Annotated in this window: 47 protein-coding genes, 8 tRNA genes and 1 pseudogene (1 of these 56 cut by a window edge); 25 read left to right on the top strand and 31 right to left on the bottom strand. The window is 58.9% G+C overall.

Features of this window, described 5'->3' with window-relative positions:
• Positions 1 to 219: integrase core domain-containing protein (locus tag ACB042_RS10390; protein ID WP_245096669.1), on the top strand; the 219-nt coding region annotated here is incomplete at its 5' end.
• A 100-nt stretch (positions 220 to 319) separates the two neighbouring features.
• Here ACB042_RS10390 and ACB042_RS10385 read toward each other — a convergent pair.
• The 3 genes from ACB042_RS10385 to ACB042_RS10375 all read right to left on the bottom strand — a co-directional run bounded on the left by ACB042_RS10385 (position 320) and on the right by ACB042_RS10375 (position 2,429).
• A complete protein-coding gene (locus ACB042_RS10385; RefSeq protein WP_005362195.1) occupies positions 320 to 871 on the bottom strand; it encodes a hemerythrin domain-containing protein in 552 nt (183 codons plus the stop codon).
• A gap of 70 nt (positions 872 to 941) precedes the next feature.
• A complete protein-coding gene (ung, locus tag ACB042_RS10380) occupies positions 942 to 1,619 on the bottom strand; it encodes a uracil-DNA glycosylase (protein ID WP_005353881.1) in 678 nt (225 codons plus the stop codon).
• 69 nt (positions 1,620 to 1,688) lie between these two features.
• Positions 1,689 to 2,429: a substrate-binding periplasmic protein gene (locus tag ACB042_RS10375; RefSeq protein ID WP_371178362.1), complete on the bottom strand. Its 741-nt coding sequence runs from the start codon at positions 2,427 to 2,429 to the stop codon at positions 1,689 to 1,691.
• Positions 2,430 to 2,797: 368 nt separating this feature from the next.
• Here ACB042_RS10375 and grcA point away from each other — a divergent pair, with 368 nt between their 5' ends.
• Positions 2,798 to 3,178, top strand: coding sequence for an autonomous glycyl radical cofactor GrcA (grcA, locus tag ACB042_RS10370; protein WP_005334936.1), 381 nt, complete (start codon positions 2,798 to 2,800; stop codon positions 3,176 to 3,178).
• Between the two features lie 117 nt (positions 3,179 to 3,295).
• Here grcA and ACB042_RS10365 read toward each other — a convergent pair whose 3' ends face one another.
• The 7 genes from ACB042_RS10365 to hemA all read right to left on the bottom strand — a co-directional run bounded on the left by ACB042_RS10365 (position 3,296) and on the right by hemA (position 10,395).
• On the bottom strand, positions 3,296 to 4,576 hold the full coding sequence (locus tag ACB042_RS10365; RefSeq protein WP_371178361.1) for a dicarboxylate/amino acid:cation symporter: 1,281 nt from the start codon (positions 4,574 to 4,576) through the stop codon (positions 3,296 to 3,298).
• Between the two features lie 301 nt (positions 4,577 to 4,877).
• Positions 4,878 to 5,732: a 3-deoxy-8-phosphooctulonate synthase gene (gene kdsA / locus ACB042_RS10360; protein WP_005334937.1), complete on the bottom strand. Its 855-nt coding sequence runs from the start codon at positions 5,730 to 5,732 to the stop codon at positions 4,878 to 4,880.
• Between the two features lie 97 nt (positions 5,733 to 5,829).
• A complete protein-coding gene (locus ACB042_RS10355) occupies positions 5,830 to 6,630 on the bottom strand; it encodes a SirB1 family protein (protein ID WP_005362204.1) in 801 nt (266 codons plus the stop codon).
• Positions 6,631 to 6,642: 12 nt separating this feature from the next.
• Positions 6,643 to 7,026, bottom strand: a complete 384-nt coding sequence (locus tag ACB042_RS10350; RefSeq protein WP_005334939.1) for a SirB2 family protein — start codon at positions 7,024 to 7,026, stop codon at positions 6,643 to 6,645.
• Between the two features lie 56 nt (positions 7,027 to 7,082).
• Positions 7,083 to 7,934, bottom strand: coding sequence for a peptide chain release factor N(5)-glutamine methyltransferase (gene prmC / locus ACB042_RS10345; RefSeq protein WP_371178360.1), 852 nt, complete (start codon positions 7,932 to 7,934; stop codon positions 7,083 to 7,085).
• Positions 7,935 to 7,995: 61 nt separating this feature from the next.
• Positions 7,996 to 9,084 carry a peptide chain release factor 1 gene (gene prfA / locus ACB042_RS10340; protein ID WP_042061304.1) on the bottom strand — a complete coding sequence of 363 codons (1,089 nt, stop codon included), beginning with the start codon at positions 9,082 to 9,084 and terminating at the stop codon, positions 7,996 to 7,998.
• Between the two features lie 51 nt (positions 9,085 to 9,135).
• A complete protein-coding gene (hemA, locus tag ACB042_RS10335; protein WP_005362209.1) occupies positions 9,136 to 10,395 on the bottom strand; it encodes a glutamyl-tRNA reductase in 1,260 nt (419 codons plus the stop codon).
• A 126-nt stretch (positions 10,396 to 10,521) separates the two neighbouring features.
• Between hemA and lolB the strand changes: the two genes are divergently transcribed.
• The 14 genes and pseudogenes from lolB (at position 10,522) to ACB042_RS10265 (ending at position 18,229) form a co-directional block, all read left to right on the top strand.
• Complete coding sequence (gene lolB / locus ACB042_RS10330) at positions 10,522 to 11,100, top strand: lipoprotein insertase outer membrane protein LolB (RefSeq protein ID WP_371178359.1); 579 nt, start codon at positions 10,522 to 10,524, stop codon at positions 11,098 to 11,100.
• Positions 11,100 to 11,970: pseudogene (ispE, locus tag ACB042_RS10325) on the top strand (4-(cytidine 5'-diphospho)-2-C-methyl-D-erythritol kinase). Before lolB ends, ispE begins: the two are co-directional and overlap by 1 nt.
• A tRNA-Gln gene (locus tag ACB042_RS10320) sits at positions 11,950 to 12,024 on the top strand. Before ispE ends, ACB042_RS10320 begins: the two are co-directional and overlap by 21 nt.
• Positions 12,025 to 12,219: 195 nt before the next feature.
• Positions 12,220 to 13,167 carry a ribose-phosphate pyrophosphokinase gene (locus ACB042_RS10315; protein WP_005343846.1) on the top strand — a complete coding sequence of 316 codons (948 nt, stop codon included), beginning with the start codon at positions 12,220 to 12,222 and terminating at the stop codon, positions 13,165 to 13,167.
• Between the two features lie 116 nt (positions 13,168 to 13,283).
• Complete coding sequence (locus ACB042_RS10310; protein WP_371178358.1) at positions 13,284 to 15,272, top strand: bifunctional UDP-sugar hydrolase/5'-nucleotidase; 1,989 nt, start codon at positions 13,284 to 13,286, stop codon at positions 15,270 to 15,272.
• Positions 15,273 to 15,500: 228 nt separating this feature from the next.
• Positions 15,501 to 16,097 carry an aminoacyl-tRNA hydrolase gene (pth, locus tag ACB042_RS10305; RefSeq protein ID WP_005334960.1) on the top strand — a complete coding sequence of 199 codons (597 nt, stop codon included), beginning with the start codon at positions 15,501 to 15,503 and terminating at the stop codon, positions 16,095 to 16,097.
• A 116-nt stretch (positions 16,098 to 16,213) separates the two neighbouring features.
• Positions 16,214 to 17,305, top strand: coding sequence for a redox-regulated ATPase YchF (gene ychF / locus ACB042_RS10300; RefSeq protein ID WP_005353921.1), 1,092 nt, complete (start codon positions 16,214 to 16,216; stop codon positions 17,303 to 17,305).
• A 234-nt stretch (positions 17,306 to 17,539) separates the two neighbouring features.
• Positions 17,540 to 17,616 (top strand) — tRNA-Met (locus tag ACB042_RS10295).
• 8 nt (positions 17,617 to 17,624) lie between these two features.
• A tRNA-Gln gene (locus ACB042_RS10290) sits at positions 17,625 to 17,699 on the top strand.
• Between the two features lie 46 nt (positions 17,700 to 17,745).
• A tRNA-Gln gene (locus ACB042_RS10285) sits at positions 17,746 to 17,820 on the top strand.
• A 39-nt stretch (positions 17,821 to 17,859) separates the two neighbouring features.
• Positions 17,860 to 17,936, top strand: a tRNA-Met gene (locus ACB042_RS10280).
• Between the two features lie 10 nt (positions 17,937 to 17,946).
• Positions 17,947 to 18,021, top strand: a tRNA-Gln gene (locus ACB042_RS10275).
• Positions 18,022 to 18,060: 39 nt separating this feature from the next.
• Positions 18,061 to 18,137 (top strand) — tRNA-Met (locus ACB042_RS10270).
• Positions 18,138 to 18,145: 8 nt separating this feature from the next.
• Positions 18,146 to 18,229: transfer RNA gene (locus ACB042_RS10265), tRNA-Leu, on the top strand.
• Between the two features lie 218 nt (positions 18,230 to 18,447).
• Here the strand turns inward: ACB042_RS10265 and ACB042_RS10260 are convergent.
• Entirely contained in the window at positions 18,448 to 20,280 is a 1,833-nt protein-coding gene (locus ACB042_RS10260) for an SLC13 family permease (protein ID WP_371178357.1), read from the bottom strand.
• Between the two features lie 263 nt (positions 20,281 to 20,543).
• Between ACB042_RS10260 and pnuC the strand changes: the two genes are divergently transcribed.
• The 8 genes from pnuC (at position 20,544) to nifJ (ending at position 30,200) form a co-directional block, all read left to right on the top strand.
• The gene (gene pnuC, locus ACB042_RS10255; RefSeq protein WP_371178356.1) at positions 20,544 to 21,260 is read left to right on the top strand and encodes a nicotinamide riboside transporter PnuC; all 717 of its coding nucleotides are present in this window, start codon (positions 20,544 to 20,546) and stop codon (positions 21,258 to 21,260) included.
• Positions 21,261 to 21,263: 3 nt separating this feature from the next.
• Positions 21,264 to 21,989, top strand: a complete 726-nt coding sequence (locus ACB042_RS10250; protein WP_118854708.1) for a nucleoside phosphorylase — start codon at positions 21,264 to 21,266, stop codon at positions 21,987 to 21,989.
• 105 nt (positions 21,990 to 22,094) lie between these two features.
• Positions 22,095 to 22,766 carry a Crp/Fnr family transcriptional regulator gene (locus tag ACB042_RS10245; protein ID WP_371178355.1) on the top strand — a complete coding sequence of 224 codons (672 nt, stop codon included), beginning with the start codon at positions 22,095 to 22,097 and terminating at the stop codon, positions 22,764 to 22,766.
• Between the two features lie 42 nt (positions 22,767 to 22,808).
• On the top strand, positions 22,809 to 23,135 hold the full coding sequence (gene yqfB, locus ACB042_RS10240) for a N(4)-acetylcytidine aminohydrolase (RefSeq protein WP_371178354.1): 327 nt from the start codon (positions 22,809 to 22,811) through the stop codon (positions 23,133 to 23,135).
• An 87-nt stretch (positions 23,136 to 23,222) separates the two neighbouring features.
• Entirely contained in the window at positions 23,223 to 24,143 is a 921-nt protein-coding gene (locus ACB042_RS10235) for an alpha/beta hydrolase (RefSeq protein WP_371178353.1), read from the top strand.
• A 61-nt stretch (positions 24,144 to 24,204) separates the two neighbouring features.
• Positions 24,205 to 24,585, top strand: a complete 381-nt coding sequence (locus ACB042_RS10230) for a DUF1622 domain-containing protein (RefSeq protein WP_371178352.1) — start codon at positions 24,205 to 24,207, stop codon at positions 24,583 to 24,585.
• A 200-nt stretch (positions 24,586 to 24,785) separates the two neighbouring features.
• Positions 24,786 to 26,426: an alpha-glucosidase gene (locus ACB042_RS10225; protein WP_371178351.1), complete on the top strand. Its 1,641-nt coding sequence runs from the start codon at positions 24,786 to 24,788 to the stop codon at positions 26,424 to 26,426.
• Positions 26,427 to 26,654: 228 nt separating this feature from the next.
• Entirely contained in the window at positions 26,655 to 30,200 is a 3,546-nt protein-coding gene (nifJ, locus tag ACB042_RS10220; RefSeq protein ID WP_371178350.1) for a pyruvate:ferredoxin (flavodoxin) oxidoreductase, read from the top strand.
• Between the two features lie 111 nt (positions 30,201 to 30,311).
• Here the strand turns inward: nifJ and ACB042_RS10215 are convergent, their stop codons facing one another.
• On the bottom strand, positions 30,312 to 31,688 hold the full coding sequence (locus tag ACB042_RS10215) for an MDR family MFS transporter (protein WP_371178349.1): 1,377 nt from the start codon (positions 31,686 to 31,688) through the stop codon (positions 30,312 to 30,314).
• Between the two features lie 173 nt (positions 31,689 to 31,861).
• On the opposite strand from ACB042_RS10215, the gene ACB042_RS10210 reads away from it, so the two are divergent.
• A complete protein-coding gene (locus ACB042_RS10210; RefSeq protein ID WP_371178348.1) occupies positions 31,862 to 32,464 on the top strand; it encodes an HAD family hydrolase in 603 nt (200 codons plus the stop codon).
• Between the two features lie 84 nt (positions 32,465 to 32,548).
• On the opposite strand, the gene ACB042_RS10205 is transcribed toward ACB042_RS10210, so the two are convergent.
• The 19 genes from ACB042_RS10205 to tapM form a co-directional block, all read right to left on the bottom strand.
• Positions 32,549 to 32,809, bottom strand: coding sequence for a hypothetical protein (locus ACB042_RS10205; protein ID WP_139410741.1), 261 nt, complete (start codon positions 32,807 to 32,809; stop codon positions 32,549 to 32,551).
• A 234-nt stretch (positions 32,810 to 33,043) separates the two neighbouring features.
• The gene (locus ACB042_RS10200; protein ID WP_371178347.1) at positions 33,044 to 33,841 is read right to left on the bottom strand and encodes a DUF1338 domain-containing protein; all 798 of its coding nucleotides are present in this window, start codon (positions 33,839 to 33,841) and stop codon (positions 33,044 to 33,046) included.
• 59 nt (positions 33,842 to 33,900) lie between these two features.
• Positions 33,901 to 35,370 (bottom strand): succinylglutamate-semialdehyde dehydrogenase, encoded by a 1,470-nt coding sequence (astD, locus tag ACB042_RS10195; protein WP_371178346.1) that lies wholly within the window; start codon positions 35,368 to 35,370, stop codon positions 33,901 to 33,903.
• A 72-nt stretch (positions 35,371 to 35,442) separates the two neighbouring features.
• Positions 35,443 to 36,462, bottom strand: coding sequence for an arginine N-succinyltransferase (gene astA, locus ACB042_RS10190; RefSeq protein WP_005334994.1), 1,020 nt, complete (start codon positions 36,460 to 36,462; stop codon positions 35,443 to 35,445).
• A 76-nt stretch (positions 36,463 to 36,538) separates the two neighbouring features.
• Complete coding sequence (locus ACB042_RS10185; protein ID WP_005334995.1) at positions 36,539 to 37,756, bottom strand: aspartate aminotransferase family protein; 1,218 nt, start codon at positions 37,754 to 37,756, stop codon at positions 36,539 to 36,541.
• Between the two features lie 277 nt (positions 37,757 to 38,033).
• Complete coding sequence (locus ACB042_RS10180; protein WP_204482778.1) at positions 38,034 to 38,615, bottom strand: aminodeoxychorismate synthase component II; 582 nt, start codon at positions 38,613 to 38,615, stop codon at positions 38,034 to 38,036.
• 21 nt (positions 38,616 to 38,636) lie between these two features.
• On the bottom strand, positions 38,637 to 38,852 hold the full coding sequence (locus ACB042_RS10175) for a hypothetical protein (protein WP_005334997.1): 216 nt from the start codon (positions 38,850 to 38,852) through the stop codon (positions 38,637 to 38,639).
• Between the two features lie 118 nt (positions 38,853 to 38,970).
• Positions 38,971 to 39,975 carry a tryptophan--tRNA ligase gene (gene trpS / locus ACB042_RS10170; protein ID WP_005334999.1) on the bottom strand — a complete coding sequence of 335 codons (1,005 nt, stop codon included), beginning with the start codon at positions 39,973 to 39,975 and terminating at the stop codon, positions 38,971 to 38,973.
• Between the two features lie 42 nt (positions 39,976 to 40,017).
• Positions 40,018 to 40,686 carry a phosphoglycolate phosphatase gene (locus ACB042_RS10165; RefSeq protein WP_371178345.1) on the bottom strand — a complete coding sequence of 223 codons (669 nt, stop codon included), beginning with the start codon at positions 40,684 to 40,686 and terminating at the stop codon, positions 40,018 to 40,020.
• On the bottom strand, positions 40,673 to 41,347 hold the full coding sequence (gene rpe, locus ACB042_RS10160; RefSeq protein ID WP_005335006.1) for a ribulose-phosphate 3-epimerase: 675 nt from the start codon (positions 41,345 to 41,347) through the stop codon (positions 40,673 to 40,675). The genes ACB042_RS10165 and rpe overlap by 14 nt, the downstream gene beginning before the upstream one ends.
• 190 nt (positions 41,348 to 41,537) lie before the next feature.
• A complete protein-coding gene (locus ACB042_RS10155; RefSeq protein ID WP_005335008.1) occupies positions 41,538 to 42,410 on the bottom strand; it encodes a Dam family site-specific DNA-(adenine-N6)-methyltransferase in 873 nt (290 codons plus the stop codon).
• A gap of 70 nt (positions 42,411 to 42,480) precedes the next feature.
• Positions 42,481 to 44,061, bottom strand: a complete 1,581-nt coding sequence (locus ACB042_RS10150; protein WP_371178344.1) for an SPOR domain-containing protein — start codon at positions 44,059 to 44,061, stop codon at positions 42,481 to 42,483.
• Positions 44,051 to 45,133, bottom strand: coding sequence for a 3-dehydroquinate synthase (gene aroB, locus ACB042_RS10145; RefSeq protein WP_371178343.1), 1,083 nt, complete (start codon positions 45,131 to 45,133; stop codon positions 44,051 to 44,053). Before aroB ends, ACB042_RS10150 begins: the two co-directional genes overlap by 11 nt.
• A 14-nt stretch (positions 45,134 to 45,147) precedes the next feature.
• Positions 45,148 to 45,666 carry a shikimate kinase AroK gene (aroK, locus tag ACB042_RS10140; protein WP_005335014.1) on the bottom strand — a complete coding sequence of 173 codons (519 nt, stop codon included), beginning with the start codon at positions 45,664 to 45,666 and terminating at the stop codon, positions 45,148 to 45,150.
• Between the two features lie 191 nt (positions 45,667 to 45,857).
• Positions 45,858 to 48,083 carry a type IV pilus secretin PilQ gene (gene pilQ, locus ACB042_RS10135; protein WP_371178342.1) on the bottom strand — a complete coding sequence of 742 codons (2,226 nt, stop codon included), beginning with the start codon at positions 48,081 to 48,083 and terminating at the stop codon, positions 45,858 to 45,860.
• Positions 48,084 to 48,099: 16 nt separating this feature from the next.
• Positions 48,100 to 48,633 (bottom strand): pilus assembly protein PilP, encoded by a 534-nt coding sequence (locus ACB042_RS10130; RefSeq protein WP_158112940.1) that lies wholly within the window; start codon positions 48,631 to 48,633, stop codon positions 48,100 to 48,102.
• Positions 48,630 to 49,229 (bottom strand): PilO family type IV pilus biogenesis protein TapO, encoded by a 600-nt coding sequence (gene tapO, locus ACB042_RS10125; protein ID WP_005353996.1) that lies wholly within the window; start codon positions 49,227 to 49,229, stop codon positions 48,630 to 48,632. The genes ACB042_RS10130 and tapO overlap by 4 nt, the downstream gene beginning before the upstream one ends.
• Positions 49,226 to 49,804, bottom strand: coding sequence for a PilN family type IV pilus biogenesis protein TapN (tapN, locus tag ACB042_RS10120; protein ID WP_005353997.1), 579 nt, complete (start codon positions 49,802 to 49,804; stop codon positions 49,226 to 49,228). Before tapN ends, tapO begins: the two co-directional genes overlap by 4 nt.
• On the bottom strand, positions 49,792 to 50,398 hold the 3' portion of the coding sequence (tapM, locus tag ACB042_RS10115; protein ID WP_005335023.1) for a PilM family type IVa pilus assembly protein TapM. The gene runs 455 nt beyond the window's last position; the window shows 607 of its 1,062 coding nt (coding positions 456-1,062); the start codon falls outside the window, past its right edge — the gene reads right to left on this strand; its stop codon occupies positions 49,792 to 49,794. Before tapM ends, tapN begins: the two co-directional genes overlap by 13 nt.

Here is a 50,398-nt window from a genome sequence, read left to right as displayed (position 1 = left end):
GGGGTGAAATGCTCGATGACGGATGGGTATGACTGTTACCAGAATGCGTTGGCGGAGCGGGTGAACGGGATTTTGAAAGGAGAGTTATTGTTGCAAAGCCCGCAGGATTTGGCGCAAGCGCGGGAGATGGTGCATGAAGCAGTAGATATTTACAACGCGGAGCGGCCGCATCATGCGTTGAAATACAGAACCCCCGATGCAGTACATAGGGGGTTCTGAGTAGAGAAATGCTAGTTGAAAATGTGTAGACCTATTTCAGGACTAGACACACTCAAGTTGCACTCACACAATACCGCCACACGGCAGGTACGGGCTAGTCTTAGCCGTTCGTGAGCGGCAGAGAGAGGCGTTTGGCCAGTGCCTGGAAGTGCTGGCTCACCTCGGCCCCGAACAGGGGGTCGCCAATGGCGCGGTTTTGCCAGTTTTGCTCCAGATGACGCCAGTCATCCTCGGTCAGGGAGTCACGCAGATGGGGAAAGATCACCCCCTCTTCATAGTTCATGTGTGCCTCTTGCAGTTCCACGAAGCGCTCCAGCTTGGTAGTGAACTGATCGAGGGGGATCACCGCATCCATCAGGATCATCTCCACCATCTCCTTGAGATCGGCCCCAGCCTCCAGCAGCTTGACGTGCTCCTCCTGCAGGCGGTTGGCGACCTCCCCCTCCACCACCCGATATTTCAGGTAGTAGTCATAGATGAGGTCTTCCTTGGGATGGTGGTACTTGTCAGAGACCTCCCGCAGGTAGTCGATGACATCGCGCACCAGAAAATAGCTGATGGGCTCTTCGGCACGGATGGCTGCCAGCTTGTGCTTGAGCAGCTCCAAAAGTCGGGCGATGTTGAGATGATCCTTGTGCAGACTGGATAACATGGGCACTCCTTGGCTCTGAATTAATCTTATGTCCCTGAGTATACGGTCATTTGTCGCCCGAACTTTGCACTCAATCAAGTGGGATGCAGACAGATTTCCACTCTATCGGACTCTTGCCCTGTTGTTCCAGCAAGCGATTGGTCTCGCTAAAGTGACCGCAACCGATGAAACCGCGGTGGGCAGAGAGTGGGCTCGGGTGCGGCGCGGTCAGCACATAGTGGCGCTGGCGGTCGATGAAACGTCCCTTCTTCTGGGCATGGGCACCCCACAGCAGGAACACCACACCCTGACAACTGGCATTGATCTGCTCGATGACCCGATCGGTAAAGGTTTCCCATCCCAGATGGGCGTGGGAATGGGCCTGACCGGCCTGCACCGTCAGCACAGTGTTGAGCAGCAAGACCCCCTGTTTGGCCCAGGATTCGAGAAAGCCGTGATTGGGTGTGACGAAACCTGGCAGGTCACGCTGCATCTCTTTATAGATGTTGACCAGTGAGGGAGGCGTACGCACGCCGGGCAGAACGGAGAAACAGAGACCGTGCGCCTGATTGGGGCCGTGGTAGGGGTCCTGGCCCAGGATCACCACCTTGACCTGATCCAGCTCGGTCAGCTTGAAGGCATTGAACACATCGGTGGCTGGCGGGTAGATCACCTTGCCCGCTTCCCGCTCGGCTCTGACGGTTGCCAGCGTACTCTTGAAATAGTCCTGCTCTTTCTCAGAGCCAATCACATCACTCCAGGTCAGCACCCCGGCCTCCTCACTTGATACGGCGAAGGGCTCAGGATAGGGGGCCAGCCCGCAAGACGCAACCGTGGCTCACGCTTTCCAGAGCCTGGCTAGGCGCCCCGAGCGCTCCAGCTTGCGCAGGCCGGTATTGAACAGCAGCATCAGACGGCGCGCCTCGGGATCGGCCTTGCGCATCAGCAGGTATCCCGGTTGCAACCAGATGGGGTCGGCGGCACCGGTCAGTGACAGCGATTGGGGATGACGAACGAGCGCCTGCTGGAACAGAGTCTGTGCCACCTGCTCATCCATCACCAGATAGTGGATCCGCCCGTCGAGCAGCTTGCCCATGCTCTGCTCATCGGAATCTGACCACTCGAGGGTGAGCCCGGCTTGGCGGGCGGCAAAACCATCGCCATAGAAATAGCCACGGGTCACCCCGACCGGCTCGTGTTTCAGCTCACCCAGATTGACCGCGGGTGTACCGGTCAGCGTCATCAGGCGAGTGGTGAAATGGCCGAGCGAGGCGGAGAGATAGAAAAGCTGCTCCCGCTCGCGGGAGCGAAACCAGGGCATGGTGACCACATAGCGCCCCTCCAGAGTCAGTCGGTAAGCCTCGGCCCAGGAATAGAAGTAAAAGCTGACATCGAGCCCCTCTTCGGCAAAGGCCTGGCGCACCACCTCACAGAGGAAGCCCTGATTGGGCAACGCCTCAGTGATATAAGGTGGCCACTCGCCCACAGCAATACGCACCGTCTCGGCCCGTACCGCAACACTGCTTGCCCAGCAACAGAACAGGGCCAGCCATGCCCACTTTCGCCACCCATTATTCACCCGGCACTCTCCTCGTTTTTTTGCTGAGTGTAGCCAACCCCTCAATTAACCTCAGAAAAAAGCCGAAAAGATGTAGTTAAATTACTAGATTGGCGAGATAAAAGATGCATAATTTGGATATCTTACAAAATCAGAAAAATGACCTATTTTTGATTCAACTCAAGAATTTAATCCCATTGAAATGGCGCTTTGTCGGATTTTCTTGATCTAGATCAATTTTGGTAATATTACCACCGTGGTATATATGACCCCATCAAAGAAAAGGTGTAAGGCAAGGGCCCTTTAAGTCATCGCCATCGACGGTAGCTTAAATACATCAGGGTAATTTCCTTACAGTTGGATTCGCGTTCCCATTGAGGAGTCATACCATGATCAAAGGCATTCAAATCACCCAGGCCGCCAACACCGCTCTGCTGAACTCTTTCTGGCTGCTGGACGAAGAGAAGCAACAAGCTCGCTGCATCTGCGTCAAAGGCGATGCTTTCGCTGCCGATCAAGAAGTGCAACTGGCTGACCTGGGTCAGTTCGAATACCGCGAACTGCCAGTTCAGGCTGAACCTGCTGTTGAAGGTGGCCAGCACCTGAACGTCAACGTGCTGCGTCGCGAAACTCTGGAAGATGCTATCGAAAACCCGGAGAAGTACCCGCAGCTGACCATCCGTGTATCTGGCTACGCAGTGCGTTTCAACGCCCTGACCCCAGAACAGCAGCGTGACGTGGTTACCCGTACTTTCACCCAGAGCCTGTAATCAGCGCCTTGCAGTGAAGAGCTGATACTCGCTGTATCGGCACAAAAAAACGGCCAATCGGCCGTTTTTTTATTGCCCCCGCACCAGCCAACGCGGCCGTGCGGGGGGAAACAGCGCTTACGCCCTGTCCGCTTCCAGTTGCCCGACCTTGCCGCCGAGCGCTGCATCCATTTTCTTCTCGTCCAGCTGCTTGCAGTATTTGGCGACCACCACGGTGGCAACCCCGTTACCGATCAGGTTGGTCAACGCCCGCGCTTCGGACATAAAACGGTCGATCCCCAGGATCAGCGCCAAACCAGCCAGTGGCAGATGGCCCACCGCCGAAATAGTCGCCGCCAGCACGATAAAGCCACTACCAGTCACCCCTGCCGCCCCTTTCGAGGAGATCAGCAGTACCACCAGCAGGGTGATCTGTTGGAACAGATCCAGCGGCGTATTGGTAGCTTGGGCGATAAAAATCGCCGCCATGGTCAGATAGATGGAGGTGCCATCCAGGTTAAAGGAGTACCCGGTCGGAATGACCAGCCCCACCACCGATTTCTGGCAACCCAGCTTCTCCATCTTGTCCAGCATCCGCGGCAGTACCGACTCGGAAGAGGAGGTCCCCAGCACGATCAGCAACTCCTCACGAATGTAGGAGATGAAACGCAGGATGCTAAAACCTGAGGCTTTAGCGATGCTGCCCAGCACAATGAAGATAAAGAAGAGGCAGGTGAGATAGAAGCAGGCAATAAGCTGGCCTAGCTGTACCAGTGAACCTACTCCATATTTGCCGATGGTAAATGCCATTGCCCCGAATGCACCGACCGGCGCCAGTCTCATTATCATATTGATAATGCCAAATATGACTTTGGAGAAACTGTCGATGACGCCAAAAATAACCTGTCCCTTTTCACCGATATGATGCAGGGAGAAGCCGAACAGCACCGCAAACAGTAACACCTGCAAGATATTACCGCTGGCAAAGGCACCGATCACACTGCCCGGAATAATATCCAGCAAAAAGGCGATAATGCCCTGGGACTTGGCCTGCTCCGCATAGGCGGAGATGGCGCTGGCATCCAGCGCTGCCGGATCGACGTTCATGCCGGCACCCGGTTGCAGCAGGTTGACCACGCACAGCCCGATGATCAAGGCGATGGTGCTGACCACCTCGAAGTAGAGCAGAGCAATGGCGCCGGTCTTGCCGACTGCCTTCATACTCTCCATCCCGGCAATGCCGGTAACCACGGTACAGAAAATAACGGGGGCGATGATCATCTTGATCAATTTGACGAAGCCATCACCGAGGGGCTTCATATCGGCGCCCAGTTCCGGGTAGACATGCCCCAGAAATACCCCGAGGGTAATCGCAAGCAATACCTGAAAATAGAGGCTGCTAAATAGTTTCTTTCGCATTATTAACGTCCTGTTAATTTAATTGCACATTGTTATGGCAGCAATAAACATGCAGATAGCCGGACGAGATATCTGCGTACCTCACCCGATCCATGCTGTTTCTGCATTACTACGGGGACCACTTTACATGTAATAAAAAACAATTAAGAGACATTAATCACACAGCAAAATTAACACCATTAACACCACAGCAACCAACAATTGTTTGCTCGTAGATTAATTTGAGTCTTCAACTAAATATGGCAGATATAAAAATACCCCGCATTGCGGGGCATTTTCATCAGGCATGACAGCGTCGGGATCAGGCCGAGGTATCGAGAGGTTCGAAGCCCTTGATCAGGTCATCGATGGCCTTCATCTGTTTGAGGAAGCCTTCCAGCTTCTCCAGCGGCAGGGCGCTCGGGCCATCGCAGCGGGCAATTTTCGGATCCGGGTGGGATTCGATAAAGAGACCGGCCAGACCGACCGCCATGCCGGCACGTGCCAGCTCGGTCACCTGTTCGCGACGACCACCGGAGGCGGCACCCAGCGGATCACGGCACTGCAGGGAGTGGGTCACGTCAAAGATCACCGGATAGCCACCGGTGCTCTTCTTCATCACGCCCAGGCCCAGCATGTCCACCACCAGGTTGTCGTAGCCGAAATTGGCACCGCGCTCGCACAGGATCAGCTGATCGTTGCCGCACTCCTCGAACTTGTCGGTGATGTTCTTCATCTGACTTGGGCTGAGGAACTGCGGCTTCTTGATGTTGATAACGTTGCCGGTGCGGGCCATGGCTTCCACCAGATCAGTCTGGCGCGCCAGGAAGGCGGGCAGCTGGATAACGTCAACCACCTCGGCGACCGGCTTGGCCTGATGGGGTTCGTGCAGATCGGAGATGACCGGCATGCCGAAGGTCGCTTTCAGCTCCTGGAAAATCTTCATCCCCTCTTCCAGACCCGGACCGCGGTAGGAGTGGATGGAGGAGCGGTTGGCCTTGTCCCAGCTCGCCTTGAAGACAAACGGGATGCCCAGCTTGCTGGTCACTTCCACGTACTTCTCGCACACCGCCATCGCCATGTCGCGGGATTCCAGCACGTTCATGCCGCCAAACAGCACGAACGGTTTATCGTTGGCAACGTCGATCTGGTTGATCTTGATATTCTTCTGTTCCATCTAAGACATCCTTAATAAAAGGGCCTGAAGCCTAGTTACTCCGTTGCGACCGGACGCAGCGGCCTTGATATTCTTCTGTTTCAGTTTCAAGCCGCCCTTAATGGAGGGGCTTGGGGCTCAGATCCAGCGCGGCCAGTTGCACTTTCAGCACATCGGCCACCGGATCGTCCGGGCATTGTTCAATAAAATATTCAAAATCGTCTGCGGCCTGGCGCGGGCAATCGAGCTGCTCGTAGATAAAGCCGCGATCCCGCGTCTCCAGCGGATCGCCAGGCTTCATCCGCAACAACAGCTCGCTGCAACGCAGCGCCTCGGGCATACGATCTTCCCGCAGCAGGGCCCCCTTGCTGACGTTGAGCAGCCGTTCGATGATCTCCCACTGGCCGGAGGGCTGCAGGTAGTCGGGGGTCAGGGTCGCCAAGTCCCCCAGCGCACCGCGCAGCAGCAGCTCGATGCGGGCCAGGCTCAGCTCGTCGCCGGTAAAGGGGTCGACATAGACCTCCCCCTCGCCACCGGCAAAGCTCACCAGGAAGTGGCCGGGGAAGCAGATCCCCTCCACATCGAGCCCAAGCTTGCGCCCCAGCTGGATGATGAGAATGCCGAGGCTGACCGGGATCCCTTTGCGCTGAACCAGCACCTGATTGAGATCGCAGTTGTTGGCAGAGAAATAATCCTGCCAGTCGCCATGAAAACCGAGGCTGTGGTAGAAGCCCTGCAGCAACTGCTGGCGCACTTCGTCGCAGGTGCCCTCTTCGATCTGCTCATCCAGCCACTCGTCCAGCAGGTTCAACTCGCGGATCCCCTCCTCGACCGAGCCATAAATTTCGTCACTTACTGACAACGCCAGCTCGGTGATGTCGTGGGCTTCGAAATCGGTCCATTCGTCTATGTGTAACATTCTCTTCATGCCTTAGCCGAACACACTCGTCTGTTTGAGCACTGCCAACTTGGCAATAAAGTAGATCCAGCCGAGCGCCCCCAGAAAGGAGCACCAGCGCACCAGATTGCTTTTGGCCAGCCGCAGCGCCATCGCCGCCAGAAATACCAGCACCAGAATGGCCATCAGTTTCTCGCTGAGCCAGGGCGTTCCGTTATTGAGCGGGTTGAGATCCAGCACCATGCAGAGCAATACGCCGGAGAGCACCACCAGACCGTTGAGCCAGCCGCTGACCTTCATCACCGGCGCGCTATAGGCTCGGCCAGTGGCGGTCTGTACCCAGTAGAAGCGGAGCATAAACATCAGCACGGCCCCGGCAATCAGGGTGAGGTGCAGGTGTTTGAGCACAAAAACCATATTCAATCCTTGCATGGGGGCGCACAGGCAACCCGCCGATTAACAGTGAGGAACCGTCAGCGCAGCGGGCAGAGGCCCAGCGTCACCCTGTCGTTATCCCCGTAATCACGCACCGTGGCTACCTCGCGGTAACCGCCATCGCGCAGCAACTGACGCACCGCCTCACCCTGATCCCAGCCATGCTCCAGCAGCAACCAGCCATCGGCCAGCAGATAAGCGGGGGCATGGGCCACGATGTGGCGGATATCAGCCAGCCCGGCGTCATAGGCAACCAGCGCCGAGCGGGGCTCAAAGCGCACGTCACCCTGCTCGAGATGGGGATCGGCGCCATCAATATAGGGGGGATTGGAGACAATCACCGCAAAACGTGGCGTATTGTCGCGATCCGGCTCGCCAAGGGGCTCGAACCAGCAGCCGTCGCGCACCTCGATGGGTAACCCCAGCGCGGCGCTGTTCTCGCGAGCCAGTGCGGCAGCGTCCACCATCCGATCCACCGCCCACACATCGATTTCGGGCCGCTCGGACTTGAGCGCCAGCGCGATGGCGCCGGTGCCGGTGCCCAGATCCAGCACGGCGCACGGCCCCTGCGGGATTTTGGTCAACGCCTGCTCGACCAGCACCTCGGTATCGGGGCGCGGGATCAGGGTCGCCGGACTTACCTTGAGGGGCAGCGACCAGAACTCCCGCTCTCCCACCAGATGGGCGATGGGTTCGCCATTGAGACGTCGGGTCAGCCACGCTTGCAGGGTGGCCTGCTGGGCGGCATCCAGCTCGCGCTCTGGCCAGGTCATCAGATAGCTGCGACGACACCCGAGCAGATGGCAGAGCAGTACATCGGCGTCGGCGCGGGGGGATTCTCCCTCAGCCAACACAGTCATGATATGGGCGCGGGCCTGCTGGATCTGCATCAGTGCCACTCCACTTTATGGGCAGAACACTTAATACGAGCTTGCCGGATCACCATTTGCATCAGTTGTTCTCGGCCAGCGAGGCGAGCTGATCGGCCTGATACTCCTGCACCAGCGGGGTGATGACGCAGTCCAGATCCCCTTCCAAAATTTCGGAGAGGCGATAGAGGGTCAGGTTGATGCGGTGCTCGGAGAGGCGGCCCTGCGGATAGTTGTAGGTGCGAATGCGCTCGGAGCGATCGCCGGAGCCCACCAGATTACGGCGGGTGCTCTGCTCGGCGGCGCGGTGGCGCTCATCCTCGGCCGCTTGCAGGCGGGCGGAGAGCACCGACATCGCCTTGGCGCGGTTCTTGTGCTGGGAGCGCTCGTCCTGACACTCCACCACCAGACCGGTCGGCAGGTGGGTAATACGGATGGCCGAGTCGGTCTTGTTGACGTGCTGACCACCGGCACCGGAGGCGCGGAAGGTGTCGATCTTCAAGTCGGAAGGGTTGATCTCGATCTGCTCGGCTTCCGGCACTTCCGGCAACACGGCGACGGTACAGGCGGAGGTGTGCACGCGGCCCTGAGATTCGGTCTCCGGCACCCGCTGTACCCGGTGACCACCGGATTCAAACTTGAGACGGCCATAGACGCGCTCGCCGTCGATCTTGGCGATCACCTCCTTGTAGCCACCGTACTCACCGTCATTGCAGCTGACGATGGAGACGCGCCAGCCCTGACGCTCGGCAAAGCGGGAGTACATGCGGAACAGGTCACCGGCAAAGATGGCCGCTTCGTCGCCACCGGCACCGGCGCGGATCTCCAGATAGCAGTTGTTGTCATCCTTGGGATCCTTGGGCAGCAACATCAGTTGCAGCTCCTGCTCCAGCGCCTCCAGATTGGCCTTGGCCAGCGGCAGCTCCTCCTGCGCCATCTCGCGCAGGTCGGCATCCTCCTCCTCCAGCATCATCTGGGTGGTCTCCAGATCATCCTGCGCCTGACGGTAACGCTGGAAGGCGTGAACGATATCTTCCAGCTGGGCATATTCGCGGGTCAGGGCGCGGTAGCGATCCTGATCCGAGACCACATCCGGCTCGCCGAGCATGGCCTGTACTTCTTCGTGGCGCTCGATGAGGCCTTCCAGCTTTCTGATCAGTGACGGATTCATAACTCTTGCATTCTCAATGGAGGACGGGACAACCGGCAGGTTGCCCGAAAATTATGGCTCTTGTGACAACCCCAGCGCCTGCCGCAAGCGGGAGAGCTCGCTCTGATCCCCCTGGGAGGCAGCCTGGCGCAACGCCTGGGTCGGCGCGTGGATCAATTTGTTGGTGAGGCGATGGGCCATCGCCTTGAGCGCCTGTTCGGCACTCTCGCCCTGCGCCAATGCCAGCAGGGCCCGTTGCAGCTCTTCGTCAGCCACCTGTTGGGACTGATGGCGGTAGTCGCGAATGAGATCGACCGAGCTCTGGCCGCGATACCAGCCCATAAACTCGTCGCGCTCTTCCTGCACGATCACTTCCGCCTGCGCGGCAGCCCGTTTACGGGTTTCGAGGTTCTGCTCGATGATCCCCTGCAAATCATCCACCGTGTAGAGATAGGCATCAGAGAGCTCATCGACTTCGGCTTCGATGTCGCGCGGCACGGCAATATCCACCAGAAACATGGGTTTGAAGCGGCGGGCCTTCAGCGCGCGCTCCACCATCCCCTTGCCGATGATGGGCAGGGGGCTGGCGGTCGAGCTGATGACAATATCCGCCTCGTGCAGATAGTCGGGGATCTCTTCGAGCGTCATCACCTGGGCACCGAATTCGGCTGCCAGGGTCTGGGCACGCTGCAGGGTGCGGTTCGCCACCATCATCTTGGTGACGTTCTGCTCGCGCAGATGACGGGCCACCAGTTCGATGGTCTCCCCCGCCCCGACCAGCAATACCTTGGTCTGGGAGAGATCGGAGAAGATCCGCCGACCCAGGCTGACGGCGGCAAAGGCCACCGACACGGCACTGGCGCCAATCTCGGTATCGGTACGCACCCGTTTGGCCACCGAGAAGGATTTCTGGAACAGCCGCTCCAGCGCCCCCTTCACCGACTCCGCCTGCTGGGCATGAGCGTAGGATTGCTTGATCTGCCCCAGGATCTGCGGCTCCCCCAGCACCAGCGAGTCGAGCCCGCACGCCACCCGCATCAGGTGGCGTACCGCCTCTTCATCGTGATGCTGATAGATGGCAGTGACCAGTTCGGCCGCGTCCAGCCCGTGGAACTGTTGCAGCCAGCGCAGCACTTGCTCCTGCCGCTCCTCCTCCAGATTGCAATAGAGTTCGGTCCGGTTGCAGGTGGAGACGATCACCGCCTCGCTGACACCGGGTTGGCTCACCAGCTCACGCAAGGCGCGATCGATGCAGTCCGGGCCAAAGGCGACCCGTTCCCGCAAGGCGACACTGGCGGTGTTGTGGTTGATTCCGAGGGCAAGCAAACTCATGAGTGGGCGACGATCATTTCATACGCTGGGTGCAAAGGCTGCCAATTGTACGAGAAAGGGTAAGTCTTTAAAAGCAATACGGCCGCCCCGTATACTGTGGCAAATTCCTCTCTCTGGAGCCGTCTCTTGCTGCTACGTATTTTTACCGTCACCTGCCTGCTGTTGCTGGCCGGTTGTGCCACCACCCAGCCCCAGCGTGACCAGGTGAACTGGAACCAGGAGCGGGCCCGCCTCGAGCAGCTGACCCATTGGCAGCTCTCCGGCAAGATGGCTATCATCACCCCCCAGCAAAAGGGCAGCGCCCGTCTCAACTGGCAGCAGGATGGGGAGGATTATCGCCTCAACCTCACCAGCCTGATCGGCACCAGCATTCTGGAGCTCTCCCGCAGCAAGGGGGAGATCACCCTGCTCGACAGCGACGGCAATCGCCACCAGAGCCAGGATGCCGAAGCACTCATCTATCAACTGACCGGCTGGAATATTCCGGTTGCTGGATTGCCAGAGTGGATCAAGGGGCTGCCGGGTCAGGCGGAGTTTGAACTCAACCCCGACAGCAGTCTGGCCAGCGTGCGCGACGGCCAGTGGCAGATCGTCTATGGCGATTATCGGGATCAGGATGGCTACCGCCTGCCGCACCAGCTGACCATGACTGGCCAGAACAGCCGCCTCAAGCTTCAGATCAACCAATGGACTCTTGCACGTTAATGGCTTCCACACGCTGGCCGGCACCGGCCAAACTCAACCTGTTTTTACACGTCAATGGCCGTCGTCCCGATGGCTATCACGAGCTGCAGACCCTGTTTATCTTCCTCAACCACAGCGACTGGCTCGAGTTCGAGGTGATACCGAATAGCGACACTCTCACCCTGAGCCCGGCCATTCCCGGTGTGCCGGATGAGCAGAATCTAATTATTCGGGCGGCGCGGCTGCTCCAGGCAACTCTGCCGAGCCCGCAAGGTGCCCATATCCGGCTGGAGAAAGTGCTACCCATGGGCGGCGGCATTGGCGGCGGTTCGTCCGATGCAGCGACCACGCTGGTGGCGCTTAACCACCTCTGGCAGGCGGGTTTGAGTGAAGATGAACTGGCAGCACTTGGCGTCCAGTTGGGGGCCGATGTGCCGGTGTTTGTCCGTGGCAAGGCGGCCTTTGCCGAAGGGGTGGGCGAGCGGCTGCAACCGGTCGAACTGCCCGATGCCTGGTATCTGGTACTCAAGCCCGATTGCCATGTGGCGACCGCGGCCGTATTCCAGGATCCGGACCTGCCGAGAGCCACGCCGAAAATGGCGCTGGACAACTTGCTGGAAGGCGAGTGGAAAAACGATTGCGAATCACTGGTGAAAAAGCGCCACCCCGAGGTTGCCAATGCGCTCGGCTGGTTGCTAGAATACGCGCCGTCAAGAATGACGGGCACAGGAGCCTGCGTCTTTGCTCAATTTGAAGACGAAGTGACTGCTCGGGAAGTGTTGGCCTGCGTGCCGAAGGGACTTGATGGGTTTGTCGCCAAGGGCGAGAACATATCACCTCTCTTCTCCACATTGCAACAGTTCAAATGATTGGGGTATCGCCAAGCGGTAAGGCAGCGGGTTTTGATCTCGCCATTCCTAGGTTCGAATCCTAGTACCCCAGCCAATTTTACCGAACGGTATTGATGATGATTAACATGGCCGGTTTTGCACTCGGCCACGGATTCGGGTTACCGGTATCATCACAATCATTGGGCAGCAGACACCTTGTACGTTATCTTGATAAATCGTTTGCCCCAAAACGATAGGGTCTGATTTCAGACTCCCCCACATACTGGATGCAACCCCGAGGTTTCAAACCGTGCCTGACATGAAGCTGTTTGCTGGTAACGCAACGCCGGAACTAGCCCAGAAGATCGCAGATCGCCTGTTTATCAAACTCGGCAATGCTGCCGTAGGTCGCTTTAGCGACGGCGAGATCAGCGTACAGATCAATGAGAATGTACGTGGTGGCGATATCTTCATCATTCAATCCACCTGTGCCCCGACCAACGACAATTTGATGGAATTGATCGTCATGGTGGATGCTCTGCGTCGTGCTTCAGCTGGCCGTATCACTGCCGTTATCCCCTACTTTGGTTATGCCCGTCAGGACCGTCGCGTCCGCTCCGCCCGTGTACCCATCACCGCCAAGGTTGTCGCTGACTTCCTCTCCAGCGTCGGTGTGGATCGCGTGCTGACCGTTGACCTGCATGCCGAGCAAATTCAAGGTTTCTTCGATGTTCCGGTAGACAACGTGTTCGGTAGCCCGGTGCTGCTGGAAGACATGAAGTCCAAGAACCTCGAGTCTCCTGTCGTTGTCTCCCCGGACATCGGTGGCGTCGTGCGTGCCCGCGCCATCGCCAAGCTGCTGGATGACACCGACATCGCCATCATCGACAAGCGCCGTCCCCGCCCGAACGTCTCCCAGGTCATGCACCTGATCGGTGACGTTGCCGGCCGCGACTGCATCATCGTTGATGACATGATCGACACCGGCGGCACCCTGTGCAAAGCCGCAGAGGCCCTGAAAGAGCGCGGTGCCAAGCGTGTATTCGCCTACGCTACCCACCCGGTCTTCTCCGGTTCCGCCGTCGAGAACATCAAGAACTCCGTGATCGATGAACTGATCATCACCGACTCCATCCCGCTCACTGCGGAGATGAAAGCGGTCGGCAAGGTCAAGCAGCTGACTCTGTCAACTGTACTGGCCGAAGCCATTCGTCGCATCAGCAACGAAGAGTCCATCTCTGCCATGTTTGAGCATTGATAGATTCAGCAATAACGAAAACCGCCATCAGGCGGTTTTCGTCTTTCTGGACCTTCTCTTTCCAACTTTCTGCTATCTGGTACGACCCTGCCCCCGGCAGGCTTAAGGATTTACCCATGAATTGCTTGCGTCCCCTCCTGCTCGCTACCCTCACCTCCGCCCTGTTCGCCTGTCAGCCCGCCAAAGAGAACCCGCCCTTCGTGCTGACCCTGGCTCACATGAACGACACCCACTCCCAGTTTGATCCGGTCAATGCCGAGATCAAAGGGCAGATCTTTGCCCAGCAGGGGGAGACGGACACCCTCTATACCCGCTTTGGCGGTTATCCGCGCCTGCTGACCATGGCGAAAGCCTATCAGGCCGAGGCGCTGGCCAAGAACCAACCCTTGCTGCTGCTGCACGGCGGCGATGCCTGGCAGGGCAGTGGCTACTTCAAACTCAACGAGGGGATGGCCAACGCCGAGTTGCTGAGCCAGTTCGGCCTCGATGCCATGGCGCTGGGCAACCACGAGTTCGATCTGGATAACCAGAAGCTGGCCCGCTTCATCGAGGGGGTCAACTTCCCGGTGCTGGCCGCCAACCTCGACACCAAGGCCGATCCGGCCCTCAGCAAGGCTGACAACCTCAAGCCCTTCGTGGTCTACGCCTTTGACGGCAACCAGAAGAGCCCGGTCACCGATCTCGACAACCTGCCACAAGGCAAACAGCTGGTCGCCGTCATCGGTCTGGTACTGGAAGACATGGGCAATATCGCCCCCAACGTCGGCAAGCTGCGCTTTGGCAAGGAGGTCGCCTCGGCTCAGGCCACGGTCGACATGCTGCAAGCCAAGGGGATCCATCAGATCGTGGCGCTCACCCACATCGGCAACGAGCGGGATCTGGCGCTGGCGGCCAAGGTAAACGGCCTCGATGCCATCGTCGGCGGCCACTCCCACAGCCTGCTCGGCGATTTTCGCAATATCGGCTGGGGCAAGACCGGCGATTACGCCAAGCTGGTGACCAATCCGGATGGCATCGGCAAAACCTGCGTGGTGCAGGCAGGCTCCTACGCCCAGGCCATCGGTCTGGCACAGGTAACCTTTGACAGCCAGGGTCAGGTGACCGACTGCCAGGGCCACAATAGCCTGCTGGCCAGCCGCGACTTCTTCGCCGATGCGGCGCGCAAGCAAGCGCTCGACGATGCCCGGAGCAAAGAGGCAAGCCAGTTTGTCGACAACCAACCCAATCTGGTCACCGTGGATGAAGATCCGCGCCTGCGCGGCATCATCGACAGCCACTACAAACCGGCGCTGGAGAAAGCCTACGGCCCGGTGATCGGCACCATCCCCGAGCAGCTGCAAAATGCCCGTCGCCCCGGTGACAACGGCAGCGACAGCCATGGCTCAGATGTAGCGCCGCTGGTTGCCGAAGGGGAGTTCTACTGGGCCAATACCCCAGCAGTGCAAGATCTGACCGGCGGCCCGGTCGATTTTTCTCTGGTGGCGGTGGGTGGCGTGCGCGCCGACCTGCCTGCTGGCGAATGGCGCGAGGGGGATAGCGCCCTCACCCTGCTGCCGTTCAAGAACCAGCTCGCGGTGCTGACCCTGACCGGCGCCGAGGTGCGCGCCCTCCTGACCGAGACCATCACCGCCACCCTGCCCGCCAGCGCCCATGCCGGCAAGTTCCCCTATGGCGGCCACCTGCGTTACACCTTCCAGGAGACCGACGCAGGCAAAGCGGGCACCCTGACCCAATTGCAGCGCAAGACCGCAAGCGGCGAGTGGCAGGATCTGGTGGATAGCCAGCGCTATCGGGTGGTGATGAACGCCTACAGCGCCAACGGCAACGATGGCTGGCAGGCACTGGCCAATGCCCAGCGCCAGAAGAGCGAGCGGGTCGACATCGCCAGCGTCAATGGCAAGCTGACCGCCTTCCCGGTGTTGAAGGTGGCACAAAACGGTGAACTGCTGAGCGCCGTCTATGACCCGGGCCAGGCCCTCGATTGCAAGGCCAGCGGCGTGGATTGCGGCACCGATGCAGCCTCTTTCGTGGAGTATGTGCGCGATGCCCGCCCCTCCCTGACCGCGCTGGATGAGGAAACTGTCACCCTGCTGCGTACCAAATAACGACGGTAGTCAACCGGGCACAATCCATCGGTAAGCTGAAACGGGCCTCATGCAAGAGGCCCGTTTGCCCACCGTTAGCCACCCATAGCCACCCATTGGCCGCAATAATGCTGCAAATCCCGCCATAACATGCGCATTGGTTGAGTGATCGCCACTCGGCGGCTAGAATATTGCGTCCTATTGCCCTGGGTAGTGTGCCCACGGCAGCTGCGAGTGAAGACATCAAGCGTGACAAGCGAAATCAAACTGATCGTCGGACTGGGCAACCCCGGCCCGGAATATGCCAAGACCCGCCACAACGCGGGCGCCTGGTATGTGGAGCAACTGGCCCGCTGGCACAATGTCAGCCTGCGTGAAGAACCCAAGTTCTTCGGCCATACTGCCCGCATCCTGGTCGAGGGGCAGGATGTGCGGCTGCTCATCCCGAACACCTATATGAACCTCTCTGGCAAGGCGGTGGCCGCACTGGCGCGTTTTTATCAGATTGAGCCGGAAGCGATGCTGGTGGCCCATGACGAGCTGGATCTGCCGCCGGGCATCGCCAAGTTCAAGCAGGGTGGTGGTCACGGTGGCCATAACGGCCTCAAGGACATCATCGCCAAGATGGGCAACAACAATAACTTCTTCCGGCTGCGTCTCGGGATCGGCCATCCCGGCAGCAAAGAGCAGGTGGCTGGCTTCGTCCTGACCAAGGCCCCCAGCAGTGAACAGAACCTGATCGACGCCGCGCTGGACGAGTCTCTGCGCGCCACCGACATCCTGTTCAAACAAGATATGACCAAGGCCATGAATCGCTTGCACAGCTTCAAGGCGGAAAAGGGTTAGGTCGGTTTGAGCCTGTACGGGCATTGTGCCGGTACATGAGCAACGACCAGAACAAGCATGACATGGGCCGCCTGCGGGCGACCCCCAACAGCATCCATCAAGTAAGGTAACAATCCATGGGTTTTAAATGCGGTATCGTGGGCCTGCCCAATGTAGGCAAATCCACCCTGTTCAACGCGCTGACCAAGGCCGGTATCGAAGCCGCCAACTTCCCGTTCTGCACCATCGAGCCGAACACAGGTGTGGTGCCGATGCCGGATCCCCGCCTCGATCAGCTGGCTGCCATCATCAATCCGCAGCGCGTTGTGCCGACCACCATGGAATTCGTCGACATCGCCGGTCTGGTTGCCGGTGCCTCCAAGGGTGAAGGTCTGGGTAACCAGTTCCTGGCCAACATCCGTGAAACCGAAGCGATCGGCCACGTTGTGCGCTGCTTCGATGACGAGAACATCATTCACGTTGCCGGCAAGGTCTCTCCCGCTGACGATATCGAAGTGATCAACACCGAGCTGGCCCTGTCGGATCTGGACGCCTGCGAGCGCGCCATTCACCGTCAGTCCAAGCGCGCCAAAGGCGGCGACAAGGATGCCAAGCTGGAAGTGGAAGTGCTTGAGAAGATCAAGGTTGCGCTGGAAAACGGCCAGATGATCCGCGGCATGAAACTGGATAAAGAAGAGCTGGCCGCCGTCAGCCACCTCAACTTCCTGACCCTGAAACCCACCATGTATATCGCCAACGTGGCGGAAGATGGCTTCGAGAATAACCCCTATCTGGACAAGGTGCGTGAAATCGCCGCCGCCGAGAACGCTGTCGTGGTCGTGGTCTGCTGCGCCATCGAAGCCGACATCGCCGAACTGGACGATGAAGATCGCGCCGAGTTCATGGCTGACCTTGGCATCGAAGAGCCGGGCCTGAACCGCGTTATCCGCTCCGGCTACCAGCTGCTCAACCTGCAGACCTACTTCACCGCCGGTGTGAAAGAGGTACGCGCCTGGACTATTCCGGTCGGTGCCACTGCCCCGCAAGCGGCAGGCAAGATCCACACTGACTTTGAAAAAGGCTTTATTCGCGCCCAAACCATCGCCTTTGAAGACTTTATCAACTACAAGGGTGAGCAAGGCGCCAAGGAAGCGGGCAAGATGCGCGCTGAAGGGAAAGATTACATCGTCAAAGATGGCGATATCATGAACTTCCTGTTCAACGTCTAATCCCATGACAGGCCAGCATTTGCTGGCCTGTTTTTTATCTGCCATTGCCCGGGCAATCATGGCAATGTCTTAAAAAAAAGCAGATTGTTGGGCTTTTGCGCAACAGAGACCAATAACTGGTCAAACGCACTCAAATTGCGTTTTTCTGGCAAAAAAAGGGTTGACGCCCCAGAGCCAGATACGCATAATTCGGCCCGCACGGTGACGAGGTAACGACTCACCGGAAGCAAGGTTGGCTATGTAGCTCAGTTGGTTAGAGCATCGCACTCATAATGCGGGGGTCACAGGTTCGAATCCCGTCATAGCCACCATCTCTAGTTGGGGTATCGCCAAGCGGTAAGGCAGCGGGTTTTGATCTCGCCATCCCTAGGTTCGAATCCTAGTACCCCAGCCATTTTTAAAAGTTCTTTGCCAGTCTCATGACTGTTGAGGAGCGCTGTTGGGGTATCGCCAAGCGGTAAGGCAGCGGGTTTTGATCTCGCCATCCCTAGGTTCGAATCCTAGTACCCCAGCCATTTTTCTGTTCTCTTCCACATCAGTGGTCGATAACAAACGGCTATGTAGCTCAGTTGGTTAGAGCATCGCACTCATAATGCGGGGGTCACAGGTTCGAATCCCGTCATAGCCACCATTATTTCTGTTGGGGTATCGCCAAGCGGTAAGGCAGCGGGTTTTGATCTCGCCATCCCTAGGTTCGAATCCTAGTACCCCAGCCATTTTTCTGTTCTCTTCCACATCAGTGGTCGATAACAAACGGCTATGTAGCTCAGTTGGTTAGAGCATCGCACTCATAATGCGGGGGTCACAGGTTCGAATCCCGTCATAGCCACCATTAATATTGCGGAAGTGGCGAAATTGGTAGACGCACCAGATTTAGGTTCTGGCGCCCTAGGCGTGAGAGTTCGAGTCTCTCCTTCCGCACCATTAATAGCAGTACCAAACAGACCAGCTCACGCTGGTTTTTTTGTATCTGAAATTTGCCTCTCCCCAGTTTTTCTCTCGCTCCTCTATTAACCCATCTCCACGTTAATTCCCGTCCATCTCACTCTTCACTGATTCCGAGCACGCCTTGCCACGCTTGTCTCCCGGCCATAAAAAAGCGGCCCGCAGGCCGCTGGTGCACACATTCATCATCCCGGTTATCAGAACGGGAAGAACCAGGGAATCGCCACCACGCTCACCGCCATCACCAACAGGGTGAATGGCACTCCGATACGGATAAAATCGGCAAACTTGTAGTTGCCCGGCCCCAGTACCAGGGTATTCACCGGTGACGAGACCGGCGTCATAAAGGCAGCCGAGGCGGCAATGGCAATGGTCATGGCAAACGGATAGGGCGAGACTCCCATCTGCTGGGCCGTGCCCAGTGCAATGGGCGCCATCAGCACAGCTGTCGCGGTGTTGGAGATAAAGAGCCCGATCACCGCGCAGAGGGCAAACAGGCTGGCCAGCATCACCCGCGGCCCCATCTCCCCTACCGCATTGATCAGGCCACCGACGATCAGATCCACCCCGCCGGTTTTTTGCAGCGCCAGCGCGAAGGGGAGCATGCCGACGATGAGGATCAGGGTCGGCCAGTGGATCGACTTGTAGGCACTCTCCATATCGATGCAGCGAAACTTGCCCATCAGCAGGCAGGCGATCAGCGCGGCAATCACGTTGGGCACCGGATCGGTCACCATCAGCAGGATCATCACACCAAGACAGAAGAGGGCATGAATGGCCTGGCTGCGGGCGGGGGCCATCTCGTCCACTTCGGCGGGCAGCCCCATCAGCAGAAAGTCGCGACTATGGGTCTGCAACTGTCTGATGTGGCTCCAATTCCCTACCACCAGCAGGGTGTCGCCCATCTGCAGCGGCTCATCCACCAGCTTGCCTGCCAGTGCCTCACCGTCGCGGCGCAGCCCCACCACGCTCAGGCCATAGCTGGAGCGGAAGATCACCTCACGCACGCTTTTACCCAGCAGCTTGGACTCAGGGATCAGCGACACCTCGGCCATCCCCACCTCCCGCGCCTGATCGGAGAAGTACTCCCCGCGCAGGATCATGGGTTCAAGCCGCGCTTCGCTACAAAACGCCCGCACATCCACCTCGGGGTCTGACATGTCGATCAGCAGCACATCCTTGGCCTGAAATTCACTGATCCCCGACACCGGCACCATCACCCGGCGAAACTTGCGCCAGCGCTCCACCCCGATGACGTGGGCACCATAACGGGCACGCAGTTGCAGCTCGTCCAGGGTGTGACCAATCAGCGGGGAGTCAGGCCGCAGCGCCAGACGACGGGCCCGACCGGCCAATCGGTAGTCTCGGATCAGATCGCGCAGGGTGCGGCGCCCGGTCGACTTGCCTTTGCCCTCTTCCCCTTCACTCACCAAGGAGCCGCGCACCAGCAGCATGTAGAGGATGCCCAGCCCCAGGATCAGCACGCCCATAGGGGTGAAATCGAAGAAGCCGAAGCCGTGAATGCCGTGGCGCATCAGCTCGCTGTTAACCACCATGTTGGGGGGCGTAGCCACCAGCGTCATCATGCCGCTGATCAGCCCGGCAAAGCCGAGGGGCATCATCAGGCGACCGGCCGGGATCCCCATCCGGTTCGCCACGCTCAGCACCACCGGGATAAAGATGGCCACCACTCCGGTGCTGCTCATCACAGCCCCCAGACTCGCCACCGCTACCATCAGCAACACCAGCAGCTTGGTCTCGCTGCTGCCCGCCACCTTCACCAGCGCATCCCCCACCTGATAGGCGATGCCGGTGCGCACCAGCCCCTCACCCACCACAAACAGGGCGGCAATCAGAATGACGTTGGGATCGCTAAAGCCCGCCAGCGCCTCCGGCAGGGTGAGGGTGCCGCTCAGCACAAACAGGATGACCACGCCCAGGGCGACCACGTCCATGCGCACCTTGTTGGTCATGAAGAGATAGATGGCGCCAGCCAGCAGACAGAGCACCCAGACAAGCTCGGAATTCAATGCAACCTCCTTTTATCACGTGATTCTCCTCCCGGAGAGTGGACTCTATCAGACCACAGCCATGGCGCTATCATCTTGCTACATATCAATAAAGTCCGGCCAGCGGGGGCACCATAACCCATCACTGCTGGAATAACCGGGCAGCAGCGGCGATTTCTTTGATATGGGCCAAGTACGGGGCGGACAAAAGTCCTGCCCCTCCTCCCCCTCACCCCTTAGAATGGCGCCCTCGCATACTAACCCTCATGCCCAAGGATCAGAAAATGAGCATATTCGAGCTGTTCAGCATCAATAACACGCTAGTGACCATACCACTGGGTGGCGGCTATGCCATGTCATGGATTGAAGCCATCGGCACCCTGTTTGGTCTAGCCTGTATCTGGTTCGCCAGTCAGGAGAAAACCATCAACTACCTGTTTGGTCTGATCAACGTCAGCCTGTTTGCCATCATCTTCTTCCAGATCCAGCTCTACGGACTGTTGATGCTGCAGCTGTTCTTCTTCTGCGCCAACGTCTACGGCTGGTACGCCTGGACCCGCCCGGCCAACGATCAGGGGGATACCCTGCAGATCCGCTGGCTCAGCAGATCCAAACTGATGGTGACCGCAGCCGTGAGCGTGCTGGCCATCGCTCTGCTGACCCGCTATATCGACCCGGTCTTCGCCACCCTGGCACGCACCTCGGTCTCCCTGCTCAACCTGTTTGGTGCCAACCTTGCCATCCCCGAGCCCTCCCCCGATGCCTTCCCGTTCTGGGATGCCAGCATGACGGTGCTCTCGGTCGTCGCCCAGATCCTGATGACCCGCAAATACGTGGAGAACTGGATCCTCTGGGTCGTCATCAACATCATCAGCATCGGTGTCTATGCCGCGCAGGGCGTCTACGCCATGTCGCTGGAGTACCTGATCCTGCTGTTTATCGCCGCCAACGGCACTCGCCTCTGGGTGATTGCCGCCAAGTGCCAGCCACAAGGTCTGTAAGCCATGACTCTGTTACCCCATCTCCAGTGCCGCCCCGACCAGATTGCCGAGCGGGTGGTACTGTGCGGCGACCCGGCCCGGGTCGACCGCATCGCCAGCCAGCTCGAACAGTGTGAAGTGCTGGGGCAAAACCGGGAGTTTCGCCTCATCAACGGCCGCTATCAGGGGCTGCCCATCACGGTCTGCAGCACCGGCATCGGCGGCGCCTCGGCCATCATCGCGCTGGAGGAGCTGGTGCAAGCCGGTGCCCGCTCGCTTATTCGGGTCGGCTCCGCCGGTGCCCTGCAACACGACATCGGGCTGGGCGACCTTATCGTGGTGGAAGGGGCTGTACGCAATGAGGGTGCCTCACAGGCCTATCTGCCCGCCGAGTACCCCGCCTGCGCCGATATCTGGCTGCAGGCCGCCTTGCTCAACCATGTGGCAACCGGCAGCCAGCCTCATTGGCACGGGTTGGTACGCTCCCACGACAGCTTCTATCGGGATGATGAGCAGGAGGTGTGCCGCTACTGGCATGCCCGTGGTGTGCTCGGCGCTGACATGGAGACCGCATCCCTGCTGACCGTGGGTCGCCTGCGCAAGGTGCGGGTCGCCGCCGTGCTCTGCAACGTGGTGCTGTTCGAGCAGGATGTGCAACAAGGGGTAGCGGATTACGCCAGCGCCGAACAGGCGATGATGACCGGTGAGCAGCACGCCATCGCGGCCGCCCTCCACGCTCTGGTGCAATAAAACGCAAACCGTTAACTGCGGCACATCCGCTACCGTGCGGGCTGGTATCCGGCCCGCACTCTTGCTAGCCTCATGGCCCTCGTCATCCGGTGCGACAGGCAAGTCATGCAGCAACAGCCCTACCCTCTCGGCCGTTTTCACGCCGAACTCCAGCAGCTTGAACCCCGCTTTGCCGCGGCGCTCGACGCCTGCACCCTGTTTCTGCGCCGCTACCTGCCGGGCGAATTGATCATGCGGCAGGGGGAGCAGAGCGAGCAGCTCTATCTGGTCGAACATGGCCGGGTCTCCCTCAACAGCACGGTACACTCTGGCCGCCGCTTCCAGCTTGGCGAAATTGAGTGCCACTACCAAATCTTCGGCGAGATGGAGTTCTTCAGCGCAACCCCGGTACAGTGGAACGTAGTGGCCGAGACCGAGCTGGATGCCCGGGTCATCTGTGCTCACAAACTGGCCCAGCGCCTGCTGACCGAGCCCGAGCTGACCCTCTTCTTCGCCGCGGCGCTGGCCAGCGACTATCTCGATACGCTGGAGATCACCACCAGCCGGCTGCTCCACCCCATCGCCTACAACATCGCCTACGAGTTGTGGCGAGAACGCCAGCGCACCCCCATGCTGGGGTCACGCAGACGGGCCCATGAAGCGGCGCGCTTCGGCACCACCGAGCGGGTTTACCGCCGCGCCCTCAAGGAGCTGGTCGAACAGGGCATAATTGCCGACAGCAGTGACGGCCCCGTTATCGCCGATCTGGCCAGGCTGCGCGCCTATCTCGATCTTTGATTTCCATTCACCTCATTTCGATTCACCCAGTCAGGAGTCACCATGTCTGCTCATTCCTATCCCGAATTCACCTTCTTCAGCCGCTTCGTTGCCGACATTCAGGCGGGCCGCAAGACCATCACCATCCGCGACGAGAGCGAGGCCAACTGGCAGCCCGGCCAACGTCTGGCGCTGTTCACCAACCCGGAGCACCAGCCCTTTGGCACCATAGAGGTGCTCTCGGTCAAGGCGGTCGCCTTCGATGAACTGAATGACAAGCACGCCCGTCAGGAGAACATGACCCTCCCCGAGCTCAAACAGGTGATCCGCGATATCTACCCCGATCTGCCGCCGCTCTATGTGATTGAATTCCAGCTGATTGAAGCCTGATTTTGTGAGCTGCCTCAGCTAACGCCGGTTGCGCTCTCTGGCTAAAAGCGCAAAATAACTGTTTTTATATACAGTCATTGGTGCGTTATGGATACACAACTTGAACCGGCCATTGCGGCCATGGTGGCAGAGTTCATTGCAGCAGGCCGCCCCAAGGCGAGCAGCCTGAGCTGGCAGGAGCGGCGTGAAGGTTATCTTGCTTCAGCCATATTGGGTGGTGAACGGGAGGAGGTTGGCGCTGTCGAAGAGTGGCAAAACGGCCATTATTCCGTTCGCCTCTATCAGCCAGCGCCAACCTCAAGCGCAAGCCGTCCGGCCCTGATCTACTTTCATGGCGGCTGTTTTGTCAGCGGTGAGTTCGACACTCACGACCGCCAGATGCGCATGCTGTGCAATCGCGCCGAGGCACTGGTGTTCGCGGTACATACCCGCCTTGCACCTGAACACACCTATCCTACCGCCCACGATGATGCACTGGCAGCCACGCTCGCCATCATGGTCGATGTGGAGAAATGGCATGGGGATCCGGCAAAGATTGTCCTTGCGGGCGACAGTGCCGGCGGCCACCTAGCCCTGATCACCACCTTGCGACTCAAGGAGCGAGGCGCCCCCTTGCCTGCCGCCCAACTGCTCATCTATCCGATGCTCGATGCTGCGGGCAACAGTGACAGCTATCGGCAGCTAGGGGATGACTACCTAATCACCCGCGACATGCTGTTAAGCGGTTTTCACGCCTATCTGGGGGAGCAGCCCGCCACTCACCCCGAAGCCAGCCCTCTCCACCATCCGGACCTGTCAGGATTACCGCCGACCCATATCGTAACGGCGGAATATGATCCGCTGCGCGATGAGGGGGAAGCCCTCTATCGCAAACTGCTGCAAGCCGGAGTCACAGCTACCTGTCAGCGGCAACTGGGCGTTATACACGGCTTCTTCCAACTGGCCGGAGTCAGCCCCGCGGCGCGTCAGCTCATTGAACAGCTCTCACTGCTTATCAGGAGACTCTGATTTGGCCTTTGCCGAGCGATGTGTTAATAGTGTCCTCTTTTGAATCAGGGAGGTGACCCGAGTGTTTGAGATAGCGAGCCTAAAAGAGGGGATGATGCACGGGGTCGAGCTGTTCCAGCTGCTGCTTGAGATCATCTCCATCGCCTGTGTGGTGATAGGGCTTGGCAAGACCCTCTGGCTAGCGGCGCGGGTGCGGGATCACCAGCCCGGCTTTCCGCGCATTCGTCTCTGCTTTGGCAGTTGGCTTATTCTGGCGCTGGAGTTCCAGCTGGCCGCCGACATCCTGGCCACCACGGTCGCGCCGAGCAAGGAGGAGCTGATCCGCCTCGCCATCATCGCGGTGATCCGCACCTTCCTGAACTACTTCCTCGGCAAGGAGCTGGAAGCACAAGCGGAGCGCCAGCAGGAGCAGCGCAGCGAACAGGCCAAGACTGCTCAATAACCAGTATTCCTGCATAGCATCAGCGCCAAGTGCCGTGCCATCCCGACCACAGCCGTGGCCCGGGATGGCACCTTTGTGACCCTTCCCGCACTTTTGGCAATCAGCCAACTATGGAACCCTTTTCAAGGTTTCCCCTGCCCTGTCGAGTAGCAGCTCATCTGCGTAAGATAGAAAATCTCCTCCCTCAACCGGCCAAGCTGATGAACCCGCAACCCCTCCACACGCCCGATATAGACCTCGATAGCTGCGTCATCTACCAGATCTACCCCATGAGTTTTCAGGACAGCGATGGCGACGGCATGGGCGATATCAACGGCATCCGTCAGCGCCTCGGTTATCTGGCCACCCTCGGGGTCGATATGCTCTGGCTCACCCCCATCTATCGCTCCCCCAAGCGGGACAACGGCTATGACGTGGCGGACTACCGTGCCATCGACCCCGCCTTCGGCACCCAGGCCGAGATGGAGCAGCTGATAACCGAGGCGGCCGCCCACGGCATCGGCATCATGATGGATATCGTCGCCAACCACACCTCCACCGAGCATGAGTGGTTTATGAAGGCACTGGCCGGAGATCCCCGCTATCAGGGCTATTACGTGTTTCGCGATCAGGCCTTCGTTGACGCCCACCCCATTACCTCGATTTTTGGTGGCAGCGGCTGGCAGTATGTGCCAGCACTTGATCGCTACTACCTGCACAACTTCGATGCAAGTCAGGCCGATCTGGACTGGGATAACCCGGCGGTGCGTGCCGAGATGGCAGAGGTGATCAACTTCTGGCTGGCCAAAGGGATCAAGGGATTTCGCTTCGATGTGATCGACATGGTGAGCAAGGAGTGGGACCGACTGGCCATGAGCAACGGCCCGCGCCTGCACGACTATATCCGCGAGCTCAATGCCGCCAGCTTCGGCGGCAAGGGGATCATCACGGTGGGGGAGACCTGGGGGGCCGATCTCGCCCATATGCAGAACTATTCGAACCCGGATGGCAGCGAGTTCAGCATGGTGTTCAACTTCGAGCATCTGGGGCTCGGCAGTGACAAGTGGTCATCCCACTTTGATCCCCTCGCCTTCAAGCGAGCCATGGCCCGCCACCAGCAGGGGCTGCATGGCCGGGGTTGGAACAGCCTGTTTCTCGGCAACCACGACCTGCCTCGCGCCGTCTCCCGCTTTGGCGATGACAGGCCTGAGTTGCGGGAAACCAGCGCCAGGCTGTGGGCCATGGTGCTGCACATGATGCAGGGCACCCCCTTCATCTATCAGGGGGAGGAGCTCGCCATGACCAACCGCCACTGGCAGCCGGGCGAGCTGCGCGATGTGGAGGCCATCAACTACCGCGACAGCCAGTCAGGGCTGGATCCTGCCGAGCTGAGTCGGCGGCTCGATGCCATCGGCCGCGACAACGCCCGCACCCCGATGCAGTGGAATGCCGGCCCCCACGCCGGTTTCAGCACAGCCACACCCTGGATTGCCCTCAATGCAAACCACGTCGAGATAAATGCTGACGAACAGCTGACCCGCCCCGACTCCCCGTTTCACTGCTATCGCCAGCTCATCGCCCTGCGCAAGGCTCACCCTGTCATTCGCCACGGCAATTTCGAGCTGCTGGATGGGGATGATCCCGAGCGCATCAGCTATCGCCGCCACTGGCAGGATCCGGCCAGCGGAGATCGGCACACCCTGCTGCTGCTCGCCAATCTCACGTCCAATCCCTTGACGATGCCCCACTTCGACAAGGTGACAGACGAGATGCGGTTGCTGCTGGCCAATTACCCAAGCGAACCGCTGCCACTCTTCGCCCCTTATCAGTGTGCCATCTGGCTACGAGTGGATCAGGATTAACCCCGTGCTGACGGGCCATGCCAATGGCCCGTCAATCGCTACCCGTCGGCTGTCAGCAGAAAATCACGCCCCCACGTGGCGGGATTAAATTAACCACTATTACTGACTTATTAATTGATTATTTATCCCGTTTGATACGCTCTCATTGCCCCTTTTACTATGCCAGCGACCTATCCATTGCCGATGCAACTATCGGCCTTCAAACTGGCATAGCAAAGTGGAAAACAGATGATCACCACAGACGGGAATAACGCAGTCGCCTCGGTGGCGTACCGCACCAGCGAAGTCATCGCCATCTACCCCATCACCCCCAGCTCGGCCATGGCTGAGCAGTCGTCGGCCTGGTCGAGCGAACGGGGCAAGAACCTGTGGGGGGATGTGCCCCGGGTTGTCGAGATGCAGTCGGAAGGGGGCGCCATCGCCGCCGTCCACGGTGCCCTGCAGACCGGCGCGCTGGCGACCTCGTTTACCTCGTCGCAGGGGTTGCTGCTGATGATCCCCAACCTCTACAAGCTGGCGGGTCAGCTCATCCCCTTCGTGCTGCATGTGGCGGCGCGCACCGTGGCGACCCATGCGCTATCGATCTTTGGCGATCACTCGGACGTGATGGCGGTGCGCCAGACCGGCTGTGCCATGCTCTGTGCCAGCAATGTGCAGGAGGCGCAGGACTTTGCCCTGATCTCCCAGATAGCGAGCCTCAACAGCCGCCTCCCCTTTATCCACTTCTTCGACGGCTTTCGTACCTCTCACGAGATCGCCAAGATAGCGCCGCTCGCTGACGACACCCTGCGTGCCCTGCTGCCCGCAGATGCCATCCGCGCCCATCGTGACCGGGCGCTCACCCCCGACAAGCCGGTCATTCGCGGCACCGCCGCCAACCCGGACACCTACTTCCAGTGCCGCGAGGCAAGCAACCCCTGGTATGACGCCGCCTATGGCCATGTGAACGAGGCTATGCAGGCTTTTGGCGAACAGACCGGCCGCCACTACCGGCCGTTTGAATACGTCGGCCACCCGCAAGCGGAGCGGATTGTGGTGCTGATGGGCTCGGCCATCGGCACCTGTGAGGAGGTGATCGAGCGCCTGCTTTCCCAAGGGGAGAAGGTAGGGCTGGTGAAGGTGCGGCTGTTCCGTCCCTTCTCGGCCGGGCACCTGCTGGCCGCGATTCCGGAGAGTGCCCGCACCATCGCCGTGCTGGATCGCACCAAGGAGCCGGGCGCACAGGCCGAACCCCTCTATCTCGACGTGATGACGGCGCTGGCCGAAACGGTCAGCCGGGGCGAGCGGGCAAACCTGCCACGGGTCATCGGCGGCCGCTACGGCCTCTCCTCCAAGGAGTTCGGCCCCGCCTGCGCGCTGGCGGTGTTTGCCGAACTGGCACAGGAGAACCCGCGCCCGCGCTTTACCGTCGGCATCTTCGATGACATCACAGGTCTCTCGCTACCGCTGCCCGCGCTGAATTCGCAAAGCCTCATTCACGGCCAGCAACACAAGCTGGAGGCGCTCTTCTACGGCCTTGGCAGCGATGGCACCGTCTCGGCGGCCAAGAACAGCATCAAGATCCTCGGCAACCACACCGACCTCTATCCGCAGGGCTATTTCGTCTACGACTCCAAGAAGGCGGGCGGCCTCACCGTCTCTCACCTGCGGGTGGGCGAGCGGCCGCTGCAAGCGGCCTATCTGGTGGAAGAGGCGGACTTTATCGGCTGCCATCAGTGGCAGTTTGTCGACAAGTACCGGATGGTGGAGCGCTTGAAAGCGGGCGGCATCTTCCTGCTCAACACCCCCTACAGCGAAGCGGAGATCTGGCAGCGCCTCCCCAGCGAGGTACAGCACGCCCTGCGCGAGAAAGAGGCGCGCTTCTACATCATCAACGCCGCCAGGATTGCCCGCGACTGCCAGCTCGGCAACCGCATCAATACCGTGATGCAGATGGCCTTCTTCCAGCTCAGCGCCATCATTCCCCCCACAGAGGCCACCAGCCTGCTGAAGCAGGCCATCGCCACCAGCTATGGCAGCAAGGGGCAGACGCTGGTCGAACGCAACTGGCAGGCACTGGAGGCAACCTGCGCCGCCCTGACCCGGGTGCCACTTGGCGAGCTGGATCCCGCCAGCCGCGCCCGCCCGCCGGTGGTTTCGGCCAAGGCCCCCGACTTTGTCCAGACCGTCACCGCCACCATGCTGGCTGGGCTGGGTGACAGCCTGCCTGTCTCCGCCTTCCCGCCGGATGGCACCTGGCCGGTCGGCACCACCCGCTGGGAGAAGCGCAACATCGCCAAGGAGATCCCCATCTGGGAGGCGGAGCTCTGTACCCAGTGCAACTACTGTGTCGCCGCCTGTCCCCACTCGGCCATTCGCGCCAAGGTGGTAGAACCGGATGCGCTGGCCGCAGCTCCCGCCACTCTCGATGCGCTGGATGTGAAATCCCGTGACATGCGCGGCCAGCAGTACGTGCTGCAGGTGGCGCCGGAGGATTGCACCGGCTGCAACCTCTGCGTAGAGGTGTGCCCGGCCAAGGATCGCAGCAACCCGGATCGCAAGGCGATCAATATGGCTTCACGCCTCGATCACCTCGACGAGCAGAAGGCCAACTACGACTTCTTCCTCGACCTGCCAGAGCGTAGCGCCGAGCAGCTGGAGCGCATCGACATCCGCACCTCCCAGCTCATCTCGCCGCTATTTGAATACTCCGGCGCCTGCTCCGGCTGTGGCGAAACTCCCTACATCAAGCTGCTGACCCAGCTCTATGGCGATCGGCTGCTGATTGCCAACGCCACCGGCTGCTCGTCCATTTATGGCGGCAACCTGCCTACCACCCCCTACACCACCAACGCCGACGGGCGCGGGCCGGCCTGGGCCAACTCGTTGTTTGAAGACAACGCCGAGTTCGGACTGGGCTTCCGTCTTACCGTCGATCAGCACAGGGAGCGGGTGCGCCGTCTGCTGGCGAACCTGGGCGACACCATTCCGGCAGCGCTGCGCGAGGCGCTCGGCGATGCCACCCTGCCGATTTCCGAGCAGCGGGCCCATATCCAACAGTTGCGAGTGTTGCTGCAAGAGAGCAAGGCCCCGGAGGCCCTTGAACTGGCCCGCGATGCGGACTATCTGGTGGAAAAATCGGTCTGGCTCATCGGCGGCGATGGCTGGGCCTACGACATCGGCTTTGGCGGGCTCGACCATGTGCTGAGTCTGGGGGAGAACATCAATGTGCTGGTGCTAGATACCCAGTGCTACTCCAACACCGGCGGCCAGCAGTCGAAGGCGACGCCACTCGGTGCCATCACCAAGTTTGGCGAGCAGGGCAAACGCAAGGCACGCAAGGATCTCGGGGCCAGCGTGATGATGTATGGCCACGTCTATGTGGCGCAGATCTCCCTCGGTGCCCAGATGAACCAGACGGTGAAGGCAATTCAGGAGGCGGAAGCCTACCCGGGACCGTCGCTCATCATCGCCTACAGCCCCTGCGAGGAGCATGGCTACGACATGGCCGAGAGCCATGAGCAGATGAAGCAGCTGACTGCCACCGGCTTCTGGCCACTCTACCGCTTCGATCCGCGCCGCGCTGACGAGGGTAAATTGCCGCTGGCGCTCGACTCGCGGGCCCCCAATGCCTCGCTGGCCGAGACCTTGCGCCATGAGCCCCGCTTCCAGCGGCTGGAGCGCCAGCTGCCGGAGGTGGCCAGCCAGCTCTATGAAGAGGCGGAGCAGGAGGCCAATCGCCGCTTCGCCTGGCTGAGCCAGCTGGCAGGCAAGGAGAGCCCGGCGCAGGAGTAAGCCACGTATGGCTTGATGGCAGCAGCCACTCTATTCACCAAATAACCATCAGGGCTCCCCGCGGGGAGCCCTGATGCTAGCTATGGTGAGCCAATGTCGGCGCAGGCCAAATCAGGCGCTGATGGAGGCCAGCTCGTGGCGCTTCAACGCCAGCAATGTGATGAGCAGCGCCAGCGTGGCGATCAATGCCATGCCGATATAGGTCGCGCTGAAGCCCGGGGCCAGCAGATCGGGGGCGAGCCGGCTTAGATCGCCACCGCTGCCGGCTGGCAGGCGCAAGTGGAACAGCATGGAGCAGATAGCCACGCCGACGGCACCGCCAAGCTCCCGCCCGAAGTTGAACAGCGACATGCCGATGCCGCGATCTTCCCGTGGCAGGGCGTTCTGCACCACCACCGAGAGGGCGGGCAGCACCAGACCGAGACCAATACCGGCAAACCCGAGCGCCAGCTTGACCCAGGCATCGAAGTGGATCTGCCACAGAGCCACCGCGGCCAGCGCAAACCCTACCGCAACAAAGCTCTTGTAGTGACCGGTACGGCCAATCAGCTTGCCACCGACAAAGGCGCCAGCGGTGATGCAGATCATGAAGATGACCATGATGGCACCGCTCTCGCTGGCACTCATCCCCTTCTGCCACTGCATCTGCAACGGCAGATATACCAGCACGGCAAACATCAGCAACTGGGATAGCATCACCAGCAGCACGCTCACCAGATAGCCGGGCAGCCGGGCCAGATGGGCAGGCAATATGGGGTCGTGGGCACGCCGCTCAATCAGAACGAGCAGCAGCAGTGCAACGCCCAGCGCCGCCGAAAGCCAGACGGCAGGCAGCGCCGCCTCCGGCGAGAGCAGCAACAGGGTGAGCGTGGTGACGGTAATCAGCAGACCCGCCCCCTTCCAGTCGAAGCGACTGTGGCGACGTACGTTGAGCTGCTTGAGGTTGCGGTTGATGAGAAAGACCGCCAGCGCCCCGAGCGGCAGATTGATCCAGAAGATCCAGCGCCAGCTGAGCTGCTCGGTGAAATAACCGCCGAGCAAGGGGCCAGCGATGCTGGAGACCGCATAGACCGCCGAGATGTAGCCCTGATACTTGCCCACCTCCCGCGGTGGAATGGTGTCGGCAATCACGGTAAACGCGAGGGCAATCAGGCCGCCGCCTCCCAGCCCTTGCAGCACCCGGGCTGCCAGCAAGGTCGGCAGATCCTGGGAGAGCGCACAGGCCACCGAGCCCGCCAGAAACAGGCCGATACCGATATTGAGCATCCGCACCCGGCCAAAGAGATCGCTCAGCTTGCCGTAGAGGGGCAGCACGGCGGTGGCCGCCAGCAGATAGGCGGTGACCACCCAGGTGAGGGCGGCACCGGCGTGCAGCTCGGCGCCAATCATGGGCAGCGGGGTGGTGACGATGCTCTTTTCCAGTGAACCGAGCGCGATCACCAGCGCCACACTGGAGAAGATGGTTTTAGGGGATATTTTCGAGGTCATAAGCGGACTCGCAGATCTGATATGCCAAAGTATCCGGCAATGAACGGATTATTGTCTCACAAATCAGCAAGAGATAGAAAAAACGGCGGCCACAATCTGCCCAACCATGAGGCCGATCCCACAAAATGCCGACCGTTTCTGCTAGCCTGCTCTATTTGATTCGAGGAGCCCCCATGAGCAAGCGTGAGCAGTACGGGTTTGATCACTACGATGCCCTGATTTTCGATATGGATGGCACTTTGGTAGATTCCATGCCCCTTCATCTGGATGCTTGGGAGCTCACCTGCGCCGAATTCGGCATCCCCTTCGAGCGGGAACAGCTCTATCAGTACGGCGGCATTCCCACCCGCAAGATCATCGCCATGCTGGCCGAGCAGCAGGGGCTGACGGTGGATGTCGAGGCTTTTACCCGTCGCAAGATTGCCCTCTATATGGAACATATCGACAAGGTCAGCGTCTTTCCCAAGATGTGGGAGCTGGTCAGGCACTATCACGGCAAGGTCAAGATGGGGATTGGCACCGGCTCACCGCGCAATCAGGCGGACTCCATCCTCAAAAGCACCGGACTCGACGCCTATATCTCGGTGGTGGTGAGCGCCGATGATGTCACCAACCACAAGCCGCATCCCGACACCTTCTTGCAGGTGGCCGAACTGCTCGGCGCTAATCCGGCAAATTGTCTGGTGTTTGAAGATACCCGTATCGGGCTTGAGGCAGGCAAGGCGGCAGGGATGGATACCGTGCTGGTTATCGAAGGTGACCTGCACCAGCGGTAAGCGACTCAGGGCAAGCAGGCAAACCGATAGGATGGTGCCATCACAGTGGCACCATTTTTTATTCACGTGAGCATGGCGGCAGCGTCAGTGCCCGGACAGAGTTGCGATCACCGCAGGAATAGTGGCAACCGTCAGACAAAGGGCGTTGGCCTGCGCCTCATCCTGTAGTGCCTGATGAGTGCGAAGCAGCTCAAGGGCTTCGGCAGGGGTATCTGCAAAGGTGGGGGCGGCGATGGCAGCAAATCCCTGTTCGACCAGTTGACGACGCTCATCGCTATAGCTGGGTGCATTGGCATCTAGATAGGTAAGCGCCTGACCCTGCTTGAAAAAGTGATAGTTAGGCATCGATTGGCCCCGCAAAAATAAAGCGCCATTCTACTCCTTTTTGCTCCGCCACCAGCGTCAATCCGTGTCGTATCAAGTGATCTGGTTCACATTTTTATCAACAAACCTTCACCTGTTAGGCGCCATCCAAATCCCACCTTAACGCGGCGTCAGACAACACCCGATACCGTCACTCTGCGCCAAACAAAACGCCTCCACAAAGGAGGCGTTGCGACTGAAACAGGGTGGTTCCCGTTACATGGCATTCGTCGATTCGAAGATCTTGTCCGCCGAGGCCTCGACAAAGCCCGGATAGAGCACACCGTCGGCCTGCGGATAGCGCAGGGCAAACTCGTAGAAGCAGCTCGGGATGGTACGCACCCCATCGCTGAACGGCACCTCGGCTTTGTCTGCCATGGTGGAGGATTGCTCCAGCATCACCTGCGGGTCCCCCTTCACCTCGCCACCCACGCTGTTGAGGACAAAACCCGCCGCCTTGAGCGCCGCATTGACCTGATGGATGGTGTCGAAATCCTTCAACTTGTTGATATTGACCGTGAAGTGGTTGGCACGATAACCCCAGGCTGCCATCCAAGCCGCATACTCGCTCTCCGCCAGCAGAGTCTGATAATCGGCATAGGAGACCTGCCAGGGGGCGCCGGTGTAGAGAAATGCCGGGGTATCGGTCAGATGATCGGGCACCTGATCCGCCAGCTTGTGGATGATGGCCTGCGCCGCTGGGGAGAGTTCTTCCACCTTCAGCTCGCTGATAAACACCTTGGGAGCGTCCGGATCCTGATGCTCGAAGTGCTTGGCGTAGAGCTTCTTGGCCTTGAAGACGTACTCGCCCTTCTGCTCGTAACCGAGCGCCAGAAAGTGGGCGGCCAGCTTCTCCAGCCCCAGTTTGGGCAGGTTGTAGGTACGAAACGCCACGTGATCGTTGACGATGGGCTCGCCGCCACCCAGCAGGGTGTGCACCTTGGGGGCGCTCGGGGTCACCTTGATGTAGTTGTCCCACAGATGGCTGAACAGGGCGTCGATATCCTTTTGCATCTCTCTTTCCTTTGATTGCGGGTACAGATGGGGGCACCGCTGGATGCCCCGTGTCGTTATTAGAAGCGCAGGCCGGGCGACAGTTGATCCGGCATGGCGGCCTTGCTGTCTTCAACGGAGGCAACCGGATACGCACAATAGTCAGCGGCGTAGTAGGCGCTCGCCCTGTGGTTGCCAGAAGCACCGATACCGCCAAACGGCGCGGCACTGGAGGCACCGGTGATGGGCTTGTTCCAGTTGACGATACCGGCGCGGATTCGCTTGAAAAAGTGGTGCCAGTCCGCCTCCTTGTCCCCCAGCAGACCGGCCGAGAGACCATAACGGGTAGCATTGCCCTGATCGATGGCAGCATCGAAATCATCGTAACGAATGAGTTGCAGCAGCGGGCCGAAGTACTCTTCGTCAGGCTGCGCGCTCACTGAGGTCACGTCGATAATGCCCGGGGAGACAAAGCCGGTGCCCTCTTCCAGGTGCTTGAGGGTAAGCAGGCTCTCGCCACCGAGGCGCTGCAGGTTGGCTTGCGCCTCGACCATGCCGAGGGCTGCCTTCTCGCTTATCATCGAGCCCATGAACGGCTGCTCGGCGGCGTCGTAGAGGCCAACCTTGATCTGGCTGACCACCTCGACCAGTCGATTGACCAGGGCATCGCCCCGCTCACCCCGCTCGACAAACAGACGGCGGGAACAGGTGCAGCGCTGACCAGAGGTAATAAACGCCGACTGGACGATGGCATGCACAGCGCCGTCGATGTCGCTCACATCTTTCACGATCAGCGGGTTGTTGCCGCCCATCTCGAGGGCCAGAATTTTGCCCGGCTGACCGGCAAACTGCTGATGGAGGAAATGACCGGTGCGGGAAGAACCAGTAAAGAAGAGGCCGTCGATGTCGGGGTTACCCGCCAGCGCCTTGCCGGTCTCGACCTCCCCTTGCACCAGATTGAGCACGCCCTTGGGCAGCCCCGCCTCCTGCCACACCTTGACCATGGCTTCGGCCACCATGGGGGTCAGCTCGGAGGGTTTGAACACCACGGTGTTACCCGCAATCAGCGCCGGGACTATATGGCCGTTGGGCAGATGACCCGGGAAGTTGTAAGGGCCGAACACAGCCACCACACCGTGAGGCTTGTGACGGACAAACGCCTTGGCGCCCGGCATGGCATTTTCAACGGTGCCGGTACGCTCGTCGTGGGCACGGATGGAGATGGCAATCTTGCCCTGCATGGCCGCCACTTCGGTGCGGGTCTCCCACAGCGGTTTGCCTGTTTCGCGGGCGATGGTCAGGGCCAGCGCCTCTTTCTGCTCGCCGAGCAGGTCAGCATAACGGCGCACTATGGTCAGACGATCCTCAAGGCTCATGTCCGCCCAGTGGTAGAAAGCGGCGCGGGCGGCCTTGACGGCAGCATCCACTTGCGCCGCGCTGGCGGCAGCCCCCTGCCAGATCACCTCGTTTTTGGCCGGATCGGTTGACTCGAACGGCTTGCCTTCACCGGCAAGCCACTGACCGTCGATAAATTGCACTAACTGGCTCATCCATTCACTCCCTGTCGCTGGCAGGCAGCCTCGGCTGCCTGTCTGATAATCGGTTTGCTTGTCCTGTTTGCCTCAGTCGAGGTCAACCACCCGCACCATGTCGCCATCCTGCACCTTGAGTGCCGCCGCCATCTTGGGCGGAATGATTGCTTCGTGCTTGTCGAGATCGACCCGGATATTGCCGTAGCAGGCGCGGTAATGCTCGAAACGGCTGTTGCAGATAAGGTGGGTCTTGCCACCGATGGGCTCGCCCACCAGCACCCGCAGCTTCTTGCTGCGGCGCACGCTGCGGATATTCTTCACGTCGCACTCGACGGTGGGGCCCGCATCGAAAATATCGACGTAGCCACGGTTCACAAAGCCTTCGTCCTGCAGCATCTTGATGGCGGGACGGGTCTTCTCGTGGGTCTGGCCGATAACGGCCCGCGCCTCTTTGCTCAGCAAATTGACGTAGATGGGATACTTTGGCATCAACTCGGCGATAAAGCGCTTCTTGCCGATGCCGGTCAGATAGTCGACGGTGGGAAAATCCATCGAGAAGAAGTGGGTTTGCAGCCACTCGTAGAAGGGGCTGTGACCGTTGGCATCGGAGACGCCGCGCATCTCGGCGAAGACAGTCTCGTCAAACAGCTCGGGGTGCTCGGCCATAAACAGAAAGCGGTGCTTGGAGAGCAGGCGGCCGTTGAGCCCCTCGCGGGCACATTCGCGCAAGAACAGGGTGCAGAGCTCGGAGTTGCCGGTGTAGTCGTTGGAGAGGGTCAGGGTTTCAACGACGTTGTAGATGCCGAGCTTGGGAGAAGAGTGCACCACCTTGCCGATGTGGTAGTTGTAAAACGGCTGGGAGAGGCCAACCGCGGCATCAATGGCACAGGTGCCCACCATCTCGCCGGTCTCCAGATCCTCGGCCACGAAGAAGTAGAGGCAGTCCCCCTTGCCGGCGGGCTTGTCGGAAAAAGTCTGGGTAGAGGCGTCAATCTTGCGCTGCAGCAGCTCATCGTTGACGGGCAACGAGGTCATGCCGGTGCCGGACTCGATGGCGCAGGTCTTGAGCCCGGCAAAATCTTTTTGCTCGATGGGACGGATAACCAACATAAATGACAACTCCCTTTCATTGACGACAGGTGGGGTCCCGGCTCCTGCCGGGAGAACTCCCCACCTCAATTTGGAATCAGGCGTTAACCACCTGGGCAACCGCCTTCTCGAAGCGGGCCAACCCTTCCTTGATGTCCGCTTCCGGGATCACCAGTGAAGGGGCAAAACGAACCACGTTGGTACCAGCCACCAGTGCCATCAGCCCCTGATCGATGGAGGCCAGCAGGAAGTCGCGGGAACGCCCCTTGTAGGCATCGCTCAGGGCCGCGCCCAGCAGCAGACCCTTGCCGCGGATCTCGCTAAAGCAGTGGTATTTGGCGTTGATTGCCTCGAGCCCCTCGCGGAACAGCTGTTCGCGTTGCTTGATGCCAGCCAGCACCTCCGGAGTATTGATCACGTCGATCACCGCCTCGGCCACCGCACAGGCCAGCGGGTTGCCGCCGTAGGTAGAGCCGTGAGTGCCCACTTTCAGGTAAGAAGCGATTTCGTTGGTGGTCAGCATGGCGCCGATGGGGAAACCGCCCCCTAGAGCCTTGGCGCTGGTGAGGATGTCCGGCGTGACGCCCAGACCCATATAGGCATAGAGATCACCGGTCCGGCCGACGCCGGACTGCACTTCGTCATACACCAGCAGGGCATTGTGTTTGTCGCACAGCTCGCGCACCCCTTTGGCAAACTCGTCGGTAGGACGAATGATGCCCCCCTCCCCTTGCAGCGGCTCCATCACCACGGCGCAGGTGTTGTCGGAGATCACTTCGGCCAGCGCCGCCAGATCGTTGTAGGGAACATGGGTAATGTCACCGGGCTTGGGACCGAAGCCATCGGAGTAGGCTGCCTGGCCACCGACGCTGACGGTAAAGAAGGTACGACCGTGGAAGCCCTGATTGAAGGCGATGATCTGGGTCTTCTGCTCGCCAAACTTCTCGATGGCATAGCGGCGAGCCAGCTTGAGAGCCGCCTCGTTCGCTTCGGCGCCGGAGTTGCAGAAGTAGACCTTGTCGGCAAAGGTGGCGGCGACCAGCTTCTTGGCCAGACGCAGGGCTGGCTCGTTGGTCATAACGTTGGAGAGGTGCCACAGCTTCTCGCCCTGGGTTTTCAGGGCCTCGACCAGCTTGGGATGACAGTGACCCAGACCGTTGACGGCGATGCCACCGGCGAAGTCGACATACTCGCGCCCTTCCTGATCCCAGACACGTGACCCTTCACCACGCACCGGGATGATCTTGGCGGGCGCATAGTTGGGAACCATCACTTCATCAAACACTTCACGTGTCACTGCCAACAACTCTGACATATAGCTCTCCTTCGATTCGGCGACAGAATAATCCACCGCCCAAAAGTTAAATCCGTGTAAACGTGACGGGATTATCACAGAAATAAAGTAAAAAGTCTGTAACAAGACGGCCTATAAGGAACAATGTTCGATTGCTCTTGAGATTTTAGGCAACCGCATTGCATAACGACTCAGGGGGGCTTGGCAAGAGATAATTTGGGCAGGAGAGGGGGTGAATAAAGTGTCAGGAAAATTTTTTTTGCCTTCTCTCGAACTTGAGAAGGCGATCACAACTTTTTTATGAACGCGCCAGAAAGTTGGCCAGCAACTGATGGCCCTGCTCGCTCAAAATACTCTCCGGATGGAACTGAACACCCTCGACAGGGAGCGTCTTGTGGCGCAGCCCCATGATCTCGTCAAACGAGCCATCGGCATGCTCGCTCCAAGCGGTGATGTCGAAGCAGTCGGGCAGCGTGTCGCGCTCCACCACCAGCGAGTGGTAACGGGTCACCCGCAGCGGGTTGTTGAGCCCCTTGAACACCCCCTCATTGCGATGGCGGATGAGCGAGGTTTTGCCGTGCATTACCTGACGGGCACGTATTACGCGGGCGCCGAAGGCCTGCGCCAGCGACTGATGACCGAGACAGACGCCGAGAATGGGCAGCTTGCCAGCAAAGTGACTGATGGCATCGAGAGAGATCCCCGCCTCATTGGGCGTACAGGGACCGGGAGAGATCACCAGAAAACGGGGGGAGAGCTGCGCTATGGCATCAAGCGTCAGTTCATCATTGCGCTTGACCACAACCTCTTGCCCCAGGGCGCCGAAATATTGCACCAGGTTCCAGGTAAAAGAGTCGTAGTTATCGATCAACAACAGCATGAGATAACCAACAGCGGAGAATTAACGATCGAGATAACGACCCTGTTCCATTTCCCGTTCACGCTGACACTCGGCCAGATAGATGGCGGCAGCAACGGCAGGGGTTTTATGGTGCTTGTCGATGGCATTGGAGACCATCAACTGCAGGGTATTGAGGTTTTTCGCCTTGCGAAATTTACGTAGCCAGTGACCTTTGTCACTCAGCTCTTCAGCAGAAATAGTTGGTTGAACAGGCATGCTTTCTCTTGGGGATATTACCCAGGTTGAAATAAAGAAATTAAACAAAATAGCCGGGCAGAAAATAAAGAAAGCCAGGCAAATACCCAGCTCTCTTCTACTACACCTTCCCAGTATGTCAGGCTCGAGGAACGAAGCCGACTACATCATATACGCTGGTCAGGGTTTTTTCAGCTCTTTCGCGCGCCTTTTGTGCTCCTTCTGCCAGAATCGCGATCAGATGGGCCTCATCCTGACGCAACTCGTGGAAACGGGCCTGGATCGGTTCCAGCAGCGCCACCACGGCTTCGGCGGTTTCGGTCTTGAGGTGGCCGTACATCTTGCCTTCGAAGTGCTGCTCCAGCTCGGGGATGGACCGACCCGTCACCCCGGACATCAGGGTCAGCAGGTTGGAGACACCCGGTTTGTTTTCCGGGTCGAAACGCACCACCGCCGGCTCGTCGGAGTCGGTCACCGCACGCTTGATCTTCTTGACGATCTGCTTGGGATCTTCCAGCAGGCCGATGAAGTTGGCCTCGTTGTCATCCGACTTGGACATCTTCTTGGTCGGATCCTGCAAGCTCATCACCCGCGCCCCTTCGGTCGGAATGAAGGGCTCCGGCATGGTGAACACGTCACCATAGAGGTTGTTGAAACGGGTGCAGATGTCGCGGGTCAGCTCAAGATGCTGCTTCTGGTCGTTGCCGACTGGTACCTGATTGGCCTGATAGAGCAGAATATCTGCGGCCATCAGCACCGGATAACCGAACAGGCCGACGTTGACGTTGTTCTCGAAACGGGCGGACTTGTCCTTGAACTGGGTCATGCGCGACAGCTCACCCATCTGGGTGTAGCAGTTGAGGATCCAGCCCAGCTCGGCGTGCTGCGGCACGTGAGACTGGATGAAGACGGTGCTCTTCTTGGGATCGATACCGACCGCCAGATAGAGGGCGGCCGCATCCAGACAAGCCTTGCGCAGGGCAGCCGGGTCCTGACGAGTGGTGATGGCGTGCAGGTCGACGATGCAGTAGAGGCAGTCGAACTCATCCTGCATGTTGACCCACTGACGCAGGGCCCCCATGTAGTTGCCGATGGTCAGTTGACCGGAGGGTTGCGCTCCGCTCAATACGATTGGTTTAGTCATGAGAGTGTTAATCCTTGTTATTCAGCCAGCCCAGCTGCGTTATTAGACCAAAAGTGCATCGAGCTGGGCAAACTGCTCGAATACCCAGTCTGGATGGGAGTCGGCGATGGGACGGCCATAGTTGTAGCCGTATGTAAGACCCACCACCTTCATGCCAGCCGCCTTGGCCGCCAGCACATCATTTTCGGAGTCGCCCACCATCAGAGTGCGAGCCGGGCTCACCCCCAACTCCTGGCAAGCGTGCAGCAAGGGCTCCGGGCTCGGCTTCTTGACCGGCACACAGTTGCCGCCAAGCCAGAGTTCGAAACAATCGCTGATGCCAAGGGCATCGAGGATAGGGGCCACGAAATCGCTCGGCTTGTTGGTGACGATCGCCTGCTTATAACCCAGGGTTTGCAAACGGCGCAAACTCCGGGCAACCCCATCATACATAGCCAGCCCCTGCAGCAAACAGGCGTTGTAGTGCTGGAAAAAGATCGGACGGGCCTTGGCAAACAGCTCGGGGTCGGCCTCGCGATAGGCGATCGCCCGCTGGATCAGCTTGTCGGCGCCGTTGCCAACCCAGGTACGGATCACCGCTTCATCAGCTTGTTCCAAACCCAGATCAGCCAGAGTCAGATTGACCGCCAGCGCCAACTGGGCGGCGCTGTCGATCAGGGTGCCGTCCAGATCGAACAGCACCAAATCAAATGCGCGCTCAGCGTGTGACATGAGCCAGCTCCGCACGCATCTTGTCGATCACCGCCTTGTAGTCAGGCTGGCTGAAAATGGCCGAGCCGGCGACAAACATGTCGGCGCCCGCTTCGGCGATCTCGCGAATGTTGTCGACCTTCACCCCGCCATCGATCTCGAGACGGATATCGCGGCCGCTCTCGTCGATCAGACGACGCACCTGACGCAGCTTGTCGAGGGTGCCGGGGATGAAGCTCTGGCCACCGAAGCCCGGGTTGACCGACATCAGCAGGATCACGTCCAGCTTGTCCATCACATACTCGAGGCAGGAGAGCGAGGTAGCAGGATTGAGCACCAGACCCGCCTGGCAGCCCATCTCCTTGATGAGGCCCAAAGAGCGATCAACGTGATCGGACGCTTCCGGATGGAAGGTAATGAGGGAAGCACCGGCCTTGGCAAAATCAGGAATGATGCGATCCACCGGCTTGACCATCAGGTGCACGTCGATGGGGGCCTCGATACCGTAGTCACGCAGCGCCTGACAGACCATGGGGCCAATGGTCAGGTTGGGGACATAGTGGTTGTCCATCACGTCGAAGTGAACCACGTCGGCACCGGCAGCCAGTACCTTGGCTACATCGTCACCCAGACGGGCAAAATCGGCAGAGAGGATCGAGGGGGCAATCAGAAAGTCTTTCATCAGCATCATCCATTGGCAGCCAGGGAGAAAAAGCGGCGCAATTTTAACGTAAAAGGCGGGCGAAAACGACTCGAATGCGGGGTAAATGGGGCAATCACCTACCCTCCCCCAGCAACCCGGGTTATAGGACATCGGCACGGGCGCGGACTCGCCCATAAAAAACGGCGCCCCTGGGGCGCCGCATGGTCTGTTACGTCAGTGGCAGCAGTTCACTGTCGCTGGGATAGTAGCCCTGCTCCGGTTCGATTCCGGGCGGATAGAGCGCCAACAATTCGGCCACCTTGTTGCGGGTGCCGCCGTTGCGACTGATGGTGCGCTTGACCAGGATTTCGTCGAGGCGGGCACCGCGATAAAGCTCACGAGTCAGCTCGATATCGTGGTTGCTGATCAGCACCGGCACCCCTTTGTGAGCGGCTGTGTGGCGGGCCAGTCGCGCCAGGATCGCCTGATCATCCAGGGTAAACCCGCCGGAGGCATAGGTGGTGAAGCTCGCCGTAGTGGAGAGCGGCGCATAGGGTGGATCACAATAGATAACCCAATCCTCTTCGGCTCGCTTGATGGCATCGGCGTAGCTCTCGCAGATAAAGGTCGCCTTCTGCGCCTTTTCGGCAAAGGCCCACAGCTCTTTTTCCGGGAAATAGGGTTTCTTGTAGGAACCGAACGGCACGTTGAAGCCGCCCTTCTTGTTGTAGCGGCACAATCCATTGAAACCGTGACGGTTGAGAAACAGGAACAAGAGTGCCCGCTCGAAGGTGGTCTCGGTCTGATTGAACTGGGTACGCAGCCGGTAATAGGCCGCCTTGTGGTTGTGCTCTGCCACAAACAGCTTGCGCGCCTCGGCAATGAAACTGTCCGGCGTCAGCTTGAGGTGGTTGTACAGGCAGATCAGATCCGGATTGATGTCGTTGAGCACATACGCGTCGTAGTCGGTGTTGAGAAACACTGACCCGGCCCCGACGAAGGGCTCCAGCAACACACGCCCGGCCGGCAGGCGCTCGGCAATCTCTTCAACCAGGGAGTATTTTCCCCCGGCCCATTTTAAAAAAGCGCGTGTTTTTTTCATGGAAATCCGGTGTGTAAGAAGGCAAGACCCAAAAAGGGGGACGATTCTACCCCCTTATCCGGTATCAAGGCTATTGCTTCAGCTCTTTTTGTACCTGTGCAAACGACTTGGGCCAGGGCTGTCCTTTCAGCAAGGCTGGCGGAAGCTTGCGAATGGCACTCTTGGCCTGGGTCAGACCGGCATAATCCCCTTGCAGCACAACGTACCAAGGGCTGCCACGGAATTTGGTCTGATAGACCCAGACCTTGCCCGCCAGACCATGCTCGGCGACAAATTGATCCACCGCCTTGGTGTTGCTCGCCCCCATCAACTGAACGCTGTAGTGGTTGCGCGGCTTCTTGTTCAAGGTGGCGACCGGTGTCAGGGCCACTTTGGGTGCTGGCGCGGCAACCGGCTCGTTGCTGGCGGTTTTGGTGGTAGCAGCAGGCGTTGCGGTTGTCGCCGGATTCAGTGCTTTGGAGGTACTGGCTGGCGCCGTGGTTGCGATTGCACCACTGGGGGCTGTGCCACTCGGGTTCTTGCCGGTCAGCTCGTCCACCACGTCAGTAGGCAGTGCGCCGCTCACCTTGGGTTCGGTCATCAGCTTTTGCACGACCTCGTCAGAGATCACCACCCGACGCCCTTCGTAATTGGTTGATTCGGTGGTCACAGTTTCGCTCTCCACCGATTTGGGCAGCACTTTCGCCTCCGGCTGCCAATCTTTCACCACCCCGTTGGGATTACTGGCTGCAGCGCTGTTTTGCGCGCCTTGTGCAGCGGAATCGGTATTCGAACCGCCAGCGGTGAGGGGATCGCCTCCCGCTACCGGGATCGGCAATGCCGTATTTTGCGCCGGATCCTGCAGTGCCGGTTTGCTTTCATTGTCAAACAGCGCAGGCAGCAGGTAGCTCAGCGCCAGCAGGCCGCCAGCGACCAGCGCGATAGCGGTGGCAATCTTCTTGACAGGCAACTCCGCCTGACGCTTCTTGGGCCTTCTGTCGGTCATGATATCCTCCAGTAACTGCATGATGGTGGACGGATGTCCGTTCGCCGTTTTCAGGATCTCCTCCACTTGCGGCTTGGGCAAGAGGGTCGCCGGGATCTTGAGCTCTTTGGCTTTCTCATACAAGAAGATGCGCTGCTCGGGCGGGCTCAGTGGCGGCACTTCCAGCTCAAGGGCTGGCATGGCACGCCCTTTGAGCTGCGGTCGTTGCGTACGACACCAGACGTCACTGCCCGAGACAATAATGGCCAGCTGATGGGGCGTCGCCAGGGTATCGTTATGACGGATGATCGCCCACAACTCTCCCAGCAGTTCGGCTGGCAACTGGTCGGCCCGCTCTATCAACAGCAGCAGGGTGGCAGGCTTGCTCCCCTCCAGCATGCGAAAGAAGCTCTCCGCCAGCGCATCCTGTGGATTGAACAGCGGGCGCGCCACTACCTGTGGCAATAACAGCTGACGCACATCCACCATCTTCATGGCAGGCGTGCCGATCAGGCTCACCACCCGCACTTTTTCCGGCAACACGCCGAGCAGGGATTCGCACAGCGTACCGCGACCACAACCGGGTTTACCGGAGAGAAAAATGAAAGGGTGATTGAATTCAATCAGATGCAGCAGCCGGTCAACCAGCTGCCGCTGGGAAGGAAGTTTTAGCAGTTTATTCGTCACGACCAGACTCGATCACCGCCAGCAACTCGGCATCGGACACATCCCCCACCACCTGCGCATGGCCGATACCAACCGGCAACACCAGACGCAGCTTGCCTTCCAGCACCTTCTTGTCACGGCGCATATGGCGAATAAAGGCGGCGAAATCCATCTCGGCAGGCGCATGAATGGGCAGATTGGCGGCCAGCAGCAGGGCGCGCACTCGCGCAACGTCCGCTTCGCTCATATCGCCACGGGCCTGCGCAGTCCAGGCAGCCAGCATGGTGCCAGCGGACACTGCTTCACCATGCAGCCAGTTGCCATAACCCTGCTCGGCCTCGATAGCATGACCAAAGGTGTGACCCAGATTGAGCAACGCACGGACGCCGTGCTCGGTCTCATCCTGACCGACCACATCGGCTTTGATCTCGCAGCAGCGTTTGATGGCGTAGGCCAGCGCGGCAGATTCCAGCTGTTGCAGACGCACCATGTTCTGCTCCAGCCAGCTGAAGAAATCAGCATCCCAAATGATGCCGTACTTGATCACCTCGGCCATCCCTGCGGCAAATTCGCGGGCTGGCAAGGTACTCAGACATTCGGTATCGATAACAACTTGTTTGGGCTGATAAAAAGCCCCAATCATGTTCTTGCCGAGGGGGTGGTTGACAGCGGTTTTACCGCCGACAGAGGAGTCAACCTGGGAGAGCAGAGTGGTCGGGATCTGGATAAAAGGAATGCCACGTTGATAGCTTGCTGCCGCAAAGCCCACCACATCCCCGATCACGCCGCCCCCCAGAGCGATCAGTGTCGTATCGCGCCCATGGTTGGTTTCAAGCAGAGCAGACATGATCTGCTCAAAGGTCGCCAGGTTCTTGTACGCCTCGCCGTCAGGCAGGATCAGGTGTTCAACCTGAAAACCCGACAGCAGAGCGGTTACCCGTTCAAGATAAAGCGGAGCAACAACCGTGTTGGTCACTATCATCACCCGCTTGCCCTTGATGGTCGATACCAGCGCCTCGGGGCGCTGCAACAACCCGGCAGCTATCTCGATGGGATAGCTGCGTTCACCCAGTTCGACCTTCAACCGTTCCATGGACGTCCTCTAGATTACATACCGATCAGCTTTACAATTTGATTGGCAACGATTTTTGCGCTCTGGTCATCGGTGTGCACAACAAAGTCGGCAACCTCTTCATACAGGGCATTGCGCTCTTGTGCCAGACGTTCCAGCACTTCGCGTGCTGGTTCTTCGGTCTGTAGCAGAGGGCGGCGTTTGTCTCGCTGTGTGCGCGCCAGCTGCTTTTCGATAGTGGTTTCGAGGTAGACCACGATGCCGCGAGCAGACAACTTGTTGCGGGTTTCGCGACTCTTGATGGCACCGCCACCCGTCGCCAGCACGATACCCTGCTGCTCTGACAATTCGCCGATCACCTTCTCTTCGCGAATCCGGAAACCTTCTTCGCCTTCAACATCGAACACCCAGCCGATATCAGCACCACTGCGGCGCTCAATCTCATGATCTGAGTCGAAAAACTCCATATGCAGTTGTTCTGCCAGATGTCTACCTATGGTGCTCTTGCCCGCACCCATGGGACCTATCAGGAAAATATTGCGTTTCTCAGCCATGTCTTTTCGTTAGTAATTACAAACTGTACGACCCCGATGAATACTGGATCGGGGTACCTATGAACCTTATCTTGCGATGGATCAGGAGGGGGATTATCTCAATAGATATCGGGACTGGCAACCGCAGCCCTTACGCCCCAGCCTCATTGGGGCGTAAGGTTATATGTGTTTTACCCTCACATGTAAAGCATTCAGAAGGCGTCGGTGACTATCTTGGGCGTCACGAAAATCAGCAACTCCCGCTTTTTGTTCTCGCTGGTGGTCTTGCGGAACAAGGCCCCCAACCCGGGAATATCACCCAGCAGCGGCACCTTGGTCACATCGCTCTTGATGGTCTGCTGATAAATGCCGCCCAACACCAGGGTCTCGCCATTGTTCACCAGCACCTGAGTGGTGATGGACTGGGCGTTGATGGAAACCGCATCACCGGTACCGGTCGGTACCGTTTCACCCTTGGTATCCTGGGTCACGGTCAGGTCGAGAATCACCCGATTGTCAGGGGTGATCTGCGGGGTAACCTTCAGGCTCAATACCGCCTTCTTGAAGGTAACCGAGGTAGCGCCACTGGAAGAGGACTCCACATAGGGGATCTCGGTACCCTGCTCGATCAATGCCGGTTTCTGGTTCGCCGTGGTCACCCGCGGACTGGCGATAATCTCGGCCTTGCTCTCTTTTTCCAGCGCCGACAACTCGAGATCCAGCAAGGTGCCATCAGCCAAACGGGCAACCTGGAAGGCCAAAGTACCGGCCGCATTGGTCACCGGCAGATTGACGTTCAACCGATCGTCTGCTGTCGGTCTGGTAATTGTCGAGCCACCATTGTTGTTACCAGAGCCATCATTCCCCTCGATGGAGCCGGACGTACTGTTGCCATGACCATCGTTTTTGGTCACCCCCCAACGCACCCCGAGCGCTTCATCAAAGCCGTCATCAATGGTCACCATCCGCGCCTCGATAACCACCTGCTTGACCGGAATATCGAGAATATCGAGCATCCGTTTGATGCTGCTGATGACATCGGCGGTATCCTTGACCACCAGCACGTTGGTCCGTTCATCCACACTCACCGCACCACGGGGTGACAGCAACTTGGTACTTTCGGAAGAGAGCAGGGCAGCCACTTCCGAGGCCTTGGCATAGTTTATCTGCAGATATTCGGTATAGAGCGGAGCCAAATCGGCAACCTGATTTCGGCTCTCCAGCTGTTGCTTCTCGCGTGTTGCGATCTCTTCTGCAGGCGCTACCAGCAAGATGTTGTTATCCAACCGCTTATCCAGACCCCGCACCTTCAAAATAATGTCGAGCGCCTGCTCCCACGGCACCCCATCCAGACGCAGGGTAATATTGCCTGATACCGAATCTGTGGTTACCAAGTTAAGGTTGTTGAAATCGGCAATAAGCTGCAATACGGTACGGACTGGAATATCCTGAAAGTTCAATGAGATGGGCTTTCCCTGATACTGCTTGGATGCGGTGGCCGTCGTCCGCTTTTTCACCTCGATAATGAAGAGCTTGTCTGCCTGATCGTAACGGTAATCAAACTGACCATTGATCGACAATTCAAACAGGGTATCGCTGCCCTGCCGGGATACTTCAACCTGAGAGACCGGCGTTGCAAAATCCTGCACGTTGATCAGATTAAGCAAGCCATCTGGTACACGAGTGCCATGAAACTTGGCCAGTACGGTCTGGCCGCGGCTGCTCACATCAACAGCGGCCGAGCTGTTATCCAGCGTGACCAGAAACTCTCCCTGGCCATCTTTGCCACGACGAAAATCCACACCGGTAACTGAGTTGAAATAGGCGCCGCCCCCACTGCTCTGATAGTTGTTGAGCACCGGCTTGCTGGCAGGATGTGTGGCTACCGGCGTTGTCACGGGCGCAACAGGCATAGACCGGGCAACGACCTGAGGATTGAGCAGCGCCGAAGGAGAGGGTGTGGCCACCATCGCAGAGGGCGCTGGCACAGGAGTAGCCGAGGGTGCGGGCGCAATCAGGGCGCTCTCACCATTGATGAGCCCGGAAGAGGCCCCCTCGCCCAATGACACCAGTAATTTGTTCCCCTGTTGCTGCACCTGATAGGGAGCAAGCTGATCGAGTGCGATCTTGATATCCAGACCTGCGCCCTTACCCTCAACCTTGATATTATCTACCCCCAGGCGCTGGATCGGCAGCGGGTTCACTTTAAGTGCCCCTACCGCACCGGGAACGTGCAACAACAGCTGATTGGGCTGATAAGAGAGACGATCGGTAAAGCCAGTGACCGGCTCACTGAAACTGAGCTCCACCAGCAATTGATCAGCAAGCAGCGGATTGACCTTGATCTCCTGCAGGGTTGCCACTGCCCACGCCTGACTGAGGGCGCTGGCGCAAAACAGCAAAGCTACTTTGGATACACTCTCTATTGTTGTTCTCATTGCTGTTCGTCCCTGATTATTGTTTTTCTTGCATATTGGCCATTGCCAACTGGGTTTCTCTTGTTACCCAGCACCCCTTCCCGTCCGGAATGGTTTCCAGCAAATCCACGGCAGTGTCAGTGATCTTGATGACCCGGCCCTGATCAAGCCCCATATACTGGTTGAGCCCGACCCGCATCGATTTGCCATCCGGGGTGCTGATCAAGGCCCACAACTGACCCGCCTTACCCAAAGAACCATGCATCGACAGACTGGCCAGCGAATAATTTTCCAGCACCTCTTTCTCACGATCCATCAGGGTCTGAGCACAATCCGGCTGGGCCTTGGCAGTGCTTGTACTTCCGACCGTCGCCTCAGGTTGGGGAACCATGAAGGGGCTGCGCAACTCGCGTTGCTGGTAGTGCATAGGGGCAAAAGGCTTCAGTTCGGGCAAGGGCTCGATAGGTATGGGTGGCCTTGCTTTGGTCTGGGCGACATAGCTATCCATGTCCTCCTGGCCACCACAGGCCGCCAGCAAGAGAGCAGGCAACAACCAGCAGATGCGTCTCATTGTTTCGGCTCCACTGTTTTACCGTTGTACTTGTAGGTCTTGGCCAACATCGACATCGAAATCAGCTCCCCTTCATCCTTGCTCTGACCCAGAGTGAAGGAGTCAAGAATGACGATACGGGGCAAAGCGGCCATGTCAGCGGTGAACTTGCCAATTTGATGGTAAGTGCCCACGACTTCGATACGCATCGGTAGCTCTGTCGAAAACTCGTGCTTGACCTCAGGTTCCCAGTTGATCCGGTTCAATTTCAAGCCGTTGTCGGTAGCAATAAAGCTGATATCGTCCAGCAGCCCGGCGACCTCATGGGTATTGGGCAACTGCTTGAGCTGGGTATCGACCAGTTGCTCAAGCTGAACCATTTGCGCCTTGTATGCCCCCAGGTTGGCAGCCAGCATCGCCTTGCTTTCAAACTGGGCTTTCAGTTCGGTCTCCTTCCCCGCTTCCTGAGTCAAACTGGTCAGTGAGTTGGCAATCACGTAGTAGTAGATGGCGCCACCGGTCAACACGCAGCAGAAAAAGATGAAGACCCCTTTTGCCCATTTTGGCCAGCTTGCTATGTCATTGATATCCAGCTCGTTGAGTTGCTGAAGATTCATTGTTGCTCCTTGGCCACATTCCCTGCAGCCGCAGCATTGTTGGCGATCAGGAACATCATGGAAAACTGGCTCAATGACACTGGCGCAACATCAGCCGCAAAAATAGTGCTTATCTTTGCCTGACCCAACCAACCGGAACCATCAATCCGCCGCATCATGCTGGCCACTCGACCATAGGCTTCGGTCTTGCCATTTACATCAATAATATTGTTCTGCATCGAGAGGGTGTTCAGGTAAACCCCGTTGGGTACCAATGAAGGCAGCTGATTGAAGAGGCGGACGGGCACATTGCGTCGCATCTGCAACTGCTCGATGAGCTGCATCCGATCGATCAGTTCCTTGCGACGCTCTTTGAGCAGACGGATCTCCCCCAGTTGGGCATCCAGAATAGTCATCTCCTGAACCAGCCTCTGGTTGCGCTGCTGCTGGGCGACGATCTGGCGATCAACCAGCCAGTTGGCAAAAAATCCCAGCGCGACCGTGGCCAGCACAAAAATCCCAAGCAAAGCCCCAAACTGTTTCTTTTGGCGCTGGGCACGGGCTTCACGCCAGGGCAGAAGGTTTATATTTGACATGGTGTGAAACTCCTCAGAGCCAACCCGAATGCCGTCATATATTTAGCACCATGTACCAGCTCGGCCTCCCCTTTCGGCTTGCCAAACAGGGCGAACAGATCCGGGTGCAACACCTCGCAATTGACCTCTTCTTTTACCTGTACCAACAAACCGGGTAGCAGACTGCCTCCCCCCGTCAGCACCAGTTTTGCGATGTCGCGATAACCGGATGAACTGCAAAACAGCTGGATATTGCGCCGCACTTGCTGCAACAGCGAGTTGATGTGGGGCATCAGCACATCCAGCTCATGGTCAACAGGCAAGGTACCTTTGGTTTTAGCCTGCTCAGCCTCATCCAGCGTCATGCCATAAAAGGAGGAGAGCGCCTGGCTGTACTGATCGCCGCCGAAGTTTTGCAAGCGGGAGTAGATCACCTCTCCCTTGACCAGCGCCGCAAAGGTCATGGCACTGGCACCGATATCTATCACCCCGATCGGCCGTTCACTCTCCTGCAATTCGGGCAGACAGGCCACCACGGCACGGCCCAGCGCATGGGCGCCCACATCCACCACCTTGACAGCAATACCAGCTTCGGCAAGGGCGCTGACCCGGCCG

The organism is Aeromonas sp. S13(2024) (genome assembly GCF_041402405.1).
GTDB lineage: Bacteria > Pseudomonadota > Gammaproteobacteria > Enterobacterales > Aeromonadaceae > Aeromonas > Aeromonas veronii.
Note: the sequence above shows the minus strand (reverse complement) of the source record. Positions and strands in the feature narration are given on the sequence as shown.

What these genes read in the sequence shown, in the direction of transcription:
- ACB042_RS10385 (WP_005362195.1), bottom strand. Translation starts at nt 871, where the DNA reads ATGTTATCCAGTCTGCACAAGGATCATCTCAACATCGCCCGACTTTTG.
- grcA (WP_005334936.1), top strand. Translation starts at nt 2,798, where the DNA reads ATGATCAAAGGCATTCAAATCACCCAGGCCGCCAACACCGCTCTGCTG.
- ACB042_RS10365 (WP_371178361.1), bottom strand. Translation starts at nt 4,576, where the DNA reads ATGCGAAAGAAACTATTTAGCAGCCTCTATTTTCAGGTATTGCTTGCG.
- kdsA (WP_005334937.1), bottom strand. Translation starts at nt 5,732, where the DNA reads ATGGAACAGAAGAATATCAAGATCAACCAGATCGACGTTGCCAACGAT.
- ACB042_RS10355 (WP_005362204.1), bottom strand. Translation starts at nt 6,630, where the DNA reads ATGTTACACATAGACGAATGGACCGATTTCGAAGCCCACGACATCACC.
- ACB042_RS10350 (WP_005334939.1), bottom strand. Translation starts at nt 7,026, where the DNA reads ATGGTTTTTGTGCTCAAACACCTGCACCTCACCCTGATTGCCGGGGCC.
- prmC (WP_371178360.1), bottom strand. Translation starts at nt 7,934, where the DNA reads ATGCAGATCCAGCAGGCCCGCGCCCATATCATGACTGTGTTGGCTGAG.
- prfA (WP_042061304.1), bottom strand. Translation starts at nt 9,084, where the DNA reads ATGAATCCGTCACTGATCAGAAAGCTGGAAGGCCTCATCGAGCGCCAC.
- hemA (WP_005362209.1), bottom strand. Translation starts at nt 10,395, where the DNA reads ATGAGTTTGCTTGCCCTCGGAATCAACCACAACACCGCCAGTGTCGCC.
- ACB042_RS10310 (WP_371178358.1), top strand. Translation starts at nt 13,284, where the DNA reads ATGAATTGCTTGCGTCCCCTCCTGCTCGCTACCCTCACCTCCGCCCTG.
- ychF (WP_005353921.1), top strand. Translation starts at nt 16,214, where the DNA reads ATGGGTTTTAAATGCGGTATCGTGGGCCTGCCCAATGTAGGCAAATCC.
- pnuC (WP_371178356.1), top strand. Translation starts at nt 20,544, where the DNA reads ATGAGCATATTCGAGCTGTTCAGCATCAATAACACGCTAGTGACCATA.
- ACB042_RS10250 (WP_118854708.1), top strand. Translation starts at nt 21,264, where the DNA reads ATGACTCTGTTACCCCATCTCCAGTGCCGCCCCGACCAGATTGCCGAG.
- ACB042_RS10245 (WP_371178355.1), top strand. Translation starts at nt 22,095, where the DNA reads ATGCAGCAACAGCCCTACCCTCTCGGCCGTTTTCACGCCGAACTCCAG.
- yqfB (WP_371178354.1), top strand. Translation starts at nt 22,809, where the DNA reads ATGTCTGCTCATTCCTATCCCGAATTCACCTTCTTCAGCCGCTTCGTT.
- ACB042_RS10235 (WP_371178353.1), top strand. Translation starts at nt 23,223, where the DNA reads ATGGATACACAACTTGAACCGGCCATTGCGGCCATGGTGGCAGAGTTC.
- ACB042_RS10225 (WP_371178351.1), top strand. Translation starts at nt 24,786, where the DNA reads ATGAACCCGCAACCCCTCCACACGCCCGATATAGACCTCGATAGCTGC.
- nifJ (WP_371178350.1), top strand. Translation starts at nt 26,655, where the DNA reads ATGATCACCACAGACGGGAATAACGCAGTCGCCTCGGTGGCGTACCGC.
- ACB042_RS10215 (WP_371178349.1), bottom strand. Translation starts at nt 31,688, where the DNA reads ATGACCTCGAAAATATCCCCTAAAACCATCTTCTCCAGTGTGGCGCTG.
- ACB042_RS10210 (WP_371178348.1), top strand. Translation starts at nt 31,862, where the DNA reads ATGAGCAAGCGTGAGCAGTACGGGTTTGATCACTACGATGCCCTGATT.
- ACB042_RS10205 (WP_139410741.1), bottom strand. Translation starts at nt 32,809, where the DNA reads ATGCCTAACTATCACTTTTTCAAGCAGGGTCAGGCGCTTACCTATCTA.
- ACB042_RS10200 (WP_371178347.1), bottom strand. Translation starts at nt 33,841, where the DNA reads ATGCAAAAGGATATCGACGCCCTGTTCAGCCATCTGTGGGACAACTAC.
- astD (WP_371178346.1), bottom strand. Translation starts at nt 35,370, where the DNA reads ATGAGCCAGTTAGTGCAATTTATCGACGGTCAGTGGCTTGCCGGTGAA.
- astA (WP_005334994.1), bottom strand. Translation starts at nt 36,462, where the DNA reads ATGTTGGTTATCCGTCCCATCGAGCAAAAAGATTTTGCCGGGCTCAAG.
- ACB042_RS10185 (WP_005334995.1), bottom strand. Translation starts at nt 37,756, where the DNA reads ATGTCAGAGTTGTTGGCAGTGACACGTGAAGTGTTTGATGAAGTGATG.
- ACB042_RS10180 (WP_204482778.1), bottom strand. Translation starts at nt 38,615, where the DNA reads ATGCTGTTGTTGATCGATAACTACGACTCTTTTACCTGGAACCTGGTG.
- ACB042_RS10175 (WP_005334997.1), bottom strand. Translation starts at nt 38,852, where the DNA reads ATGCCTGTTCAACCAACTATTTCTGCTGAAGAGCTGAGTGACAAAGGT.
- trpS (WP_005334999.1), bottom strand. Translation starts at nt 39,975, where the DNA reads ATGACTAAACCAATCGTATTGAGCGGAGCGCAACCCTCCGGTCAACTG.
- ACB042_RS10165 (WP_371178345.1), bottom strand. Translation starts at nt 40,686, where the DNA reads ATGTCACACGCTGAGCGCGCATTTGATTTGGTGCTGTTCGATCTGGAC.
- rpe (WP_005335006.1), bottom strand. Translation starts at nt 41,347, where the DNA reads ATGAAAGACTTTCTGATTGCCCCCTCGATCCTCTCTGCCGATTTTGCC.
- ACB042_RS10155 (WP_005335008.1), bottom strand. Translation starts at nt 42,410, where the DNA reads ATGAAAAAAACACGCGCTTTTTTAAAATGGGCCGGGGGAAAATACTCC.
- aroB (WP_371178343.1), bottom strand. Translation starts at nt 45,133, where the DNA reads ATGGAACGGTTGAAGGTCGAACTGGGTGAACGCAGCTATCCCATCGAG.
- aroK (WP_005335014.1), bottom strand. Translation starts at nt 45,666, where the DNA reads ATGGCTGAGAAACGCAATATTTTCCTGATAGGTCCCATGGGTGCGGGC.
- pilQ (WP_371178342.1), bottom strand. Translation starts at nt 48,083, where the DNA reads ATGAGAACAACAATAGAGAGTGTATCCAAAGTAGCTTTGCTGTTTTGC.
- ACB042_RS10130 (WP_158112940.1), bottom strand. Translation starts at nt 48,633, where the DNA reads ATGAGACGCATCTGCTGGTTGTTGCCTGCTCTCTTGCTGGCGGCCTGT.
- tapO (WP_005353996.1), bottom strand. Translation starts at nt 49,229, where the DNA reads ATGAATCTTCAGCAACTCAACGAGCTGGATATCAATGACATAGCAAGC.
- tapN (WP_005353997.1), bottom strand. Translation starts at nt 49,804, where the DNA reads ATGTCAAATATAAACCTTCTGCCCTGGCGTGAAGCCCGTGCCCAGCGC.